This is a genomic window from Wenxinia saemankumensis (assembly GCF_900141735.1).
Classification (GTDB): domain Bacteria; phylum Pseudomonadota; class Alphaproteobacteria; order Rhodobacterales; family Rhodobacteraceae; genus Wenxinia; species Wenxinia saemankumensis.
The window spans coordinates 222,110-275,257 of sequence record NZ_FQYO01000002.1; the positions used below are offsets into that span (position 1 = coordinate 222,110).

Here is a 53,148-nt window from a genome sequence, read left to right on the forward strand (position 1 = left end):
GTATAGCTCAGTTGGTAGAGCGGCGGTCTCCAAAACCGTAGGTCGCGGGTTCAAGTCCTGCTGCCCCTGCCACCACCACGCGACGGCTCGATGTAGCGAGAGAGACAAGGACGATGGACCAGCACCGCACCTGATCGCTTTTCCGGCACATCAGACCTGCGAGGCCTTCCATGCCCTTTCCCTCTCCGCGAGAGATCCATCCCGTTGCGCTGCCCGGCGGCGGCCGCCATCCCGGGACCGTCTTCCTGTCCGCCGTCATCGACCATCCCCGGATCGAGATCGGCGCCTATTCCTACGCTTCCGACCGCGACCCGCCGCCCGACACGTCGGATGGCTGGGCCGGGCGGCTGGCGCCGCATCTCTACTCGTTTTCGCCCGAGCGGCTGGTGATCGGCCGGTTCTGCCAGATCGCGCACGGGGTGCGGTTCATCACGGCCTCGGCCAATCACCGCCATGACGGGATCAGCTCCTTTCCCTTCGCGATCTTCGGCGGCGGGGCCGAGGGGCGTCCCTCCATGCCGACCCGCTTTCCCGACACGGTGATCGGCAACGACGTCTGGATCGGCGAGGGGGCGATGGTCCTGCCCGGGGCCCGGATCGGCAGTGGCTGCATCCTCGGCGCCGGGGCGGTCGTGCGGGGCGAGATCCCGCCCTATTCGGTCGTGGTCGGCAATCCCGCGCGGATCGTCCGCCGCCGATTCGCCGAGGCGGAGATCGCGCGACTGCTTTCGGTCGCGTGGTGGGACTGGCCGATCGAGCGGATCGTGGAGGCGGAGGCGGCCATCTGCGGCGGCGATGTCGACGCGCTGGCGGCCGCGGCGCCCTGAGGGCCGGGCGGTTGCCCCTGGGGAAGGGGGCGCGCTAAGGAACGTCGCGCCCGGTCCGCTGGCCGGGCGCGACGTTCCCACGATGAGGCCATTCCCATGAGTCCCGCCCGTGCCGCCCTTGCCGCCGCGCTCCTCGCCCTCCTGCCCGTGCCGGCCACCGCGCAGGAAATCGACCGCGCCGATCCCGTCGCCACCGCCCGCGCCGCACTCGTCGCGTTCCGGACCCGCGATCTCGAGGCGCTGTCGCGCCTGTCGAACGAGACCAACCGCGAGACCTTCGCGCAGCTGCTCGAGGCGGGACCGGGAAGCGAGATGTACGACGAGATCTTCTCGGGCTGGCAGGTGGAGGCGGTCGACGCCTGGGACGGCGCGCTCGGCAATCCCCGCTACGACTCGCAGGGCCATGCCCACGTCCCCTTCGCCATCGACGAGGGGGAATGGGAGGGCACGCCCTATACCGACATCCTGACCCTCGTCATGACGGACGAGGGCGCCGGATGGGGGATCGAGGACATCAACAGCCCCGACCTCGAGCGCTTCGGGGACATGGCTCCGACCCCCTGATCGCCGGGGCCGACCCTTCCCGCTTGATCCGGGGGCGGAGCAGGGGCTAGGGGCTGACATGCTCTCGCAAAAGGCCCGCTACGCCCTGCATGCCGCGATCCACCTCGCGCGGGCCGAGACGCGCGTCCCCTCGGCCGAGATCGCGCAGGCCGAGGGCATCCCGCCCAAGTTCCTCGAGCAGCTCCTGGCCGAGCTGAAGCGGCGCGGCATCGTCGAGAGCCGACGCGGCCCCTCGGGGGGCTACGTGCTCGCCCGCCCGGCCAACGAGATCACCTTCGCCCAGATCCTGCGGGCGGTGGAGGGGCCCCTCGCGCTCGCCCCCTGCGCCCGCGCTGCCGCGCCCAAGCGCTGCGACGATTGCGAGGACATGGAGAGCTGCGCCATCCGGCCGATCCTCGTCGCGGTGCGCCAGACCTCCGCCCTCCTGCTCGAGGGCATGTCCCTGGCCGAGGCGGCGGGCGGCAAGAAAGTCTCGTTCGGCTAGGAAACGGGCGCCGGGCCGGCTGGATCCGGGAAGTGCGGGGCCCCCGACGATTTCTCTGGACCCAATTCCATAGTTTGATGGTAGGTAATACATGGAATCAATCAGCGCCCGGGAGGGCCCCATGGAAGACTCCTTTCTCCTCTTCGCCGCGGTGGGTTTCCTCGCGCAGATCGTCGACGGCGCGCTCGGCATGGCCTACGGGGTCGTCGCCTCGTCCGTGCTGCTGTCCTTCGGCGTGACGCCCGCCGCCGCCAGCGCCTCGACCCACTTCGCCGAGGTCTTCACGACCGGCGCCTCGGCGTCGTCTCATGTCTGGCACCGCAACGTGAACTGGCGGCTGCTGGCGGTCCTCGCCCCCGCGGGGATCCTGGGCGGCCTCGTCGGCACCTACATCCTGACCAGCTTCGACGGCGCAGTCCTGCGCCCCTTCGTGGCGGGGTATCTCGCCGTGATGGGGGTCTGGATCCTCGTCCGGGCGCTGCTGCTGCCGGAGCTGCGGGGCCGCCTGCTTCCCTATGCCGTCGCGCCGCTCGGCGGCATCGGCGGCTTCATGGACGCGGTCGGCGGCGGCGGCTGGGGGCCGACGGTGACCACCGCGATGATCGGCGCCGGCGGCGCACCGCGCGAGACGATCGGCACCGTGAACACGGCGGAGTTCTTCCTGACCGTCGCCGTCTCCGCCGCCTTCCTCTCGGCCCTCGTCACGGGCCACTGGCAGGAGGAGGCGGGACTGGCCGGCCATGCCGCGGCCGTGGCCGGCCTGATCGCGGGCGGTCTGCTCGCCGCGCCGCTGGCGGGCAAGGTCGTCTCGGTCATCCGCCCGCGGGTGCTGATGGCGATGGTGGGGGCGCTGATCGTCGCCCTCGCCGCCTACCAGTTCGGCCGGCTCTGACGCGCGCCGCCGTCCCCGGGACCGGCGGCTTGAACATCGGGCGGGGGCGGCGTATGTTGGCCCCGCTTTCCCGCGCTTGACAGGGCAGACCGATGGCCACCAACCCGCTCACCTTCATCCAGCAGACCCGCGCCGAGATCGCGAAGGTCGTCTGGCCGACGCGCCGCGAGGTGACGCTGACGACGATCATGGTCTTCCTGCTGGCGACGGTGGCGGCGATCTTCTTCAGCCTCGTCGATCTGGGGATCCGGTCCGGCCTGCAGGGCGTTCTGACCGTCTTCGGCGGCTGACGCGGCCCGCGCCGCGACGGGCGCTTGATTCCCCTCCGCGCCTTGGGTAAGAGGCGCGCGACCCGTCCTCGGGTCGGACGGGCGCGCGGCGGATTGGCCGGGCGCCCGAAATGTATCCGGCGGAGCGATCTCCGCCTGCGCCCGCGGCAGTGCGGACGCCCCGACGGGCCCGCCATCGCGGGCCGCGATGATGCCCTCCGCGCCGCCCGCGCGGACCAGAGATAGGATTTTGACATGGCGAAGCGCTGGTATTCGGTCTCGGTCCTGTCGAACTTCGAGAAGAAGATCGCCGAGCAGATCCGCACCAAGGTCGAGGAGCAGGAGCTTCAGGACCAGATCGACGAGGTCCTCGTCCCGACCGAGGACGTGATCGAGGTGCGCCGGGGCAAGAAGGTCACGACCGAGCGCCGCTTCATGCCCGGCTACGTCCTCGTCCACATGGAGATGAGCGACGAGGGCTATCACCTCATCAACTCGATCAACCGCGTCACCGGCTTCCTCGGCCCGCAGGGCCGCCCGATGCCGATGCGCGACGCCGAGGTCGAGGCGATCCTCGGCCGCGTCGAGGAGGGGCAGGAGGCGCCGCGCACCCTGATCCGCTTCGAGATCGGCGAGCGGGTCAAGGTGAACGATGGCCCGTTCGAGGATTTCGACGGCATGGTCGAGGAGGTCGACGACGACAACCAGCGCCTGAAGGTGACGGTCTCGATCTTCGGCCGCGCCACCCCCGTCGAGTTGGAATTCACCCAGGTGACCAAGCAGGGCTGATCCGACGGGTCCCGGGGGCGTGGCCGCCCCCGCGTCGATGGACGGGCGCCTCCTCCTCGTCGAGGGGGAGAGCGACGCCGTGGCCCTGCGGACGCTGGCCGAAGTGGCGGGAGGCGATCTTGCCGGGACCGGCATCGTCGTGGCGGGCGGCGCGCATGCGACCCCGCCGATCCTCCTGGCGCACGGCCCGCGCGGATCGGGCCGTCTCGTCGGGGGCCTGATCGACCGGGCAGAGGTGCCCTTCCTGATCGTCGCGCTGCGGCGGGCGGGTTTCCCATGCATACCGCCCGAGACGGCGCCGGCGCGCGCGGGGTTCGGAATCTGCGACCGGGATCTCGAGGACGAGCTGCTTCGGGCGCTGGGCGAGGATGCCGCACTCGACCTGATCGCGCGGGAGGGGGAGGCCAGCGCCCTCGCGACACTCCGGTCGCAGAGCGCCTGGGCGGACCGGCCGCTTCACGACCAGCTGCGGCGGTTCCTGGCCTCGCGCGCGGGGCGCAAGCGGCGCTATGCCGGGCTCATGGTGCGGGCCATTCCGGCGGGGCGTCATCCGGCGCCGCTGCGCCATGCGCTCGGCCTCGTCTAGCGCTCCAGCGCCCCCAGCCCGGCGAGGATCTTCGGGCGGAACTTCCCGATCCGCGCGATCCGCGTCTCCGCCTTCTTCGCGCTGTTCAGCGCTATCGCGTAGCTGCGCTGCCGGCCGGGGGTGAGGGCGTGGAACGCCTCCGCCAGCTCGGGATCGTCGTCGAGCGCCTGTTCCAGTTCCGCGGGCAGGTCGATCCCGCCCTCCTCCTTCGGGGGCCTGCGGCCCTCGGCGGCGTAGCGCGCCGCCTCCGCGAGATAGGCGCGGATCGTGGGGGCAAGGGCCTCCACATCCTCGAGCCGGGCGAACCGGATCGTGCCGGCGTGGCGGGAATTGGGGCCGGCGGGGACGAGGACGCCGTCCGGGTCGGTCATCAGGGCCGCATCGAAGAAGGTCAGCACCACGTCGGCGCGGAAGGCCCCGAGCATCGCGATATTGCGCCCATGCGCCATGTAGACCGGATGCCCCCATTTCGCCGTCTCCTCCAGCCCCGCATCCTGGCAGAGGGCGCGCAGGGCGGCGAGGGGGGCGGCGTGGAGCCGGGCCGAGCAATCGGCCGTATCGAAGCGGTCGCAGCGGCCGCAGCCGCGCGCGAAGTAGACGTCCGGATCGGTGATCATCGCGCGGTCCATGCGGCTTTCCCCTGCGGCTGTTCGCGGTCCCGGGTCCCGCAAGGAGTGGCACAGGTCGGCCCATCCGCCAAGCGATGCCGGGCGGCACGGGGGGGGGCGGGACCGGGCCCCGCCTCCCGCGGCCCCTTGCCAGCCGGGCTACCGCGGTGTAGGCGGCCGGCCTGTCGTCTCCGTTCGGGGGCGATTCATACGTGGGAGGCGACCGGCACGCGTGCCGGGACCCGGACCACGCGACATGAGCCTCCGCCGGGACGCGCCCGGGGGACGTTGCAACGAAAGGAGACACCATGGCCAAGAAAGTCATGGGGCAGCTCAAGCTGCAGGTGAAGGCCGGCCAGGCCAACCCCTCCCCGCCGGTGGGTCCCGCCCTCGGTCAGCGGGGCATCAACATCATGGAATTCTGCAAGGCGTTCAACGCCAAGACCGCGGACATGGAGCCCGGCTCGCCGATTCCGACGGTGATCACCTACTACCAGGACAAGTCCTTCACGATCGAGACGAAGTCGCCGCCGGCGTCCTTCCTCATCAAGAAGGCCGCGGGCCTCAAGCCCGTGGGCAAGCGCAACCGCCCCAAGGGGTCGGAGAAGCCCGGCAAGTCGACCGCCGGCTCGATCTCCCTCAAGCAGGTGCGCGAGATCGCCGAAGCCAAGATGAAGGACCTGAACGCGACCTCCGTCGAGGGCGCGATGCAGACCGTCGTCGGCTCGGCGAAGTCGATGGGCATCGAGGTGAAGGGGTAAGTCATGGCCAAGATCGGTAAACGCACCCGCGCCGCCCGCGACGCCTTCGCCGGCAAGGAGAACATCGCGCTCTCCGAGGCCGTCGCCCTCGTGAAGTCCAACGCGAACGCCAAGTTCGACGAGACCGTCGAGATCTCGCTGAATCTCGGCGTCGATCCGCGCCACGCCGACCAGATGGTCCGCGGCACGGTCAACCTGCCCAACGGCACCGGCAAGGCCGTGCGCGTCGCGGTCTTCGCCCGCGGCGACAAGGCCGAGGAAGCCAAGGCGGCGGGCGCCGACATCGTCGGCGCCGAGGACCTGATGGAGACCGTCCAGGGCGGCACCATCGAGTTCGACCGCTGCATCGCCACCCCGGACATGATGCCGATCGTCGGCCGTCTGGGGAAGGTGCTCGGCCCGCGCAACCTGATGCCGAACCCCAAGATCGGCACCGTCACCACCGACGTGAAGGGCGCGGTCGAGGCGGCCAAGGGCGGCCAGGTCCAGTTCAAGGTCGAGAAGGCGGGCATCGTCCATGCCGGGATCGGCAAGGCGTCCTTCGACGCCGGCAAGCTGGAAGAGAACGTCCGCGCCTTCGTCGAGGCGGTGTCGCGTGCGCGTCCCGCCGGCGCCAAGGGCACCTACATGAAGAAGGTCTCGCTCAGCTCCTCCATGGGGCCGGGCGTCAGCGTCGACGTGGCCTCCGCCACTGGCAACTGAGCCTCTTATCTGACGCTTTCGGCAAGGGCGGCCCCTCGGGGCCGCCCTTTTCCGTTTCGGGTCCGTTTCAGGCCCCCGGGAAGGACGAAGCCGGGGCAGGGCGGGCCCCGGGCCGCCGGCGGCCCCCCCACCGCGCGGCCGGGCTATTTCGCCTCGAGCCGGTTCACGAAGGCGAGCGACAGCACGACCAGCGGCAGGCCGATGGCGAAGCAGGCGCGCAGGCTGACATGCTCGCCCACGAAGCCGAGCAGAGGCGGGGTCAGCAGGAACACGATGAACGAGGTCTGGGCGAGGGCGGCGACGCTCTCGGCCGAGGGGCGGTCGCTGCGCTGCGCGGCGGCCGAGACGGCGAGCGGGAAGAGCGTCGCGTTGCCGATCCCGATCGCGGCGAAACCGGCGAAGGCGACCCACGGATTCGGGGCGAGCGCCACCAGCGCCACGCCGATCCCCAGCACGATCAGCAGGTTCCGCGCGACCGCGCGGGGCCCGAACCGGTCCACCACGGGATCGGCGAAATAGCGCATCAGGGCCTGGCTGCCCGCCGCGACCGACAGCGCGAGGCCGGCGATGAATGCGCCCGGCTGGAACGTGTCGCGCATGTAGATGATCGACCAGTCGTTCGCCGCCCCTTCCAGCATCATCGCCGACAGGGTGATCGCCAGCAGCACCATGATCATCCGGTCCGGCGCGACGAAGCGGGCGGCCGGCGCGTCCTCCACCAGCCGCGAGGGGGCGGGGCGGATGCCCTTCAGCACCACGGCCGTGGCGACCAGCGCGACCGCGTCGAGGATGACGAGGTGCAGCCAGACCGGCATGGCCAGCCCGGCCGCGGCCGCGCCGACGAGCCCCGCGGCGAAGAAGCCGAAGCTCCAGAAGGAATGGGCGCGGGACATGATCCGCCGTCCGAGCATCGCCTCCCCCCGGTCCGCCTCGAGGTTCAGGACGACCTCGATCAGCCCTATGCCGAGGCCCCCCAGCGTCAGCGCCGCGAAGAAGAGCGGGATCGTCAGGGTGGTCGCGGCGAGGGTCTGCCCCACTGCTAGCAGGACCATGCCCGCGCCGACGATCCCCTTCAGTCCCAGCCGCCGCACCAGAGGCGCCCCGAGAAGAAGCGCGATCTGCGTGCCGAGCGGCATCCCCAGCAGACCGAGGCCGAGCGCCCCCTCCTCCACCCCGAGTCGCACCTGCATGTCGTAGAGCCGCGACAGGATCGCGCCCAGCACCACGGCGTAGAGGAAGAAGAGCGCGAAGACGGCGCGGTGATGCGTCAGGGCCCTTGCGGTCATCGGGGCGGCGGCGGTCGTCATGGTGTCGTCTTCCGGGAAGGGGCGTCGCGGGCTACGTGCCGCCGCCGGTCGCCCGGGGTCAAGGGGAGGCGCTGCAAAGCCCGCCCCACGAAAAAGGGGCGCCCGAGGGCGCCCCTTCGTTCGGGATGATCGTGCGGGATCAGTCCCAGAACCCTTCGTCCACGTCGGGAAGCTGCTCGAGCTCCTCCTCGCTCAGACGGGTGACGAACGCGTAGGTCGCATCGTCCACCGCGACGAGGTTGACGTCGCCGGTGGAGACCAGCACGTGCTTGTCGCCAATGTCGAGGAAGCCGCCGACCTCGGCCACGATGCCGATCATCTGGCCGTTGGTGTCGAGGACGACATCCTCGATCTCGCCGATGTTGTTCCAGCCTTCGCCCACACCGTCATAGGCGGTGTTGGGGCTCCAGCCTTCGTCGTCGGCGGGGTTCATGGTGTAGACGTTGCCGCCTGTGATGTCGCGGGTGCGGATCAGCTCCGCGCGGTCCATGTTCGCCATGTCGGCGGTCGTCATGGCCTCGGTGGTCATCGTGTCCTGCGCGACGAGCGGGCCGGCGACGAGGGACGCGGCGAGGGCGGCGGGAATGGCGTATTTCATGTCGAACCTCTTGAGTTGGTTTCGATTGCGCTTTCCCAACGGCTCAGCATCGGCCGGGTTCCGCCGGCTCGCCTGCCGAAATGCGCTCACCCGGGGTCAGTCCGGGGCGGCGGGACGCCTTACCCGGCTTCGGACGGGCCGCCCTTCTCCTTCCAGTCGGGGAAGCCGCCGGCATTGGCCAGATGCTTGAAACCCATGTCGTGCAGGGTCTTGCCCGAGAGAGCCGCCTGGCCGCCCTTGCCGCAGATCAGCACGATGTCGGCATCGGGCGTCAGAGCGGGGTCGTGGAACGGCGTGTTCGGGTCGGCGACGAACTCGATCATGCCGCGCGGGATGCGCTTGGCCCCTTCGATCGTTCCGGTCCTGGCGATGTCGCCGCTGTCGCGCACGTCGACGAAGAGCGTGTTGCCCGACTTGTGCTTGGCCACGGCGTCGTCGAAGCCGATCCTGGGGACGACGGCATTGGCCTTGTCGAGAAAGTCCTGCGCGGTCTTCATGGGGATCTCCCTTCCTTGCCTTGTGCGAGGGTCGAGATAGCGGCCGGCCGGGCGGCGGAAAGGAGCGCGCGTGTCGCGGGAAGAAGAGGCGATGGCGCGGTCCGGGGCGCCGCTGACGCGCGGGGCGCTGGCGGGGGCGCTGCGGCAGGCGGGCCTGCGGGCGGGCGACGTGGCCCTGGCCCATGCCGCGATGTCGCGGCTGGGCTGGCTGCCGGGGGCGGCCCAGTCGGTGCTGGAGGCGCTGCGCGACGTGCTGGGGCCCGGGGGAACCCTGGCGATGAACGGCGACAGCACGCAGCTGACCGACCCGGGCGCATGGGTGGCCCCGCCTCTGCCGCCCGGATGGGTGGACGAGGTGCGGGACGCGATGCCGCACTTCGATCCGGGGCTGACGCCGACTCGGGGGCTCAGCCGCGTGAACGAGGCGCTCCGCGCGGTGCACGGCGTGGAGCGCTCGCACCACCCGGCACAATCGCTCCTGGCCCTCGGGCCCGCCGCGGCCGACCTGACGCGCGGCCATCCGCTGGCCCCCGCGCAGGGCGAGGGGTCGCCCCTCGCGCGGCTCTACGATGCCGATGCGAGGATCGTCCTGCTGGGCGCGGGATGGGAGTCCTGCACCGCCTTCCACCTCGCCGAATGGCGCGTGCCCGGCGTCGCGCCGCGCCGCGTCCGCTTGCCGGTCCGGCGCGAGGGCGGCCGGACGATCTGGCAGGAGGTGGAGGAGGTCGAAGGCTTCGCCGACCGCTTCGCCGGGATCGGTGCGGCCTTCGTCCGTACCGGCCGGGTGGGCGAGGGGCTCGGGGGTCGGGTCCGGGTGATGCCGATGCGGGCCCTCGTCGACTTCGCCGCGGCGCATGTCGCCGCGGGACCGGGGAAGACCGGAGCCTGAGACCGCGCGGGAATGGCGCCCGCCCCTTGGCAAGCCCCGCCGCAGCCGCTAGGGAGGCACCCGAAGGCGTCCCGCGCGATTCGGGCGCGTCTTCGTTTCGTCCGAGACGGTGGGTGGGCCCCAAGGCCGCTAAATCCTGCCCGAGACGGGAACAGACCAGATTGGCCGGACGCGCCCGATGCGGGCCCGCGTTCCGGGGCAGTTTCGGCTCCTCCCCGTTGACAGGACTACGCCGCCGTTCCTCGGCTCTCGGGGATCGGCACGACTGAGCCGGGGGAAACCCCAACTTGGAGTGAAACTGTGGATAGAGCCCAGAAAGAGAAAGTGGTCGAGGAACTCGGCCAGATCTTCGAAAGCTCTGGCGTCGTGGTGGTTGCCCGCTACGAAGGCATGACGGTTGCTCAGATGCAGGACCTGCGCGCGAAGATGCGTGATGCGGGCGGGTCCGTGCGCGTTGCCAAGAACAGGCTCGCCAAGATCGCCCTCGAGGGCAAGCCGTGCGAGAGCATCGGCGAGTACCTCACGGGCATGACCGTGTTGTCCTATTCCGAAGATCCCGTGGCCGCGGCCAAGGTGGTCGACGAATACGCCAAGGGGAACGACAAGCTCGTCATCCTCGGCGGTGCCATGGGCGACACGGCTCTCGATCCTGCCGGTGTGCAGGCCGTCGCCAAGATGCCCAGCCGCGAGGAGCTCATCGCTTCCATCGTGGGCTGCATCGCCGCGCCGGCCTCGAACATCGCCGGGGCGATCGGCGCACCTGCCTCGAACATCGCGAGCATCCTTTCGACCATCGAGGAGCGGGCGGACGCCGCCTGACTCCTCAATGTCTGCGGGGCCGGGTCCGGCCCCGTCGTTGGAACACACCTAAAGCAAACGGATACCTGAAATGGCCGATCTGAAAAAACTCGCCGAAGAGATCGTGGGTCTGACCCTTCTCGAGGCCCAGGAACTGAAGACCATCCTCAAGGATGAGTACGGCATCGAGCCCGCCGCCGGCGGCGCGGTGATGATGGCCGGCCCCGCCGCCGGCGGCGCCGCCGAGGCAGCCGAGGAGAAGACCGAGTTCGACGTCGTCCTCAAGGATGCCGGCGCGCAGAAGATCAACGTGATCAAGGAAGTCCGCGGCATCACCGGCCTCGGCCTCAAGGAAGCCAAGGACCTCGTCGAGGCCGGCGGCAAGATCAAGGAAGCCGCTCCCAAGGCGGAAGCCGAAGAGATCAAGGCGAAGCTGGAAGCGGCCGGCGCCAAGGTCGAACTGGCCTGAGGCGGGCCGCGGTGCGTGGCGAGCACGCACCCTACGGCGGAAATGGAGCGGCGGTCCCGAACGGGGCCGCCGCTTCTGCGTTCCGGCGGGCATGGGCGCGCGCGATGGCCCTTGACGTCCGCGTCCGCCGCCCCCTTGCGCTTGCGGCGAATCTGCCATAGATGCCGCCTCGTGCCGCAGCCCCAAACGTAAACACATCGCCAACCATCCGACCGCTGATCTCTCAGAGGGCAGGAAATCCTGCGTTCTGACGGGTCAGTTGACCGTTTCGAGAGAGGCGTTTGGGCGCGCCTCGAGCATGGAGACGGTCCCGACCGAACAGTGAGCGCCCTTCGGTGTCCCGGCCGAAGTACGCCCGCCAGACGCATGGAGTTCCCCGCAGCATGGCTCAGTCGTTCCTCGGACAGAAGCGCCTTCGCAAGTATTACGGCAAGATCCGCGAAGTGCTGGAGATGCCGAACCTCATCGAGGTTCAGAAATCCTCCTACGATCTCTTCCTGAACTCCGGCGACCAGCCCGAGCCGCAGGACGGCGAGGGGATCCGGGGCGTGTTCCAGTCGGTCTTCCCGATCAAGGACTTCAACGAGACGGCCACGCTCGAATTCGTGAAGTACGAGCTCGAGAAGCCCAAATACGACGTCGAGGAATGCCAGCAGCGCGACATGACCTATGCCGCGCCGCTGAAGGTGACGCTGCGCCTCATCGTGTTCGACGTGGACGAGGACACGGGCGCCAAGTCGGTCAAGGACATCAAGGAGCAGGACGTCTTCATGGGCGACATGCCCCTGATGACGCCGAACGGCACCTTCATCGTCAACGGGACCGAGCGGGTCATCGTCAGCCAGATGCACCGCTCCCCGGGCGTGTTCTTCGACCATGACAAGGGCAAGACGCACAGCTCGGGCAAGCTGCTCTTCGCCTGCCGGATCATCCCCTATCGCGGCTCCTGGCTGGACTTCGAGTTCGACGCCAAGGATCTCGTCTACGCGCGCATCGACCGCCGCCGGAAGCTGCCGGTGACGACGCTGCTCTATGCGCTCGGCCTCGACCAGGAAGGCATCATGGATGCCTACTACAACACGGTCGACTACACCTTCGACCGCAAGGCGCAGGCCTGGCGCACGAAGTTCTTCCCCGAGCGGGTGCGCGGCACGCGCCCGACCTACGATCTCGTCGACGCCGATACGGGCGAGGTGATCGCCAAGGCCGGCGACAAGGTCACGCCGCGCGCGGTCAAGAAGATGATCGACGAGGGGAAGATCACCGACCTGCTGCTGCCCTACCGGCAGATCGTCGGGAAATACGTCGCCCGCGACATCATCAACGAGGAGACCGGCGCGATCTATGTCGAGGCCGGCGACGAGCTGACGCTCGAGATGGACAAGGACGGCGAGGTCATCGGCGGCTCCGTCAAGGAGCTGATGGATGCCGGGATCGAGACGATCCCCGTGCTCGACATCGACAACATCAATGTCGGTCCGTACATGCGGAACACGATGGCCGCGGACAAGAACATGAACCGCGAAGGCGCGCTCATGGACATCTACCGGGTCATGCGCCCGGGCGAGCCGCCGACCGTCGACGCCGCCTCGGCGCTGTTCGACCAGCTGTTCTTCGACGGCGAGCGCTACGACCTGTCGGCCGTGGGCCGGGTCAAGATGAACATGCGCCTCGACCTCGACGCGCCGGACACCCAGCGCACGCTGCGCCGCGAGGACATCCTCGCCTGCATCAAGGCGCTGGTCGACCTGCGCGATGGCAAGGGCGAGATCGACGACATCGACCACCTCGGCAACCGCCGGGTGCGCTCGGTCGGCGAGCTGATGGAGAACCAGTACCGCGTCGGCCTGCTGCGGATGGAGCGCGCCATCAAGGAGCGCATGTCCTCGGTCGAAATCGACACGGTGATGCCGCAGGACCTGATCAACGCCAAGCCGGCGGCCGCCGCGGTGCGCGAGTTCTTCGGCTCCTCGCAGCTGTCGCAGTTCATGGACCAGACCAACCCGCTGTCGGAAGTGACGCACAAGCGGCGTCTCTCGGCCCTCGGGCCGGGCGGCCTGACGCGCGAGCGCGCGGGCTTCGAGGTGCGCGACGTGCACCCGACCCATTACGGCCGGATGTGCCCGATCGAGACGCCGGAAGGCCCGAACATCGGTCTCATCAACTCGCTCGCCACATTCGCGCGGGTGAACAAGTACGGCTTCATCGAGACGCCCTACCGCAAGGTCCAGAACGCGCAGGTGACGGACGAAGTCCATTACATGTCCGCGACCGAGGAACAGCGTCACACGGTGGCGCAGGCCAACGCCGCGATTGACGACAAGGGCAACCTCGTCAACGAGTTCGTCAACACGCGGCAGGCCGGTGAATACACGCTGGCCCCGTCCGAGAGCGTCGACCTGATCGACGTGTCGCCCAAGCAGCTCGTCTCGGTCGCCGCCTCGCTGATCCCGTTCCTCGAGAACGACGACGCGAACCGCGCGCTCATGGGCTCGAACATGCAGCGGCAGGCCGTGCCGCTCCTCCAGGCCGAGGCGCCGCTCGTCGGTACCGGCATCGAGGGCAAGGTCGCCATCGATTCCGGCGCCGCCATCCAGGCGCGCCGGGCCGGCGTGATCGATCAGGTCGACGCGCAGCGGATCGTCGTGCGCGCGACCGAGGACCTGTCCCTCGGCGATGCGGGCGTCGACATCTACCGCCTGCGCAAGTTCCAGCGGTCGAACCAGAACACCTGCATCAACCAGCGTCCGCTGGTGAAGGTGGGCGACACGGTGGGCAAGGGCGAGGTCATCGCCGACGGCCCGTCGACCGATCTGGGCGAGCTGGCGCTGGGCAAGAACGTCCTCGTCGCGTTCATGCCGTGGAACGGCTACAACTACGAGGACTCGATCCTGATCTCCGAGCGGATCGTGAAGGACGACGTCTTCACCTCGATCCATATCGAGGTCTTCGACGTGGCCGCCCGCGACACCAAGCTGGGCCCGGAAGAGATCACCCGCGACATTCCGAACGTCGGCGAGGAGGCGCTGCGCAACCTCGACGAGGCGGGCATCGTCTATATCGGCGCCGAAGTGGGGCCGGGCGACATCCTCGTGGGCAAGATCACCCCGAAAGGTGAATCCCCGATGACGCCGGAGGAGAAACTCCTCCGCGCCATCTTCGGGGAGAAGGCGTCGGACGTGCGCGACACGTCGCTGCGCCTGCCGCCCGGCGATTACGGCACTGTGGTCGAGGTCCGCGTCTTCAACCGGCACGGCATCGACAAGGACGAGCGCGCCCTGCAGATCGAGCGCGAGGAGATTGCGCGTCTCGGCCGCGACCGGGACGACGAGCTCGCCATCCTCGACCGCAACATCTACGCCCGCCTGCGCGATCTCATCCTCGGCAAGAAGGCCGTGAAGGGTCCCAAGGGCTTCAAGTCCGGCGAGATCACGGCCGAGCTGCTCGACGATCAGCTGTCCCGCGGCCAGTGGTGGCAGCTCGCCCTCGAGGACGAGGACGACGCCAAGATCATGGAGGCCCTGAACGAGCAGTACGAGGTGCAGAAGCGCACGCTCGACGCCCGGTTCGAGGACAAGGTCGAGAAGGTCCGCCGCGGCGACGACCTGCCCCCCGGCGTGATGAAGATGGTCAAGGTCTTCGTCGCGGTGAAGCGCAAGCTGCAGCCCGGCGACAAGATGGCCGGCCGTCACGGCAACAAGGGCGTGGTGTCCAAGGTGATCCCGCAGGAGGACATGCCCTTCCTCGAGGACGGCACCCCCGTCGACGTCTGCCTCAATCCGCTCGGCGTGCCGAGCCGGATGAACGTGGGGCAGATCCTCGAGTGCCACATGGGCTGGGCCAGCCGGAACCTGGGCATCAAGATCGACCAGGCGCTGGAGGGCTATCGCCGGTCCGGCGACATGACCCCCGTCCGCGAGGCGATGAAGCTGGCCTATGGCGACGACGTCTACGAAGAGGGCATCGCCGAGACGCCGGAAGAGGCCCTGATCGAGATGGCCGGCAATGTCCGCAAGGGCGTGCCGATCGCGACGCCGGTCTTCGACGGCGCGAAGGAGCCGGATGTCGACGACATGCTCCAGCGCGCGGGCTTCGACACGTCGGGGCAATCCTGGCTGTTCGACGGTCGCACCGGCGAGCGGTTCCAGCGTCAGGTGACGGTGGGGATGAAGTACATCCTCAAGCTGCACCACCTGGTCGACGACAAGATCCACGCCCGTTCGACGGGGCCGTACTCGCTCGTCACCCAGCAGCCGCTGGGCGGCAAGGCGCAGTTCGGCGGCCAGCGCTTCGGCGAGATGGAGGTCTGGGCGCTGGAAGCCTACGGCGCCGCCTACACCCTGCAGGAGATGCTCACGGTGAAGTCGGACGACGTGGCCGGCCGGACCAAGGTCTACGAGGCGATCGTCAAGGGCGAGGACAACTTCGAGGCGGGCGTTCCCGAGAGCTTCAACGTGCTCGTCAAGGAAGTCCGCGGCCTCGGCCTGAACATGGAACTCCTGGACGCGGAGGAGGAGGAATAACGGCGCGTGCAAGCACGCACCCTACGCCTTTGTCCGTAGGGTGCGTGGTCCCCACGCACCTTCGATGCGTGGTCCCCGCGCACCGCTCCCCCGACGCCCTTTTTCAAGGAACCTGACATGAACCAGGAACTCACGAACAACCCGTTCAACCCGCTGACGCCGGCCAAGACCTTCGACGAGATCAAGGTGAGCCTCGCCAGCCCGGAACGGATCCTCAGCTGGTCCTTCGGCGAGATCAAGAAGCCGGAGACGATCAACTACCGGACCTTCAAGCCCGAGCGCGACGGCCTGTTCTGCGCCCGCATCTTCGGGCCGGTAAAGGATTACGAGTGCCTTTGCGGCAAGTACAAGCGCATGAAGTATCGCGGCGTCGTCTGCGAGAAGTGCGGCGTGGAGGTGACGCTGCAGAAGGTCCGGCGCGAGCGCATGGGCCATATCGAGCTGGCCGCGCCGGTCGCGCATATCTGGTTCCTCAAGTCGCTCCCGTCCCGGATCGGCCTGATGCTGGACATGACGCTCCGTGACCTCGAGCGGATCCTCTACTTCGAGAACTACGTCGTCATCGAGCCGGGCCTGACGGACCTCGTCTACGGCCAGCTGATGACCGAGGAGGAGTATCTCGACGCGCAGGACAATTACGGCGCCGACGCGTTCAGCGCCAATATCGGCGCCGAGGCCATCCGCGAGATGCTGGCCCAGATCGACCTGGAATCCACCGCCGAGCAGCTCCGCGAGGAGCTGAAGGAGGCGACGGGCGAGCTGAAGCCGAAGAAGATCATCAAGCGGCTGAAGATCGTCGAGAGCTTCGTCGAATCCGGCAACCGCCCGGAATGGATGATCCTGACCGTCATTCCGGTGATCCCGCCGGAGCTGCGCCCGCTCGTCCCGCTGGACGGCGGCCGGTTCGCGACCTCCGACCTCAACGACCTGTATCGCCGGGTCATCAACCGCAACAACCGCCTCAAGCGGCTGATCGAGCTGCGTGCGCCCGACATCATCGTCCGCAACGAGAAGCGGATGCTGCAGGAATCGGTCGACGCGCTGTTCGACAACGGCCGCCGCGGCCGCGTCATCACCGGCGCCAACAAGCGTCCGCTGAAGTCGCTGTCCGACATGCTCAAGGGCAAGCAGGGCCGGTTCCGGCAGAACCTGCTCGGCAAGCGCGTCGACTTCTCCGGCCGGTCGGTCATCGTGACCGGGCCGGAGCTCAAGCTGCACCAGTGCGGCCTGCCCAAGAAGATGGCGCTCGAGCTGTTCAAGCCGTTCATCTACTCGCGGCTGGAAGCCAAGGGCCTGTCCTCCACGGTGAAGCAGGCCAAGAAGCTGGTCGAGAAGGAGCGTCCGGAGGTCTGGGACATCCTCGACGAGGTGATCCGCGAGCACCCGGTCCTTCTGAACCGCGCGCCGACGCTGCACCGCCTGGGCATCCAGGCCTTCGAGCCCACCCTCATCGAGGGCAAGGCGATCCAGCTGCACCCGCTCGTCTGCTCGGCCTTCAACGCCGACTTCGACGGCGACCAGATGGCCGTGCACGTGCCCCTCTCGCTGGAAGCCCAGCTCGAGGCGCGCGTCCTGATGATGTCGACCAACAACGTGCTGTCGCCCGCCAACGGCGCGCCGATCATCGTGCCGTCGCAGGACATGGTCCTCGGCCTCTACTACACGACCATCATGCGTGAAGGCATGAAGGGCGAGGGCATGTCCTTCGCCTCGGTCGAGGAGGTCGAGCACGCCCTGACCGCGGGCGAGGTCCACCTGCACGCCAAGATCACCGCCCGGATCAAGCAGATCGACGACGAGGGCAACGAGGTGATGAAGCGCTACGAGACGACGCCCGGCCGCCTGCGGCTCGGCGCGCTCCTGCCGCTGAACGCCAAGGCGCCGTTCGACCTGGTCAACACGCTGCTGCGCAAGAAGGAGGTGCAGCAGGTCATCGACACCGTCTACCGCTACTGCGGGCAGAAGGAGTCGGTCATCTTCTGCGACCAGATCATGTCCGCGGGCTTCAAGGAGGCGTTCCGCGCCGGCATCAGCTTCGGCAAGGGCGACATGGTCGTGCCCGAGCAGAAATGGGCCCTGGTCGAGGAGACCCGCGAGCAGGTCAAGGACTTCGAACAGCAGTACATGGACGGCCTGATCACCCAGGGCGAGAAGTACAACAAGGTCGTGGACGCCTGGTCGAAGTGCAACGACAAGGTCACCGCGGCGATGATGTCGACCATCTCGGCCAACCGCCGGGACGAGAACGGCGCCGAACTCGAGCCGAACTCGGTCTACATGATGGCCAACTCGGGGGCCCGGGGCTCGGTCACGCAGATGAAGCAGCTCGGCGGGATGCGCGGCCTGATGGCCAAGCCCTCGGGCGAGATCATCGAGACGCCGATCATCTCGAACTTCAAGGAAGGCCTGACCGTGCTGGAGTACTTCAACTCCACCCACGGCGCGCGGAAGGGTCTGTCGGACACGGCGCTCAAGACGGCGAACTCGGGCTACCTGACCCGCCGTCTCGTCGACGTGGCGCAGGACTGCATCGTGCGCGAGCCCGATTGCGGCACCGATCGCGCGATCACCGCGCAGGCGGCGGTCAATGACGGCGAGATCGTGTCCTCGCTGGCCGAGCGGATCCTCGGCCGGGTCGCGGCGGACGACGTCACGGCGCCGGGCGACGACGAGATCCTGGTCAAGGCCGGCGAACTCATCGACGAGCGCAAGGCCGACGCCATCGAGAGCGCGGGCGTGCTGAAGCTGCGGATCCGCAGCCCGCTGACCTGCGAGGCCGAGGACGGCGTCTGCGCCGCCTGCTACGGGCGCGACCTTGCCCGCGGCACGCGCGTGAACATCGGCGAGGCGGTCGGCATCATCGCCGCCCAGTCCATCGGCGAGCCCGGCACCCAGCTGACGATGCGGACCTTCCACATCGGCGGCGTGGCGCAGGGCGGTCAGCAGAGCTTCCTCGAGGCCAGCCAGGCCGGCACGATCGCGTTCAAGAACGCGAACCTGCTGGAGAACGCGGCGGGTGAGCAGATCGTGATGGGCCGCAACATGCAGGTCGTCATCATGGGCGGCGAGGGCGAGGAGCGGGCCAGCCACAAGGTCGGCTACGGCACCAAGGTCTTCGTGAAGGAGGGCGAGGAGGTCGCGCGCGGCACCAAGCTCTTCGAATGGGACCCCTACACCCTGCCGATCATCGCCGAGCGGGCCGGCACGGCGCGCTATGTCGACCTCGTCAACGGCATCGCCGTGCGCGAGGAGACGGACGACGCGACGGGCATGACCCAGCGCATCGTCAGCGACTGGCGCAGCGTGCCCAAGGGCAGCGATCTCAAGCCCGAGATCCTGATCGTGGGCCAGGACGGCGAACCGGTGCGCAAGGACGACGGCAACCCCGTCACCTACCCGATGTCGGTCGACGCCATCCTGTCGGTCGAGGACGGGCAGGAGATCCAGGCCGGCGACGTCGTCGCGCGGATCCCGCGCGAGGGCGCGAAGACGAAGGACATCACCGGCGGTCTGCCGCGTGTGGCCGAACTCTTCGAGGCGCGCCGGCCCAAGGACCACGCCATCATCGCCGAGATCGACGGCTACGTGCGGTTCGGAAAGGACTACAAGAACAAGCGGCGGATCGCGATCGAGCCGGCCGACGAGTCGCTCGACAAGGTCGAGTACATGGTCCCCAAGGGCAAGCACATCCCGGTCCAGGAAGGCGACTACGTCCAGAAGGGCGACTACATCATGGACGGCAATCCTGCCCCCCATGACATCCTCGCCATCATGGGCGTCGAGGCGCTGGCCGAGTACATGATCGACGAGGTGCAGGACGTCTATCGACTGCAGGGCGTGAAGATCAACGACAAGCACATCGAGGTGATCGTGCGGCAGATGCTGCAGAAGATCGAGATCCTCGACAGCGGCGAGACCACGCTGCTGAAGGGCGAGCATGTCGACAAGGCCGAGTTCGACGAGGCCAACGACAAGGCGCTGGCCAAGAAGGGCCGCCCGGCGCATGGCGTGCCGGTCCTCCTCGGCATCACCAAGGCGTCGCTGCAGACCCGGTCGTTCATCTCGGCCGCGTCCTTCCAGGAGACGACGCGCGTGCTGACCGAGGCCTCGGTCCAGGGCAAGCGCGACAAGCTCGTCGGCCTGAAGGAGAACGTGATCGTCGGCCGGCTCATCCCGGCCGGGACGGGCGGGGCGACCAGCCGCGTGCGTAAGATCGCCTCGGACCGCGACACCTCGGTCATCGAGGAGCGCCGCGAGGCCGCCGAGGCCGCGCTCGCCATCGAGAACCAGAATGCGGGTCTCGACACGGACGAGGCGGACGATCTCGACACGATCGTGGTCGACACGCCGGAGAGCCGGGAGGAGTGATCCTCCCCCGTCCGCAGGATCAGGAAAAGGGCCCCCGCCGGGGGCCCTTCTTCGTTTCGCGAGCCTTCTTCGTCCCGGGCCCTTTCCGGGCTGCGGAACGAAGCCCCGTGGGCGGCCGCCGCCGCTCGCGCCGTCCCGGCGCATCGCCCCGCCCGCCATCCCGCCTATGTGGTGAGCCGACCAGAACGGGAGGGGCAGCATGACACGGGCCATCACCTTCACCATTTCCGGCCGCGTCCAGGGTGTCGGCTTCCGGCACTGGACCCGCGAGACGGCCCGGGAGCTGGGGCTGTCGGGCTGGGTCCGCAACGAGGCGGACGGGCGCGTCAGCGGCGCGGCCGAGGGGCCGGACGCGGCCGTCGCCGCCTTCGAGGAGAAGCTGGGGCAGGGGCCGACCTTAGCGAGCGTCGAGGGGCTGACGGTCGAAAGCGCCGCGCCGCAGGGGGCCGAGGGGTTCGAGGTCAGGCGCTGAGCGCCGCCGCCTCCGCCATGTGATCCTGCCAGCGCGGATCCTCCGCCGGATCCGCGCCACGGCTGGCGCAGAGCCGCGCGACGTAGTCGGCGCAGCACAGGTGATGCAGCCGGGCGACCCCCGGCAGGGCCACCGCCTCCGCGTGGATCCGGTCGAACCTGTCCCGGTAGGCGAGGGCCGAGGCGTCGCGCCGGCCGTTGCGGTTGCGCGCCCTGTGGAACTGCTCCGTATAGCGGTCCTTCCCCGCGCTGGCCGAGGCGGTGCCCTTCTTCATCGCCCAGTGCTCGTCGGAGCGGACGACGTAGTGGTTCATCTGCCCGCCGGAATGCTCGATCTCCTCGGGCGAGGTATAGCGGACCGGGTGCGGCCCGGTGGAGAAGCGCTCGATCACCCGGCCCGCGCTGTCGACGATGACGTTCCGCCCCGCGCCCATCTCGCCCTCGAACTTCCAGGGCCCGTGATCCGAGAAGGCCCCGAAGCGGCGCGGGGTCCGCGTCAGCGTCTTGACCATGATGTTCGGGCGCATCCCGTTCGGCCCGCAGCGCTGGAACTGCCGGTGCACGAGGCCGTCCTGATACCGGTCCCACCCCGAATTGCCGAAGCAGCGCCAGTGGAACGCGACACCTAGATGATCGCGGCCCAGATCGTCGAGGAAGGACCGCACCGTGCCGTCGCCCCGATGCAGGACGAGGAACTCGTCGACGTCGCAGATCAGCATCCAGTCCGCCGCCTGCCGCTCGGGCCGGCCCATCATCGCGGCATGGGCGCTCGCCTTGGGCGGCTGGCCGGGGCGGGGACGATGCGCGAACCAGGTCAGCCAGCCCGCCTCGGCGAAGGCCTGGAGAAGTTGCGGCGAATGGTCGGTGCAGTCGTTGACGGCGATGAGGATGTCGAAGCCGAGCATCCGCTGCCACGACACCCACTCCACCAGCCACGCGCCCTCGTCGCGCATGCCGCCGAAGACGAGGAAGGATTCAGGACCGCTCATGGCGCGGACGTAACCATGCCGCGCGCTCTGGCGTCCAGCCGCGGGCGGGCGTAGGGGCGGGGGCATGACACCTACCCGCGACACGATTCCGGCTCGCGACACGATTCCGGCCCGCGACACGATTCCGGACGGGCGCGGCGCCGACAACCTGCGCGGCGCCGGGCTGATGACCCTCGCCATGACCGGCTTCACGCTGAACGACGCCTGCGTGAAGCTTCTGTCCCAGGACCTGCCGCTGATGCAGGTCGTCGCGCTGCGCGGGACGCTGGCCTGCCTGCTGCTGCTCGTCGCGGGGCGGATGCTGGGCCATTACCGGCGCGGCCTCGCCACGCGGACCGACTGGGGCCTGATGGGCCTGCGCGGCCTGTTCGAGCTGGCGGCGGCCTGGACCTTCCTCACGGCGCTCGTCCACATGCCGCTCGCCAACCTCACGGCGATCCTGCAGGCCCTGCCGCTGGCGGTGACGCTGGGCGCCGCGCTCTTCTTCGCCGAGCCGGTCGGATGGCGCCGCTGGGCGGCGATCGGGGCGGGCTTCGTCGGGGTGCTGCTGATCGTGCGGCCGGGCGGCGACATCTTCACGATCTATTCGGTGCTCGGGGTCGTCACGGTCGCCTTCGCCGCGGGGCGCGATCTGGTGACCCGGCGATTGTCGCGGGCGGTGCCGACCTTCCTCGTCACGCTGGTCTCGGCGGGGCTGGTCACGGTCATGGGCTTCGCCCTGTCGCTGCCGGGCGGATGGCAACCCGTCGGGGCGGGGCAGGCGGGGCTGATCGCGCTCTCCGCCCTGTTCATGCTGGTCGCCTATCTGGGCATCATCGGGGCCATGCGGGTGGGCGAGATCGGCTATGTCGCGCCGTTCCGCTATACCGGTCTGATCGTCGCGCTGCTGGCCGGCTGGGCCGTCTTCGGCGAGTTCCCCGAGGCGCTGACCCTGGCGGGCGCCGCCATCGTCGTGGGGTCGGGCCTGTTCTCGTTCTGGCGCGAGCGCCGCCTCGGACTCGCCCGCCCCAAGGTCCCGCCGCGCTGAGCGGGAGGGGCGCCGGACGCCCCCGGGGGGCGTTGTTGACAGGCCCGGCGACTCCCCCTATGTAGCGCGCACTCGCGCCGGGGCCCTGCCCGATACGGCGCAAATCAGAGTTGCGATGGTCACGATCCGGGCGAAGACCGCCCCGATCCTCTGCTAGACCGACCGCCTTGGGCCGCAGGTAGCGGGACCCGGGCGGGTATTTTGCGTTGCGGCAGACGTGTCGTGGCGTTCACGAAACCGGCGGTCCCCCGGGACCGCGCACATGTGCCAGGAACGGGGAAAAACAGCCCAATGCCGACGATCCAGCAGCTGATCCGCAAGCCGCGTCAGCCCAAAGTCACGAAGTCCAAGTCGCAGCATCTCGAAGGCTGCCCGCAGAAGCGCGGCGTCTGCACGCGCGTCTACACCACGACGCCGAAGAAGCCGAACTCGGCCATGCGGAAGGTCGCCAAGGTCCGCCTGACGAACCAGTACGAGGTGATCTCGTACATTCCGGGCGAGAGCCACAACCTGCAGGAGCACTCGGTGGTCCTGATCCGCGGCGGCCGGGTGAAGGACCTTCCGGGCGTGCGCTACCACATCCTGCGCGGCGTGCTCGACACGCAGGGCGTCAAGAACCGGAAGCAGCGCCGGTCCAAGTACGGCGCCAAGCGTCCGAAGTGATCCTGGACGGTGCGTGCCCGGCGCGCACCCGACCCCTTGCCCGTAGGGTGCGTGCTGGCACGCACCGCCCTAGATACGAGAGAGAGACACATCCATGTCCCGCCGTCACGCCGCAGAGAAGCGCGAAGTCCTGCCCGACGCCAAGTATGGCGACCGGGTTCTCACCAAGTTCATGAACAACCTGATGGTCGACGGAAAGAAGTCCGTCGCCGAACGGATCGTCTACAACGCCTTCGACCGCGTCGAGAGCCGGCTGAAGAAGGCCCCCGTCGAGGTCTTCCACGAGGCGCTGGACAACGTGAAGCCCAGCGTCGAGGTCCGCTCCCGCCGGGTCGGCGGCGCGACCTACCAGGTCCCCGTCGATGTCCGCCCCGAGCGCCGCGAGGCGCTGGCCATCCGCTGGCTGATCGCCGCCGCGAAGGCCCGGAACGAGAACACGATGGAAGAGCGCCTCGCCGGCGAGCTCGCCGATGCCGTCAACGGCCGCGGCTCCGCCGTGAAGAAGCGCGAAGACACCCACAAGATGGCCGACGCGAACCGCGCGTTCAGCCATTACCGCTGGTAAGCGGAAAGGAGGCCGAGAATGGCTCGCGACTATCCCCTTCAGCGCTACCGCAACTTCGGGATCATGGCGCATATCGACGCCGGCAAGACCACGACGACGGAGCGCATCCTCTACTACACCGGCCGGTCCCACAAGATCGGCGAGGTCCATGACGGCGCCGCCACCATGGACTGGATGGAGCAGGAGCAGGAGCGCGGCATCACGATCACGTCCGCCGCGACCACGACCTTCTGGCAGCGCCAGGAGGATCCGACCGCAGAGGGCACGTCGGACACCAAGTTCCGCTTCAACATCATCGACACGCCCGGCCACGTCGACTTCACCATCGAGGTGGAGCGCTCGCTCGCCGTGCTCGACGGCGCGATTTGCCTTCTGGACGCCAATGCCGGCGTCGAGCCCCAGACCGAGACCGTCTGGCGCCAGGCCGACCGCTACAAGGTTCCGCGCATCGTCTTCGTCAACAAGATGGACAAGATCGGCGCCGACTTCTTCAACTGCGTGAAGATGATCAAGGACCGGACCGGCGCGACCCCGCTGCCGATCAACCTGCCGATCGGTGCCGAGGACCAGCTCGAGGGCATCGTGAACCTCATCACGATGGAAGAGTGGGTCTGGAAGGGCGAGGATCTTGGCGCGGCCTGGGTGCGTCAGCCGATCCGTCCCGAGCTGCAGGAGCTCGCCGAGGAGTGGCGCAACACCCTCATCGAGGGCGCCGTCGAGCAGGACGACGCCGCGATGGAGGCCTATCTCGAAGGGCAGGAGCCCGATGTCGACACGCTGCGCGGCCTGATCCGCAAGGGCACGCTGAATCTCAGCTTCGTGCCCGTGGCCGCCGGCTCGGCGTTCAAGAACAAGGGCGTGCAGCCCCTGCTCAACGCCGTGATCGACTTCCTCCCCTCGCCGCTCGACGTGCCCGCCTATATGGGCTTCTCGCCGGACGACGAGACGGAAGAGCGCAACATCGCGCGTCATGCCTCCGACGAGGAGCCCTTCTCGGGACTCGCGTTCAAGATCATGAACGACCCCTTCGTCGGCTCGCTGACCTTCACCCGCGTCTACTCGGGCACCCTGTCCAAGGGCGACTCGGTCGTGAACTCGACCAAGGGCAAGCGCGAGCGCATCGGCCGGATGATGATGATGCACTCCAACAACCGCGAGGAGATCGAGAACGCCTATGCCGGAGACATCATCGCTCTCGCGGGCCTGAAGGAGACGACGACCGGCGACACGCTCTGCGACAGCGCCAACCAGGTCGTCCTGGAAACCATGACCTTCCCCGATCCGGTCATCGAGATCGCGGTCGAGCCCAAGACGAAGGCCGACCAGGAGAAGATGTCCGCCGGTCTCCAGCGCCTCGCCGCCGAGGATCCGTCCTTCCGCGTCGAGACCGACATCGAGTCGGGCCAGACCATCATGAAGGGCATGGGCGAGCTTCACCTCGACATCCTGGTCGACCGCCTCAAGCGGGAGTTCAAGGTCGAGGCGAATATCGGCGCCCCGCAGGTCGCCTACCGCGAGACGATCGGTCACAAGATCGAGCATACCTACACCCACAAGAAGCAGTCGGGTGGGTCCGGCCAGTTCGCCGAGGTCAAGCTCGAGATCGCGCCGACCGAACCGGGCGAGGGCTACTCGTTCGAGAGCCGCATCGTCGGTGGCTCGGTGCCGAAGGAATACATCCCCGGCGTCGAGAAGGGCATCAAGTCCGTGATGGACAGCGGCCCGCTGGCCGGCTTCCCGGTGATCGACTTCAAGGTCGCGCTGGTGGACGGCAAGTTCCACGACGTGGACTCCTCGGTCCTCGCCTTCGAGATCGCCTCCCGGATGTGCATGCGTGAGGGTCTTCGCCGCGCGGGCGCCAAGCTGCTCGAGCCGATCATGAAGGTCGAGGTGGTGACCCCCGAGGAATACACGGGCGGCATCATCGGCGACCTGACCTCCCGCCGGGGTCAGGTGCAGGGCCAGAACACGCGTGGCAATGCCATCGTGATCGACGCCTTCGTGCCGCTGGCCAACATGTTCGGCTACATCAACACGCTGCGCTCCATGTCCTCGGGCCGCGCGCAGTTCACGATGCTGTTCGACCATTACGAGCCCGTCCCGCAGAACATCTCGGACGAGATCCAGAAGAAATACGCGTAATCCGCGATGCGTGGGCCGTTCGGCCCACGCACCCTACCCAACCGTAGGGTGCGTGCTTGCACGCACCGCCAAAGACTCAGGAGGCCCCCATGGCCAAGGCAAAGTTCGAACGCAACAAGCCGCACGTGAACATCGGCACGATCGGCCATGTCGACCACGGCAAGACGACGCTGACGGCGGCGATCACGAAGTATTTCGGCGAGTTCCGGGCGTATGACCAGATCGACGGCGCGCCGGAGGAGAAGGCCCGGGGGATCACGATCTCGACCGCGCACGTGGAATACGAGACCGAGGCGCGGCACTACGCGCACGTGGACTGCCCCGGCCACGCCGACTACGTCAAGAACATGATCACCGGTGCCGCCCAGATGGACGGCGCGATCCTCGTGGTGAACGCGGCCGACGGCCCGATGCCGCAGACGCGCGAGCACATCCTGCTCGGCCGCCAGGTCGGCATCCCGGCGCTGGTCGTCTACCTCAACAAGGTCGACCAGGTCGACGACGAGGAGCTGCTGGAGCTGGTCGAGATGGAGGTGCGCGAGCTGCTCTCCTCCTACGAGTATCCCGGCGACGACATCCCGATCGTGAAGGGCTCGGCGCTGGCGGCGATGGAAGGCCGCGACGCCGAGATCGGCGAGAACTCGATCCGCAAGCTGATGGAAGAGGTCGACGCCTACATCCCGACGCCCGAGCGCGCCGTGGACCAGCCGTTCCTGATGCCGATCGAGGACGTGTTCTCGATCTCGGGCCGGGGCACGGTGGTGACGGGCCGCGTCGAGCGGGGCGTGATCAACGTGGGCGACGAGATCGAGATCGTCGGCATCCGCGACACCAAGAAGACGACCTGCACGGGCGTCGAGATGTTCCGCAAGCTGCTGGACCGCGGCGAGGCGGGCGACAACATCGGCGCGCTGCTGCGCGGCGTGGACCGTGACGGCGTGGAGCGGGGCCAGGTGCTCTGCAAGCCCGGCTCGGTGAAGCCGCACACGAAGTTCGAGGCCGAGGCCTACATCCTGACGAAGGAGGAGGGCGGCCGCCACACGCCGTTCTTCGCGAACTACCGTCCGCAGTTCTACTTCCGCACGACGGACGTCACCGGCACGGTCGAGCTGCCCTCGGGCACCGAGATGGTGATGCCGGGCGACAACCTGAAGTTCACGGTCGAGCTGATCGCCCCGATCGCGATGGAGGACGGCCTGCGCTTCGCCATCCGAGAGGGCGGCCGCACCGTCGGCGCTGGCGTCGTGTCGAAGATCATCGAGTGATGAGGATCGCCCGGTGATCCGACGCGCCTGCAAGGGCATGTCGAGGATCATCGCGTGATCGCTTGCGGGGCGCGCCTCATGTGATATGGCGCGCGCTCCGGCCTTCCCTCCGATTCCCCGGTCCTGCCGGGGCGGAGATCACCAGAAGAAGAACCGTTCGACGAAGGGGCCCCCGCGGCCCCTTCCTCTCAACATAAAGGACTTGCAATGGCCCAAAGCCAGAACATCCGCATCCGCCTCAAGGCGTTCGACTATCGCGTGCTGGACGCCTCCACGCACGAGATCGTCCAGACCGCCAAGCGGACCGGCGCGAGCGTGCGGGGCCCGATCCCGCTGCCGAACAAGATCGAGAAATTCACGGTCCTTCGCGGCCCCCATATCGACAAGAAGTCCCGCGACCAGTTCGAGATCCGCACCCACAAGCGGCTGCTCGACATCGTGGACCCGACGCCCCAGACGGTGGACGCGCTGATGAAGCTCGACCTCGCCGCCGGCGTCGACGTCGAGATCAAGGTCTGAGGAGGGTAGGATCATGCTGCGCTCCGGCGTCATCGCAAAGAAGGTGGGCATGACCCGCCTGTTCATGGAAGACGGGAAGCAGATCCCCGTCACCGTTCTCCAGCTCGACGGTCTGCAGGTCGTGGCCAAGCGCACGCTCGAGACCGACGGCTACACCGCCGTCCAGCTCGGCGCGGGCACGGCCAAGACCAAGCGCGTGGGCAAGGCCATGCGCGGGCACTTCGCCAAGGCCTCGGTCGAGCCGAAGCGGAAGGTCGCGGAGTTCCGCGTCCATCCCGACAACCTGATCGAGGTGGGCGAGGAGATCATCGCCGCCCATTACTTCGAGGGACAGTTCGTCGACGTATCCGGCACGTCCACCGGCAAGGGCTTTGCCGGTGCCATGAAGCGGCACAATTTCGGCGGCCTGCGCGCCACGCACGGCGTGTCGATCTCGCACCGCTCCCACGGCTCGACCGGCCAGTGCCAGGACCCCGGCAAGGTGTTCAAGGGCAAGAAGATGGCCGGCCACATGGGCGCCGTCCGCGTGACCACGCAGAACCTGCAGGTCGTGCGCACCGACGTCGATCGCGGGCTCATCATGGTGAAGGGCGCGGTTCCCGGCACCAAGGGCGGCTGGGTGACGGTGAAGGACGCGGTCAAGAAGCCCCTGTCCGAGAACGTGATCTACCCCGCCGCGCTGCTCTCCGCCGCGCGCGAGGCGCAGAAGGCCGCCGACGAGGCTGCCGCCCAGGCCGCCGCCGAGGCCGAGGCCGAGGAAAAGCGCCTCGCCGAGGAGCAGGCCGCCCAGGAAGCCGAGGCCCTGAAAGCGGCCGAAGCCGACTCCAACTCCGAAGGAGGCGAGAACAATGAAGGCTGACGTCCTCACCCTCGACGGCAGCTCGGCCGGTTCGGTCGATCTCGCCGACGACATCTACGGGCTGGAGCCGCGCGCGGACATCCTGCACCGCGTCGTGCGCTGGCAGCGCGCGCGCGCCCAGCAGGGCACGCATGCGGTGCTGGGCCGGTCCGAGGTCAGCTACTCGACCAAGAAGATCTATCGCCAGAAGGGCACCGGCGGCGCACGCCACGGGTCCAAGAAGGCGCCGATCTTCCGTCATGGCGGCGTCTACAAGGGTCCGACCCCGCGCAGCCACGAGCACGAGCTGACGAAGAAGTTCCGCAAGCTGGGCCTGCGTCACGCCCTCTCGGCCAAGATGAAGGCCGGCGAGATCGTGGTGCTGGACGCGGCGACCGCCGAGGGCAAGACCTCGGCCCTCGCCAAGCAGGTGAAGGATCTCGGCTGGAAGCGCGCGCTCGTCATCGACGGGTCCGAGCTGAACGAGAGCTTCGCCCGCGCCGCCCGGAACATCGCCAATATCGACGTCCTGCCGAGCCAGGGCGCCAACGTCTACGACATCCTCAAGTCGGACACGCTGGTGCTCACCAAGGCCGGTGTCGAAGCCCTGGAGGCCCGACTGAAATGAGCGCGAAACCCGAGCATTACGACGTGATCCGCAAGCCGCTGATCACCGAGAAGTCGACCCTGGCCTCCGAGGCCAACGCGGTCGTGTTCGAGGTGGCGATGGACGCGACCAAGCCGCAGATCAAGGAAGCCGTGGAGGCGCTGTTCGGCGTCGACGTCACCGGCGTGAACACCTCGATCACCAAGGGCAAGGTCAAGCGCTTCCGTGGCCAGCCCGGCCGCCGCGCGGACGTCAAGAAGGCGTTCGTCACGCTTGCCGAGGGCAACAGCATCGACGTCTCGACCGGCCTCTGAGCCGATCGTCCCGACGGAATCGCGCCCCGGCCGCATTTCAGCGGCCGGGGCGTTTTCGTTTCGGGATCCGGGGCAGGGGGCGTATGCTGCCCGGAGTGGGGGGCGACATGGCAGGGCACCGGGTCTACGGAATGCGGTTCGGCAGCGTCCATCCGCTCTACGTCCGGAAGGTCGAACGGAAGGGGCGGTCGGCCGAGGAGGTCGACGCGGTGATCCGCTGGCAGACCGGCTACGACCAGGCGGCGCTCGAGGCGCGGATCGGCGACGGCACCGATTTCCGGGCCTTCTTCGACGGCGCCCCCGCGCCCAACCCGGCCCGGCTGCTGGTGACAGGAAAGATCTGCGGAATCCGCGTCGAGGAGATCGAGGATCCGCTGATGCGCGAGATCCGGATCCTCGACAAGCTGGTCGACGAGCTGGCCCGGGGCCGCCCGATGGAGAAGGTCCTGCGCCGCCCGTCCCCCGATGCCCCCGCTTGACGCCCGGCGGCGCGTCCTCTAACAGGCCCCATCCGCGACCAGCCCCGGATTCGTCCGGGGCTTCGTTTTTGGCGCGGGTGAACGCGGGGACCTTCGGGGCCCTATACGAACAGCCGGGCGGTCCACCGCCCGCAAAGCAACGGAAGACAGAGAAACATGGCACTCAAGTCGTACAAGCCGACGACGCCGGGCCAGCGTGGGCTGGTTCTGATCGACCGTTCGGAGCTTTGGAAAGGCCGTCCCGTCAAGTCCCTGACCCAGGGCCTGACGAAGAACGGGGGCCGGAACAATACCGGACGGATCACCGCCCGCCGCATCGGCGGCGGCGCGAAGCGTCTCTACCGCATCGTGGACTTCAAGCGCACGAAGCACGACATGGCCGCGGTCGTCGCGCGGATCGAATACGATCCCAACCGCACCGCCTTCATCGCCCTCATCCAGTACGAGGACGGCGAGCAGGCCTACATCCTGGCGCCGCAGCGCCTCGCCGTGGGCGACAAGGTCTATGCGGGCGCCCGCGTCGACATCAAGCCGGGCAACGCGATGCCGTTCACCGGCATGCCGATCGGCACGATCGTCCACAACATCGAGCTGAAGCCCGGCAAGGGCGGCCAGATCGCGCGCGCCGCGGGCACCTACGCCCAGTTCGTCGGCCGTGACGGCGGCTATGCGCAGATCCGCCTGTCGTCAGGCGAGCTGCGGATGGTCCGGCAGGAATGCATGGCGACGGTTGGCGCGGTGTCGAACCCCGACAACAGCAACCAGAACCTCGGCAAGGCCGGCCGCGTCCGGCACATGGGCAAGCGCCCCTCCGTCCGCGGTGTCGCGATGAACCCGATCGACCACCCGCACGGCGGGGGCGAGGGCCGCACCTCCGGGGGCCGCACGCCGGTCACCCCGTGGGGCAAGGACACCAAGGGCCGCCGCACCCGCAACAAGAACAAGGCGTCGCAGCAGCTCATCGTGCGCTCGCGTCACGCCAGGAAGAAGGGCCGCTAAGCCATGTCTCGTTCTGTCTGGAAAGGTCCGTTCGTCGACGCTCACGTCCTGAAGAAGGCCGAGAAGTCGCGCGAATCGGGCCGCAACGAAGTCATCAAGATCTGGTCGCGCCGCTCGACGATCCTGCCCCAGTTCGTGGGCCTGACCTTCGGCGTCTACAACGGCCACAAGCACGTGCCGGTCAATGTCTCGGAAGAGATGATCGGCCAGAAGTTCGGCGAATACGCGCCCACCCGGACCTATTACGGGCACGCGGCCGACAAGAAAGCGAAGCGGAAATAAGCCATGAGCAAGGACAAGAATCCCCGCCGCGTGGCCGATAACGAAGCGATGGCGAAAGCCCGGATGCTTCGCACGAGCCCGCAGAAGCTGAACCTCGTCGCCGCCCTGATCCGCGGCCAGAAGGTCGACAAGGCCCTTACGGACCTGACCTTCTCGAAGAAGCGGATCGCGCAGGACGTGAAGAAGGTTCTCCAGTCCGCGATCGCGAACGCCGAGAACAACCACAACCTCGACGTCGACGAGCTGGTCGTCGCCGAGGCCTGGGTCGGCAAGAACATGGTGATGAAGCGCGGCCGCCCGCGGGCGCGCGGCCGGTTCGGCCGCATCGTCAAGCCGTTCTCGGAGCTCACAATCAAGGTCCGTCAAGTCGAGGAGCAAGCCTGATGGGTAACAAGGTCAATCCCGTCGGCATGCGGCTCCAGGTCAACCGGACCTGGGACAGCCGCTGGTACGCCGACACCAAGGATTACGGCGATCTCCTTCTCGAAGACCTGCGCATCAAGGACTTCATCAAGAAGGAAGCCAAGCAGGCGGGCATCTCCCGCGTGATCATCGAGCGTCCGCACCGCAAGTGCCGCGTCACGATCCACGCCGCCCGCCCCGGTGTCATCATCGGCAAGAAGGGCGCCGACATCGAGACGCTGCGCAAGAAGCTTTCGAACCTCACCGACAGCGAGCTGCATCTCAACATCGTCGAGGTCCGCAAGCCCGAGCTGGACGCCGCTCTGGTGGGCGAGTCCATCGCCCAGCAGCTGGAGCGCCGGGTGTCGTTCCGCCGCGCCATGAAGCGCGCGGTGCAGAACGCCATGCGGATGGGTGCGCTCGGCATCCGGGTCAACGTCGCGGGCCGCCTCGGCGGCGCCGAGATCGCCCGGACGGAATGGTACCGCGAGGGCCGCGTGCCCCTGCACACCCTCCGCGCCGACATCGACTATGCCCTGTCGGAGGCGACCACGCCCTACGGCATCATCGGGATCAAGGTCTGGATCTTCAAAGGCGAGATCATGGAGCACGATCCCCAGGCCCGCGAGCGGCGCCAGGCGGAGATCCAGGACGGTCCCTCCCCGCGCGGTGGCCGCGGCGGCCGCGACCGCTGAGGAGTAACGAGCAATGCTGCAACCGAAGCGCACCAAGTTCCGCAAGATGCACAAGGGCCGGATCCACGGCCAGGCGAAGGGCGGATCGGATCTGAACTTCGGGACCTACGGCCTCAAGGCCGTGGAGCCCGAGCGGATCACCGCCCGCCAGATCGAAGCCGCCCGCCGGGCGCTGACGCGTCACATGAAGCGTCAGGGCCGCGTCTGGATCCGGATCTTCCCCGACACCCCGGTGACGGCGAAGCCGATCGAGGTCCGGATGGGCAAGGGCAAGGGCTCGGTCGATCGCTGGGCCTGCAAGGTCAAGCCGGGCCGCGTCATGTTCGAGATCGACGGCGTCAGCGAGGAGATCGCCCGCGAGGGTCTGCGTCTCGCCGCGATGAAGCTGCCGATCAAGACCCGCACCATCGTCCGCGAGGACTGGTAAGGGTCGGGGCCGCGCGCCCCGGACGTCGAGAGTGCAAGCCCCCGCCGGTCCAGCCGGCGGGGGCTTTTTCATGTCCCGCTTGCAGAAACGCCTCAGGCGCTGCCCGGAAAGATCGCCCGCATCTCGGCGTCGAACCGGGCCCAGGTGATGCTGGCCCTGTTGCCAGCATGGCCGTGATAGTAGCTCTGCCCCGAGGCGGTGGGCAGACCGGCCCAGACCCGTGCGAGGTTGAGCATGAAGTCCTCCCGCCCGAGATCCCCGCCGAGGAAGTCGGCATAGCCCGCACCCATCAGCAGCTCCATCGCCAGTCGGTCCTGCAGGGCGGGGGTGAAGGGGGCGCCCTGTGGCACGTTCAGATCCCGGACGAGGGCGCGGAGGGTCGGCGGGATGATCTGGTAGCGGCCGATCGCGTGCGGCTGGCCGGGCGTCGCGGCGACCCAGGCGAGGATCTCGCCGATCGTCAGTTGCGTCGGGCGGCGGGGCGGCTGAACCCGCGCACCGTAATTCACCGCGTCGTAGCCGAGCGGCCCGGCCTCGGCCGCCGCGATCAGGTCGAAGAGCCGCGCCTCGCGCCCGCCCCCCGGGCGCAGGGCAGGGCCAGGCCCTGGGGCGGGGGGCGCGGCCCCGAACAGCCCCCCGCGCGCGGGGGCGAAGAGCGCGCCCGTCGCGGCGACGAGCAGGGGCGCCTCGATGCCGCCCGCGCCCCGGAAGAGCGACGGGCCGTCGGCGCGGGCGGGCGAGGCGATCAGCACCGCGAGCATCGTCAGGATCAATCTCATTCCGTCCGCCGGGTCCGTCGAGGTCCTCGGTTTCCCTAGCGCGGCGCGCGTTGAGAATTCTTGAACAGCGCCGCCCCGGCTGGCACAGCGGGGCGACACCAGACAGGGAGGCCGCCATGGCCGACATCCGCTCTCTCTTCGCGACCCGCCTCTATCACGGCGCGCTCGCCGACCACGCCCCCGCCGTCGATCCGGACGAGCTGGCCGCGTCCTGCTATTCCGTCGCCGAGGATGACGAGGCCGGGCAGGACTGGTGCGAGGCGAACGGTTATCCGGGCTACACGTCCTACGCCTCGCTCACCGACCTGCCATGGCGGTTCCCGATCTTCGCCGATCTGGTGAAATGTCTCGACGCGCATGTCGCCGCCTTCGCGCGCGACCTGCAGTTCGACCTGGCGGACAAGCCGCTGACGCTCGAGGACATCTGGATCAACATCCTCCCCGAGGGCGGCGTCCATGGCAGCCACATCCACCCCCATTCGGTGATCTCGGGGACGACCTATGTCCAGATGCCCGAGAGGACGAGCGCGCTGAAGCTCGAGGATCCGCGCCTGCCCTTCATGATGGCGGCGCCGACGCGGTTGAAGGACGCGCGCGAGGAGCTGAAGACCTTCCACTCCGTCCCGACGCGGCCCGGCGACGTGCTGCTGTGGGAAAGCTGGCTGCGCCACGAGGTGCCGATGAACATGGCCGAGGACGACCGCGTCTCGGTCTCGTTCAACTACGCCTGGGGCTGAGGCCGGCCCCGGGGACAGGCTGCCGGCCCCTCGCCGGGACCGGGCGCGGGCCTAGATGCCGGGCCAGAGGAAAGGAACCGCCATGCCCCAGACCAGAGATCGGAACCGCCGCTGGACCCTCGCCGAGCGGCCGAAGGGCCGCCCGGACGACGGCACGCTGGACTTCGAGACCGGTCCGGTGCCGCAAGCGGGGAAGGGCGAGATGTTGCTGCGGACCCGCTGGCTGTCGCTCGACCCCTACATGCGCGGCCGGATGAGCGACGCCAAGTCCTATGCGACCCCGGTGGAGATCGGCGGCGTGATGACCGGTCAGGTCGTGGCGGAGGTCGCGTCGTCGGATGTCGAGGGCTTCGAGACGGGCGATCTCGTCCTGGCCGGAAGCGGCTGGCAGGACTGGGCGGTGTCGGACGGTCAGGGCGTGCAGAAGCTGCCACCGGTAGAGCGGCCGTCATGGGCGCTCGGCATCCTCGGCATGCCCGGCTTTACCGCCCATGCGGGCCTCCTGAAGATCGGCGAGCCGAAGGCGGGGGAGACGGTGGTCGTGGCTGCCGCCTCCGGCCCCGTGGGCGCGACGGTCGGGCAGATCGCGAAGATCAGGGGCTGCCGCGCCGTCGGCGTCGCGGGCGGGCCGGAGAAGTGCCGCCACGTCGTGGAGACCCTCGGCTTCGACGCCTGCATCGACCATCGCGCCGACGATTTCGAGGACCAGCTGAAGCAGGCCTGCCCGGACGGGATCGACATCTATTTCGAGAACGTGGGCGGGCGTGTCCTGTTCGGCGTGCTGCCGCTGCTCAACCCCTTCGCCCGCATGCCGGTCTGCGGCACCGCCGCCTGGTACAACAACGCCGGCCTGCCGGACGGGCCCGACCGCTCGCCGCTGCTCATGCGGACGATCCTGTCGATGAAGGTGAGGATGCAGGGCTTCATCATCTTCGACACGTTCGGAATGGACGATTACCGCGACTTCGCCAAGGACATGCAGGGCTGGATCGCGGACGGGAAGGTGCAGTACCGCGAGCATGTCGTGGACGGGCTGGAGAACGCCTTCGACGGCTTCCTCGGCATGCTGGACGGGTCGAACTTCGGCAAGACGGTGGTGAGAGTCGGTTAAGGGTTCAAGCGAACGAGCCGCATTGCGAACCAGGCAGCTAGCCGGGGAAAATCGAGTTGGCCGCTCGCAACCGCGACAACGACGTCATCGACCGGTTCGTCGTCGGGAATGTCCAGTCTGTATCCGCTACGCTCGATCATGAGTTCGACCAGCAACCAGGCGGTACGCTTGTTTGCATCTATGAAGCCATGGTTCTGCACCACGCTATGGAGCAGCGCGGCCGCCTTCCGATGGATGGGGCGGTGATAGCCCGAGTACGGACGCCCGATAGCGGATTCGATGAGGCGCAGGTCGGAAACGCCCGCTCGGCCCCCGTGCGTCAAAGCGAAATCATGCGCTTCAAGGGCGTCGGCCAAGGTGACCCGGTAATGGCGTCTAGCGATCAGCCAGCCTCTTCAGGGCTTCCGCACGCCGCTGAGACACATCCCTCAGGGTCAGAACGGATCCGGAAGCGGATCTGGAAGTGCCTTTGGCCGTCGTTACGGACACGAATTTGCCGGCAACCTTCTTGCGCAGGATCGAGCCGCCCTTGACGCTCGTCCTTTCCAATGTGTCCGACATCTCAACCTCCATCGACGTCCCATATATGGTCCCGGTTTCGCAGTCAGTCTAGAGTCCCCTTTCGAATAATGTGTTGCACTGCAGGGCCACCTCGCCTATGTGGCGCGCTCATCCCATCTCCACCGGGAATCGGGTGACCCCTCGGGGGGCCCTCCGGTGATTGTTGCAAGGAGACGTGCCATGGCGCTTCACGCCAAGGAACTGCGCGACCAGACGCCGGACCAGCTCCGCGATCAGCTCGTCGCGCTCAAGAAGGAGGCCTTCAACCTCCGCTTCCAGCAGGCCACCGGCCAGATGGAATCCACCGCCCGCATGCGCACCGTCAAGCGCGACGTCGCCCGGGTGAACACGATCCTGAACGAAAAGGCCGCCGCCGCGGCCAAGTCGGAGTAAACCATGCCGAAGCGTATCCTTCAGGGCGTCGTCACCTCCGACAAGAACGCCCAGACCGTCACCGTCAGCGTCGAGCGCCGGTTCAAACACCCGCTGCTGAAGAAGACCGTCCGTCAGTCCAAGAAGTACCGCGCCCACGACGAGGGCGAGGCGTTCAAGGTCGGCGACGTGGTGCGCATCCAGGAATGCGCGCCCAAGTCGAAGTCGAAGCGCTGGGAAGTGATGACCGCCGAAATGGTCGAAGCCTGGGAATCCGAGCGGAAGGACGCCGCGAAGGTTCAGCAGGAGGGCGATGCCCAGCGCCATGCAGAGCACGAGGCCGCAGCCTCGCACTGAGGCCCGGACATAATCGAAACCCTGGGGGAGCTAACGACAACAGCCCCCAAAGGTCGGGAGAAACCAAATGATCCAGATGCAGACCAATCTGGATGTGGCTGACAATTCCGGTGCCCGGAAGGTTCAGTGCATCAAGGTCCTCGGCGGGTCGCACCGCCGATACGCGTCGGTGGGCGACATCATCGTCGTCAGCGTGAAGGAAGCGATTCCGCGCGGCCGCGTGAAGAAGGGCGACGTCCGCAAGGCCGTCGTCGTGCGCACCGCGAAAGAGGTGCGCCGCGAGGACGGCACCTCGATCCGCTTCGACCGCAACGCCGCCGTGATCCTCAACAATGCGGGCGAGCCGGTCGGCACCCGCATCTTCGGCCCCGTCGTGCGCGAGCTGCGGGCGAAGAACTTCATGAAGATCATCTCGCTCGCGCCGGAGGTGCTCTGATGGCTGCCAAGCTGAAGAAGGGTGACAAGGTCGTCGTTCTTGCCGGCAAGGACAAGGGCAAGACCGGCGAGATCCAGACGGTCCTCCCGGCCCGCGGCAAGGCCGTGGTCGAGGGGCTGAACATGGCCGTCCGCCACGTCCGTCAATCCCAGACGGAGCAGGGCGGCCGCCAGCCGAAGGCGATGCCGATCGACCTGTCGAACCTCGCCATCGTGGACAAGAACGGCAAGGCCTCGCGCGTCGGCTTCCGCATGGAAGACGGCAAGAAGGTCCGCTTCGCCAAGACCACGGGAGACGTGATCTGATGCTCGACACCGCGAATTACACCCCGCGCCTCAAGGCGCAGTACCGGGACAGCATCCGTGCCGCGCTCAAGGAAGAGTTCGGCTACAAGAACGACATGCAGATCCCGCGCCTCGACAAGATCGTGCTCAACATCGGCTGCGGAGCCGAGGCGGTGCGCGACTCGAAGAAGGCGAAGTCGGCCCAGGACGACCTCAGCCAGATCGCCGGCCAACGCGCCGTCGTGACGAAGGCCAAGAAGTCGATCGCCGGCTTCCGGGTCCGCGAGGACATGCCGCTCGGCGCGAAGGTCACCCTGCGGGGCGACCGGATGTACGAGTTCCTCGACCGCCTGATCACCGTCGCGATGCCCCGCATCCGCGACTTCCGCGGCGTGTCCGGCAAGTCGTTCGACGGCCGCGGCAACTACGCCACGGGGATCAAGGAGCACATCGTGTTCCCCGAGATCAACTTCGACAAGGTCGACGAGGTCTGGGGCATCGACGTGATCATCTGCACCACCGCGGACAACGACGCGGAAGCGAAGTCGCTGCTGAAGCACTTCAACATGCCGTTCAATTCGTGACGCGGGGGGAGAGAGAGTAATATGGCCAAGAAATCCATGATCGAACGCCAGAAGAAGCGGGAGCATCTCGTCGCGCAATACGCCGAGAAGCGGGCCGCCCTGAAGGCGATCATCGAGGACAAGGAAAAGCCGGTCGAGGAGCGCTTCAAGGCGTCCCTCAAGCTCGCCGAGCTGCCCCGCAATTCCTCGCCCACCCGTCTCAACAACCGCTGCCAGCTGACCGGGCGTCCGCGTGCGTATTATCGCAAGCTGAAGCTCAGCCGGATCATGCTGCGCGACCTCGGCCAGAACGGGGAAATCCCCGGCCTGGTCAAGTCGAGCTGGTAAGGAGTCGTCAAGATGATGAACGATCCCATCGGCGACATGCTGACCCGCATCCGGAACGCCCAGATGCGCCACAAGTCGACCGTTTCCACCCCGGCCTCCAAGCTGCGCGCCTGGGTCCTCGATGTCCTCGCGGACGAGGGCTACATCCGCGGCTACGAGGAAGGCACCGACGCCAACGGCCACAAGACGCTGGAGATCTCCCTCAAGTACTACGAGGGCACCCCGGTGATCCGCGAGCTCAAGCGCGTGTCCAAGCCCGGCCGCCGCGTCTACATGTCCAAGGGCGACCTGCCGCAGGTCCGCCAGGGCCTCGGCGTGTCGATCGTCTCCACCTCCAAGGGGGTCATGTCGGACGCCAACGCCCGTGCGGCGCAGGTGGGCGGCGAAGTCCTCTGCACCGTATTCTGAGGAGGGAAAGATGTCTCGTATCGGAAAACGTCCGGTCGATCTGCCCTCGGGGGTCTCCGCCTCCGTCTCGGGCCAGACGATCGAGGTGAAGGGGCCGAAAGGCACCCGCACCTTCACCGCCACCGACGATGTCACGCTGAAGGTCGAGGACAATTCCGTGTCCGTGACCCCGCGCGGCACGTCCAAGCGGGCGCGCCAGCAGTGGGGCATGTCCCGCACGATGGTCGCCAATCTCGTCCACGGCGTGACCGACGGCTTCAAGAAGGAGCTGGAGATCACGGGCGTCGGCTACCGCGCGCAGATGCAGGGCAACACGCTCAAGCTGGCGCTCGGCTATTCGCACGACGTGAACTTCCAGGTGCCCGAGGGCGTCACCGTCACGGCGCCCAAGCAGACCGAGATCGTGGTCGAGGGCGCGGATCAGCAGCTCGTCGGCCAGGTCGCGGCCAACATCCGCGAATGGCGGCCGCCGGAGCCCTACAAGGGCAAGGGCATTCGCTACAAGGACGAGTACATCTTCCGCAAGGAAGGCAAGAAGAAGTAAGGACCGGATAAATGGCACTTTCCAAGCGAGAGCTGTTCCAGAAGCGCCGGATGCGTGTCCGGTCGAAGCTTCGTGCGGTGAACGCCGGGCGTCCGCGCCTGTCGGTCCATCGCTCCAACAAGAACATCAGCGTCCAGCTGATCGACGACGCGCAGGGCCGTACGCTGGCCTCCGCCTCGACGCTCGAGAAGGATCTGGGGTTCTTCGGCAAGAACAACGTGGAAGCCGCCGCCAAGGTGGGCGCCACGATCGCCGAGCGCGCCAAGGCCGCCGGTGTGACCGAGGCCTATTTCGACCGTGGTGGCTTCCTCTTCCACGGCAAGGTCAAGGCGCTGGCCGACGCCGCCCGCGAGGGTGGTCTCAAGATCTGACGGGCAGGGGGGTGCGTGGCGAGCACGCACCCTGCCGCATCGTCTCCGTGGGGTGCGTGACGAGCACGCACCCCACGGCACCCCTTCGTAGGGTGCGTGCTCGTCACGCACCTTGCGGAACCCCGGCACCGGACCCATCCGTGGCGCTCCATGCCGCGATGCCGGATGCCCTCGGGCATCCATAGCGCAGGCGGATCGCTCCGCCTCGATGATCGGGGGGCCGCCATCGCGCGGCCCACTTCGATCGGACCCATCGCCCGGACGGGCGGAACAAAGGAGCCAGAAATGGCCAGAGAACCGCGCGGCAACCGCCGCGACCGGGACGAGACCCCGGAATTCGCCGATCGCCTCGTCGCGATCAACCGCGTGTCCAAGACGGTGAAGGGCGGCAAGCGCTTCGGCTTCGCCGCGCTCGTCGTCGTGGGCGACCAGAAGGGCCGCGTCGGCTTCGGCAAGGGCAAGGCCAAGGAGGTCCCCGAGGCCATCCGCAAGGCCACAGAGGCCGCCAAGCGCGGGATGATCCGCGTGCCGCTGCGCGAGGGCCGGACGATCCATCACGACGTGCAGGGCCGTCACGGCGCCGGCCGCGTGGTGCTGCGCACCGCCCCTCCGGGCACCGGGATCATCGCCGGTGGTCCGATGCGCGCCGTGTTCGAGATGCTGGGCATCCAGGACGTGGTGTCCAAGTCGCTGGGCTCGCAGAACCCCTACAACATGATCCGCGCCACGATGAACGGCCTCACGCTGGAGCAATCGCCCCGCGCCGTCGCCCAGCGTCGCGGCAAGAAGGTGGCCGACATCCTGCCCGCGCGCGACAACGCGCCGGCGGAATCGTCGCAGGTCGCCGAGGAGGCCTGATCCAATGGCAAAGACGATCGTCATCAAGCAGACGGGTTCGCCCATTCGTCGCCCCGCCGTGCAGCGTCAGATCCTCAAGGGTCTGGGCCTGAACAAGATGCACCGCACCCGCGAACTCGAGGACACGCCCGCGATCCGCGGCGCCGTGGCCAAGGTCGCGCACATGGTCCAGATCATCGAGGAGAAGGGCTGAGTCCCTTCGCGTCGATCCGGAAACGCGAAAGGGCGCCTTGGGGCGCCCTTTCTCGTTTCGGTCAGGCGGCAGGCTATCTCCAGGGCAGGGGGCCTCAACCCATCGCGACGATGCCCTCCTCGCGGCCATAGGCCTCTGCCTCGCGGGCCTCGACCTGGATCAGGCGCAGCTTGTCCGCGTCGAGTTCGCCCCCGAACCATTTCTCGATGTCGGGGGTCCAGTGCTCGCGCATCAGGGCCTCGTCCGTGTGGACCCGGGCCGTTCCTCGGACGGTGATCCACAGACCCTCTCCCTCGAAGTCGAGCGTGACCTCGGGCTCGGCCTCGATCTCGCGCATCTTGCGGGTGTCCGGACGCGAGAAGAACCAGTTGTCGCCGGTCCATTCGACTTCCGCATTGTTGCTCATCGGGCGGCTGGTCATTCCCCCGTTCGGGGAACGGGTGGTCATCATGCAGATGTCGATGTCGCGCATCGCGGTCGCGATGCTGTCGCGGGTCGGGGTCGCCATGATCGGTCACTCCAGGAAGGATCGCGTCGACAAGTCGGCAACGGGCGCATCCGTTCCCTGCCCGGGTCCCGGGGGCCTTGTCCGTGGGCGCCGCTTTGCCTATACGCCCGCGGGTGGCCCGTCCGGGGCCCGATTCCGTATGCAAACGCCGTGCTCGGCCCAACCGTCGCTGGGGGTCGCATCCGGCAAAGGAGAAGCGACATGAAACTGCATGAACTGAGCGATAACGAAGGCGCCGCGAAGAAGCGGATGCGCGTCGGCCGCGGCCCGGGCTCGGGCAAGGGCAAGATGGGCGGCCGCGGGATCAAGGGTCAGAAATCGCGCTCGGGCGTGGCCATCAAGGGCTACGAGGGCGGCCAGATGCCGATCTACCAGCGCCTTCCCAAGCGCGGCTTCAATAACATCAACGCCAAGCGCTACTCGGTGGTGAACCTCGGCCTCGTCGCCAAGTTCATCGATGCCGGCAAGCTGGACGCGGGCGCCGAGATCACCGAGGACGCGCTGGTCGCGGCCGGCGTGATCAAGCGCAAGCGCGACGGCGTCCGCCTGCTCGCCAAGGGCGATTTCGGCCACAAGGCGACCTTCGCCGTCACCGGCGCCTCGAAAGGCGCCGTCGAGGCGGTCGAGAAGGCGGGCGGGTCGGTCACGACCACGGCCCCGGCGGCCACGGCGGCCGAGTAAGCACGTCCCGCGCCGGTTGTGGGGGGGAGCGATCCCCCTTACATCGACCGTCACACGCTTTTTCGCGCCGCCGCCCGGGGGAAGCCGGTCCGGCGGCGCGGTCTTGGTCAGGGAGAGCCAGGCCCCATGGCATCAGCCGCAGAACAGATGGCCGCGAACATGAGCTGGGGGGCCTTCGGCAAGGCCACCGAGCTGCGTCAGCGGATCCTCTTCACCATCGGTCTACTCATCGTCTACCGCCTCGGCACGTTCATCCCCGTCCCGGGGATCGACGGCTCGGCGCTGCGCGATTTCATGTCCGGCCAGGCCGCGGGCCTCGGCGGGATCCTGTCGATGTTCACCGGCGGCGCCCTGGGGCGGATGGGCATCTTCGCCCTCGGCATCATGCCCTACATCTCCGCCTCGATCATCGTGCAGCTCCTCTCCTCTACCTGGGAGCCGCTGAAGCAGCTCAAGAAGGAAGGCGAGCAGGGCCGCAAGAAGATCAACCAGTACACCCGCTACTTCACCGTGGTGCTGTCGGCCTTCCAGGCCTACGGGCTCGCCGCGTCGCTGGAGGCGGGGGGGCTGGCCTCCGACCCGGGCCTGTTCTTCACCGCGTCCTGCATCATCACGCTGGTCGGCGGTACGATGTTCCTGATGTGGCTGGGCGAGCAGATCACCGCCCGCGGCATCGGCAACGGCATCTCGCTGATCATCTTCGTCGGCATCATCGCCGAGATCCCCTCGGCGCTGGCGCAGTTCCTCGCCTCCGGCCGGTCGGGCGCGATCAGCCCGGTCACGATCATCGCGGTGATCCTGATGGTGGCCGCGATCCTGACCTTCGTCGTCTTCATGGAGCGCAGCCTGCGCAAGGTGCACATCCAGTATCCCCGCCGCCAGGTCGGGATGAAGATGTATGACGGCGGCTCGTCGCACCTGCCGATCAAGGTGAACCCGGCGGGCGTGATCCCGGCGATCTTCGCCTCGGCGCTGCTGCTGCTGCCGACCACGATCTCGACCTTCTCGGGCACCGATACCGGCCCCGTCATGTCGACGATCCTGGCCTATTTCGGGCCCGGCCAGCCGCTCTACCTGCTGTTCTTCACGGTGATGATCGTCTTCTTCACCTACTTCTACACCCGCGAAGTGGCGTTCAAGACGGACGAGGTCGCCGACAACCTCAAGAACCAGAACGGCTTCGTGCCCGGCATCCGGCCCGGCAAGCGGACGGCGGAATATCTCGACTACGTGGTCACGCGGATCCTGGTCCTCGGCTCGGCCTATCTGGCGCTGGTCGCCCTGCTGCCCGAGATCCTGCGCAACCAGTTCGCGATCCCGTTCTACTTCGGCGGCACCTCGGTCCTCATCGTCGTGTCGGTGGGCATGGACACGATCCAGCAGGTGCAGTCCCACATGCTCGCCCATCAATACGAGGGGCTGATCGAGAAATCCCAGCTGCGCGGGAGGCGCGGCGGGGCCAAGGCGAAGACCAGGAGGGGGCCGTCGCGTCGATGAACATCATACTTCTGGGGCCGCCCGGGGCCGGCAAGGGAACGCAGGCCCGGCGCCTCGTCGAAGAGCGGAACATGGTGCAGCTGTCCACCGGCGACATGCTTCGCGAAGCGCGCACCTCGGGCACCGAGATGGGCCGGACGGTCGCGGGCGTGATGGACCGCGGCGAGCTGGTCACCGACGAGATCGTCATCGGCCTCATCCGCGAGAAGCTGACGGCCGGCGATGCGCCGGGCGGCTACATCTTCGACGGGTTCCCCCGGACGCTGGCCCAGGCCGATGCGCTGCACGAGCTGCTCGACGAGCTGGGCCAGGATCTCGACCACGCGATCGAGATGCGGGTGCGGGACGACGAGCTGGTGAACCGCATCTCCGCCCGGTCGACCTGTGCCGCCTGCGGCGAGGTCTACAACGATCAGACCAAGCCGATCCCCGAGGACGGCGCCTGCAGCCATTGCGGCGGGACCGAGTTCAAGCGCCGGGCCGACGACACGGCCGAGGCGCTGACGACCCGTCTCTTCGCCTATTACAAGCAGACCGCGCCGCTGCTGGGCTACTACCACGTCAAGAAACTGCTGCGCCGGGTCGACGGCATGGCCGAGATCGACATTGTCGCGGCCGAGATCGCCGGGATCCTCGACCGGTCCTGAGGCCGGGCGGGCATCCTGCCCGCCGCCGGGGCCGGGGGAGGGGGACGCGCCGCGCGATCGCCCCGGCCCGCGTCTTCGGCGGGCCGGTCGCCCTGTCCCCTGCGGCAGGAATGGCGGCGCAGACCCGGCCGCACCTTCGACACGCTGGAGACCGGCCCGGCTCCAGCCAGCCGATGCGGCGATGCCGGTCCGTCGCCGCGATGACCCCAACCGCGGAACCCGGCGCGACGGGGGACGGCGACGGGGGTTGACGCCCGGGCGCGTCCTCCATAGATAGCCGCATCCCGCAAGGGAGAATCGGTTCGCCGGACTTCCTGCCGTCGTCCCGGATCACCTCCGCCCGCTGCGCCGGCCTGGGACCGCTCCCGGGCCGCCGTTGTGAAAAAAGGACCCGGGATCACGGGTCCGCAACGAAAGGATCATTCCTTGGCACGTATCGCAGGGGTCAACATCCCCACCGCCAAGCGCGTTCCCATCGCGCTCACCTATATCCACGGAATCGGCCCCTCGACCGCGAAGTCGATCTGCGAGGCCGTGAACATCGACGAGACCCGCCGCGTCAACGAACTGTCCGACGCCGAGGTCCTCGCCATCCGCGAGCACATCGACGCCAACCTCACCGTCGAGGGCGACCTGCGCCGTGAAGTGCAGATGAACGTCAAGCGCCTGATGGATCTCGGCTGCTACCGCGGCCTGCGCCATCGCCGCAACCTCCCCGTCCGGGGTCAGCGCACGCACACCAACGCGCGCACCCGCAAGGGCCCGGCGAAAGCCATCGCCGGCAAGAAGAAATAAGGGAGACCGGGACACATGGCACGCGACACTCGCCGCCAGAGCGGCAAGAAGAAGGTTTCGAAGAACATCGCGGCGGGCGTGGCCCACGTGAATTCCTCGTTCAACAACACCAAGATCCTGATCTCCGACGTGCAGGGCAACGCGATCTCGTGGTCGTCCGCCGGCACAATGGGCTTCAAGGGCTCGCGCAAGTCGACGCCCTATGCCGCCCAGCTCGCCGCCGAGGATGCCGGCAAGAAGGCGCAGGAGCACGGCGTCAAGACCCTCGAGGTCGAGGTGCAGGGCCCCGGGTCGGGCCGCGAATCGGCGCTGCGCGCGCTGGCCGCCGCCGGCTTCAACATCACGTCGATCCGCGACGTGACGCCGATCGCGCATAACGGCTGCCGTCCGCCGAAGCGCCGCCGGGTCTGATCGGGCCGATTTCCCTCGCGGGGTCGCGGGTCCGTCCTGCGGCCCCGTGATCCGTTGACGAAACCTCGAGAGTTCCGCCGCCACGGGTCATAGGCGGGACGAGAATGGAGGGACGCATGATCCACAAGAACTGGTCCGATCTCATCAAGCCGGCGCAGCTCGACGTCCGCCCCGGCGACGATGCCCAGCGGATGGCGACCGTCGTCGCCGAGCCGCTCGAGCGGGGCTTCGGCCTGACGCTGGGCAACGCGCTTCGGCGCGTCCTGCTGTCCTCGCTGCAGGGTGCCGCGATCACCGCCGTGCAGATCGACAACGTCCTGCACGAGTTCTCCTCGGTCGCGGGCGTGCGCGAGGACGTCACCGACATGGTGCTGAACCTCAAGGGCGTGGCGCTGCGGATGGATGTCGAAGGACCGAAGCGCCTGACCGTCCAGGCCTCCGGCCCGGGCGTCGTCACCGCCGGTGACATCTCGGAATCGGCGGGGATCGAGGTCCTGAACAAGGACCACGTGATCTGCCACCTGGACGACGGCGCCTCGCTCTACATGGAGCTGACCGTCAATACCGGGAAGGGCTACGTCGCCGCCGACAAGAACAAGCCCGAGGACGCGCCGATCGGCATGATCGCGATCGACGCCATCTACTCGCCGGTCAAGCGCGTCTCCTACGACGTGACCCCGACCCGCGAGGGGCAGGTTCTCGACTACGACAAGCTGACGATGAAGATCGAGACGGACGGCTCGCTGACCCCGGACGACGCCGTGGCCTATGCCGCACGCATCCTCCAGGATCAGCTGCAGGTCTTCGTCAACTTCGACGAGCCGGAATCGGCCCGCGGGGGCGACGGCGACGACGGGCTGGAATTCAACCCGCTGCTGCTCAAGAAGGTCGACGAGCTCGAGCTGTCGGTCCGTTCGGCCAACTGCCTCAAGAACGACAACATCGTCTATATCGGCGATCTCATCCAGAAGACCGAAGCCGAAATGCTTCGCACCCCGAACTTCGGCCGCAAGTCGCTGAACGAGATCAAGGAAGTGCTCTCGGGCATGGGTCTGCACCTCGGCATGGACGTCGAGGACTGGCCGCCGGAGAACATCGAGGACCTGGCCAAGAAGTTCGAGGACCAGTTCTAGGTACGCGACGAGCACGCACCCTGCCGCGTGTAGGGTGCGTGCTCGCACGCACCGACCCGGGCGATCCTGCCCCAACAAGGAGAGCCGGCGACGACGCATCACCGGCCTGACAAAGCAAAACACGAAGGAAGACATCATGCGCCACGGTTCCGGATACCGCCGCCTCAACCGCACCCACGAGCATCGCAAGGCGCTGTGGGCCAACATGGCCGGCTCGCTGATCGAGCACGAGCAGATCAAGACCACGCTGCCCAAGGCCAAGGAGCTCAAGCGCGTCGTGGACAAGCTGATCACCCTCGCCAAGCGCGGCGATCTGCATGCCCGCCGCCAGGCCGCGGCGCAGCTCAAGCAGGACCAGCACGTCGCGAAGCTGTTCGAGGTGCTCGGCCCCCGCTACGCCGAGCGCGCCGGCGGCTATACCCGCGTGCTGAAGGCCGGCTTCCGCTACGGCGACATGGCCCCGATGGCGATCATCGAACTGGTCGATCGTGACGTTTCGGCCAAGGGCGCCGCGGACCGCGCCCGGCTCGAGGCCGAGGAGGCGATGGCCGACGAAGATTGACGCTATTCCAAGTGATGAATAGGTCTCACGGCGCGCCCCGCTTCCCGCAGGGCGCGCCGTTTTTCGTTTCCCGAGGGGAAGTTGCGAGTGACGGGTTGTGACCACGGCGCGACAGCGCTGTGGGCGGTTTGCAATCTGAGGTTGACGTTATCCACATGAGCGGAACAGGTATGCCCATGACCTTGCAGAGTGTTCTCGAAAGGGAGACCAAGGGGTTCAACAAGCTGGCGCCGAAGGGATTTTTCTACGCTCTGCACATCCGTTTCGCGATGCCCCTCTACAACTTCCAGAGCTATCCGCAGGGCTGGATCGATCGCTACACGGAAGGAGTCTACGCACTGCGCGACCCGATCATCGCCTGGGGGTTCTCGACGGTCGGAACGGCGCGCTGGAGCGAGATCGACATGCTCGATCCGCTCGACATCCTCGGACAGGCCCGCGAGTTCGGGATGGTCTACGGGCTGGCCGTCTCGTGCGGGCCGATGTCGTCCCGGACCATCGCGAGCGCCAGCCGCGACGACCGGGAATTCGAGGATGACGAGATCGCGGCCTTCGCCGCGAGGATCGAGCGCCTCCACGAGGCGACCCAACCCCCGACGACCCTGACCGAGGCGCAGGCCGAGGCGCTCAGGTGCGTGGCGGAGGGGGATCGCTACGCCGCCGCGGCGAACCGGCTCGGCATCTCCGAGAGCGCCTTCAAGGCCCGGCTGTCCTCGGCCCGGGAGGCGCTGCTCGCCCGGACGACGACCGAAGCGGTGCAGAGGGCGCGGGACTACCGGCTGATCTGACACCGCCCCGGGCGGCCTTCGGCAGGGATCACACGACGAGACCCTGTTGTTCAGAGGCTGCCATGCAGAGTGCCACGCTTTCCTTCGCCAACCTCCACACTCACGGCGAACTCTTCGCGAACCTCCTCCGCGCCAGGCGCGAGACCTTCATCCTGCGCAACCGGTGGAACCTGCCGGAGGCGGACGGGATGGAATACGACCAGTACGACACCCCGCAATCGCGGTGGATCGCCGCCTACGACGATCTGGGCCGGGTGCGCGGCGGGCTGCGACTCACGCCGACCACCGCCCGGTGCGGCTGCTATTCCTACATGATCCGCGACGCCCAGAAGGGTCTGCTCGACTCGATCCCCGCCGACCTGCTCGACGAGACCGCCCCGGTGGACGAGGCCACCTGGGAGGTGACCCGCGGCTTCATCTGCGAGGATGTCGAATCGGCGGAACGGCTGAAGGTCCGGATGAAGCTCGTCGTCGAGATGCTCCGCGCGAGCCGGGAGCTCGGGATCGGGCGGATGGTGGCGCTGCTGCCGTCGAACTGGACCCGCTGGGCGTCGCGCTGCAGGCTGGACATGTCGCCGGCCGGCCGGGTCATGGACATGGGCGGCATCGACTACCAGGCGGTCTGGATCGACGTCTCCACCCAGCTGAACTGATCCCCGCTACCGGCGCATCGACCCGAGGGTTTCCCAGGGCGGGGCGGCTGCCTAGATAGGCGGACATGGCCGATCTCTTCGACAGCTCCCCCGCCGACCTTCCGGCGCGCGCCCCCTCGGACGCGCCGCGTCCGCTCGCCGACCGGCTCCGGCCGCGGACGCTCGCCGAGGTGATCGGGCAGGCCCAGGTCCTCGGTCCCGAGGCGCCGCTCGGGGCGATGATCGAAGGGGGCTCGCTCTCCTCGCTGATCTTCTGGGGACCGCCAGGGGTCGGCAAGACGACCATCGCCCGCCTGCTCGCCGACCAGACGGACCTGCATTTCGAGCAGATCAGCGCGATCTTCTCGGGCGTGGCCGAGCTGAAGAAGGTGTTCGAGGCGGCGAAGCTGCGCCGCAGGACGGGGCGCGGCACGCTGCTCTTCGTCGACGAGATCCACCGCTTCAACAAGGCGCAGCAGGACAGTTTCCTGCCCCATATGGAGGACGGGACGATCCTGCTTGTCGGGGCCACGACCGAGAACCCGTCTTTCGAGCTGAACGCAGCCCTCCTGTCCCGCGCGCAGGTGCTGGTCCTGACCCGCCTCGGGCCCGCCGATCTCGAGCGGCTGATGCAGCGGGCGGAGCAGGAACTCGGGCGGGGCCTGCCGCTCGACGGGGGCGCCCGCGATGCGCTGGTCGAGATGGCGGATGGCGACGGACGCGCGCTCCTGAACCTGATCGAGCAGGTCGCGGCGTGGAAGCCGGGCGACCGGCTCGACCGGGCCAAGCTGACCACCCGCCTGACGCGGCGGGCCGCGAAATACGACAAGTCCGGCGACGAGCATTACAACCTCATCTCCGCCCTGCACAAATCCGTCCGGGGCTCGGATCCCGACGCCGCGCTCTACTGGCTGGGACGGATGCTCGAGGGCGGGGAGGATCCGCGCTACCTCGCCCGGCGCATCACCCGCATGGCGGTCGAGGATATCGGCCTCGCCGATCCGCAGGCCCAGCGGATCTGCCTCGACGCGTGGGAGACCTACGAAAGGCTCGGCAGCCCGGAGGGGGAGCTGGCGCTCGCGCAATCGGTCATCTACCTCGCTCTCGCGCCGAAATCGAACGCGGGCTACGCCGCCTACAAGGCGAGCCGGGCCGAGGCGCGCAAGACCGGATCCGAGCCGCCGCCCAAGCACATCCTGAACGCCCCGACGAAGCTGATGAAGGAGCAGGGCTACGGGTCGGGCTATGCCTACGACCACGATGCCGAGGACGCGTTCTCGGGGCAGACCTATTTCCCCGACGGGATGAAGCGCGGGATCTACTACCTGCCCGTGGATCGCGGATTCGAGCGCGACCTGAAGAAGCGGGTGGAGTGGTTCGCCGGACTGCGCGCCAGGCGCGAGGCCGGTCGCGGCGGGCCGGAGGATGGCGGGGCGTGAGCGACCTCACCGAGGATTGCGCGGCCTGCGACGGCCTGTGCTGCGTCGCGCCCGCCTTCGACGCGGGGCGGATGTTCGCCTTCGACAAGCCGGCCGAGACGCCGTGCCGGCATCTGGGCGACGGCTCGCTCTGCCGGATCCACGACCAGCTGGCCGAGGCGGGGATGGGCGGCTGCGCCCTCTTCGGCTGCAAGGGGGCCGGGCAGCGCACGATGGCGCGTTTTGCCGGGCGCAGCTGGCGCGACGGGCCGCAGGCGGCACGCGCCATCTTCGACGCCTTCGCCGACCTCAGGGCCGTCCACGATGCGCTGGAGCTGCTCGTCGCGGCCGAGCGGCTGCCGCTCGCCCCGGCGGAGGAGGTGGCCCGACAGGCCCATGTCGACACCCTGTCGGGAGAGGGGGACACGGGCGCCCTGCATGCGGCGTCCGTCCAGGCCCGCGCCTTCCTGCGCGGCCTCGCCCCCGGCCTCTCGCAGAGCTTGACTCCCGGTGGGGCAGGGGGGACATGGCCGCGATGATCCAGACCTTCCTGCAAGTCGGCGCCGGCGGGGCGCTGGGGGCGATGGCGCGCTTCGCGCTCGGCCTCGGCGTCGTGCGCCTCACCGGGCCGAACGCGCCCTTTCCCGTCGCCGTGCTGGGCGCGAACGTGATCGGGTCCTTCGCGATGGGGATGCTCGTCGTCGCGCTGGCCGAGAAGGGGGGGGCGCATCTGTCGCCCTTCCTCGTCACCGGCCTTCTGGGGGGCTTCACGACGTTCTCGTCCTTCAGCCTCGAGGCGGCGACGCTGTGGGAGAGGGGGGCACCCGCCCTCGCCGCGACCTATGTCGCGCTCTCGGTCGGGCTGTCTCTGGCGGGGATCGCTTCGGGACTGGTGCTGGGACGGGGAATCTTCGCATGAGCGGTGTTCAGATCGTCGTCGTGGGCGAGGACGAGGGCGACCAGCGCCTCGACCGCTGGCTCAAGCGGCGCTTTCCCCAGCTGACGCAGGGCGCAGTCGAGAAGATGTGCCGCAAGGGCGACCTGCGCGTGGATGGCGGGCGGGTGAAGGCCAGTACCCGCGTCGAGACCGGGCAGGAAGTGCGCGTCCCGCCGATCCCCGACGGCGCGGCCCCGCCGCCCACCGGACCGGCCCGCATCTCCCCGGCGGACGAGAGGATGATCCGCGCCGCGGTGATCTACCGCGACGACCACGTGATCGCGCTGAACAAGCCGCCGGGCCTGCCGACCCAGGGCGGCAGCGGGGTGAGCAAGCATGTCGACGGGCTGGCCGAGGCGCTGCGCTTCGGCTTCGACGAGAAGCCGCGCCTCGTCCACCGGCTCGACCGCGACACGTCGGGCGTGCTGCTGCTGGCGCGTACCCGGACGGCCGCGAAGGCGCTGACCGAGAGCCTGCGTCACCGCGAAACGCGCAAGATCTACTGGGCCGCCGTCGCGGGCGTGCCGCATCCCCGGATGGGCACGGTGAAATACGGGCTGGTCAAGGCGCCCGGCCACGGACGTGGCGGCGAGAACGAGAAGATGCGCTGCCTGCACCCCTCCGAGGTGGCGAGCACGGAGGGCGCGAAGCGCGCCCATACCGATTACGCGGTGATCGAGCCGCTGGCGAACCGCGCCGCCTGGGTCGCGCTGGTGCCGGTCACCGGCCGCACCCACCAGCTGCGCGCCCACATGGCCGAGATGGGGCACCCCATCGTCGGCGACGGCAAGTACGGCGGCTCGGGGCAGGAGAACCTGGGCGACGGCTGGGGCGCGATGCTGGGGCCGGACCTGTCGAGGAAGCTGCACCTGCACGCCCGGTCCATCGCCTGCGAGCATCCGGTGACGAAGCAGCCGCTGCGCGTCGTGGCCCCGATGCCGGACCACATGGCCCGGACCTGGGACTTCGTCGGCTGGCGGGCCGAGGAGGCGCCGGACGACCCCTTCGACCCCGAGGAGATGGCATGAGCGAGCAGAGCTGGGCCCCCCGCCGCTTCTGGAAGGAAGCCGGCGTCGCGCCGCGCGAGGGCGGGCATGCCGTCCTGCTCGACGGGCGGCCCGTCCGGACCCCGGCCAAGGCGCCGCTGGTCCTGCCGACCGGGGCGCTGGCCGAGGCGATCGCCGCCGAATGGGACGCACAGGGCGAACGCGTCGATCCCGGCACGATGCCGATGACGCGGACCGCCAATTCCGCCATCGACACGGTCGCCGCGAACCGCGACGCCGTGATCGACCTGCTCGCGGAATACGGGGCGACCGACCTGCTCTGCTACCGCGCCGACGCGCCGGAGGAGCTGGCCGCGCGGCAGGCGGCGGACTGGGATCGCTGGCTCGACTGGGCTGACCGGACGCATGGCGCGCGTCTGAAGGTGGCGACCGGCGTGCTGCCCGTCGCGCAGGACGCGCGGGCGCTGGCCGCCCTGCGCGCTCCTCTCGAGGGGATGGATGCCTTTGCCCTTGCCGGGACGCACGACCTCGTTGCGCTGCCCGGGTCGCTCGTACTCGGCCTTGCCGTCGCGGGGGGCGCCCTGGCGGCGGACGAGGCCTGGCGGATCAGCCGGATCGACGAGGATTGGCAGGCCGAGCTCTGGGGCGCCGACGACGAGGCCGAGGCGCAGGCTTCGGCGCGGAAGGCGGCACTCGAGCAGGCGGCGCGCTTCCACACCCTCTCTCGGGCCTGAACGCCGCGCCTTCTGCCGAAAAGACCAGCAAACGCGCAGATATTGGGGCGCGCGCCGCCGGGGCTCCCGACAAGTTGGTATTGACCTCTTTGCGCATATGCGCCCAACTTGCGCCATTGCCGGGGAGCCAACCCCGGCGGCCCGCCTTTTCGAGGGACGGAAGGGCAGGCATTTCAGATCGGCTGCGCCCGGCGCGGTCGGACACCAGGAAGAGGTAAACATGAAAAAATCCGTATTTCTCGGCGCCGCGACCGTTGCCTGCCTCGGAGCAGGCGCCGCCGCCGCGCAGACGCTCGAGAGCGTCCAGGAGAACGGTGTGCTGAATTGCGGCGTGAGCACCGGCCTCACCGGCTTTTCCTCGCCGAACGCGAGCGGCGAGTGGGAAGGGTTCGACGTCGGCATCTGCCGCGCCGTCGCGGCCGCCGTCCTGGGCGACCCGATGGCCGTGAACTTCGTTCCGACCACCGGTCAGACCCGCTTCACCGCGCTCGCCTCCGGCGAAATCGACCTGCTGGCCCGGAACACCACCTGGACCTTCAGCCGTGACGTGGACCTCGGCTTCTCCTTCGCCGGCGTGAACTACTACGACGGCCAGGGCTTCATGGTGCCGCGCGCGCTCGGCGTGTCCTCGGCCCAGGATCTCGACGGCGCGACGGTCTGCATCCAGACCGGCACCACGACCGAGCTGAACCTCGCGGACTACTTCCGCGTGAACAACATCAGCTACGAGCCGGTGCCGATCGAGACCAATGCCGAGGCGCAGCAGCAGTACCTCGCCGGCGCTTGCGACGTCTACACGACCGATGCGTCCGGCCTCGCCGCCACGCGCGCCTCGTTCGAGAACCCGGGCGATCACGTGAT

General features: G+C 68.3%; 65 protein-coding genes, 1 tRNA gene and 1 pseudogene (2 of these 67 only partly in view). 59 read left to right on the forward strand and 8 right to left on the reverse strand.

The features are described from left to right. From BUE30_RS04845 to BUE30_RS04880, 8 genes are all read left to right on the forward strand, one after another. A tRNA-Trp gene (locus BUE30_RS04845) sits at positions 1–72 on the forward strand (it extends 4 nt beyond the left edge of the window). A 98-nt stretch (positions 73–170) separates the two neighbouring features. Beyond that, positions 171–827 carry a CatB-related O-acetyltransferase gene (locus BUE30_RS04850; RefSeq protein WP_083601136.1) on the forward strand — a complete coding sequence of 219 codons (657 nt, stop codon included), beginning with the start codon at positions 171–173 and terminating at the stop codon, positions 825–827. 96 nt (positions 828–923) lie between these two features. Beyond that, positions 924–1,391 carry a hypothetical protein gene (locus BUE30_RS04855; RefSeq protein ID WP_073326739.1) on the forward strand — a complete coding sequence of 156 codons (468 nt, stop codon included), beginning with the start codon at positions 924–926 and terminating at the stop codon, positions 1,389–1,391. A 58-nt stretch (positions 1,392–1,449) separates the two neighbouring features. Beyond that, entirely contained in the window at positions 1,450–1,875 is a 426-nt protein-coding gene (locus tag BUE30_RS04860) for an RrF2 family transcriptional regulator (RefSeq protein ID WP_073326740.1), read from the forward strand. 121 nt (positions 1,876–1,996) lie between these two features. Continuing rightward, positions 1,997–2,767, forward strand: a complete 771-nt coding sequence (locus BUE30_RS04865; protein WP_073326741.1) for a sulfite exporter TauE/SafE family protein — start codon at positions 1,997–1,999, stop codon at positions 2,765–2,767. A 92-nt stretch (positions 2,768–2,859) separates the two neighbouring features. Further along, positions 2,860–3,057 carry a preprotein translocase subunit SecE gene (secE, locus tag BUE30_RS04870; protein WP_073326742.1) on the forward strand — a complete coding sequence of 66 codons (198 nt, stop codon included), beginning with the start codon at positions 2,860–2,862 and terminating at the stop codon, positions 3,055–3,057. 234 nt (positions 3,058–3,291) lie between these two features. Then, positions 3,292–3,825, forward strand: a complete 534-nt coding sequence (gene nusG / locus BUE30_RS04875) for a transcription termination/antitermination protein NusG (RefSeq protein ID WP_073326743.1) — start codon at positions 3,292–3,294, stop codon at positions 3,823–3,825. Positions 3,826–3,844: 19 nt separating this feature from the next. Then, positions 3,845–4,411 (forward strand): hypothetical protein, encoded by a 567-nt coding sequence (locus tag BUE30_RS04880; RefSeq protein ID WP_083601138.1) that lies wholly within the window; start codon positions 3,845–3,847, stop codon positions 4,409–4,411. Here BUE30_RS04880 and BUE30_RS04885 read toward each other — a convergent pair. After that, on the reverse strand, positions 4,408–5,040 hold the full coding sequence (locus tag BUE30_RS04885; RefSeq protein ID WP_073326744.1) for a YdeI/OmpD-associated family protein: 633 nt from the start codon (positions 5,038–5,040) through the stop codon (positions 4,408–4,410). The genes BUE30_RS04880 and BUE30_RS04885 overlap by 4 nt on opposite strands. 287 nt (positions 5,041–5,327) lie before the next feature. Here BUE30_RS04885 and rplK point away from each other — a divergent pair, with 287 nt between their 5' ends. Together rplK and rplA are read left to right on the forward strand one after the other, a co-directional pair. Then, on the forward strand, positions 5,328–5,780 hold the full coding sequence (rplK, locus tag BUE30_RS04890; protein ID WP_073326745.1) for a 50S ribosomal protein L11: 453 nt from the start codon (positions 5,328–5,330) through the stop codon (positions 5,778–5,780). Positions 5,781–5,783: 3 nt separating this feature from the next. Then, positions 5,784–6,482 (forward strand): 50S ribosomal protein L1, encoded by a 699-nt coding sequence (gene rplA, locus BUE30_RS04895; protein WP_073326746.1) that lies wholly within the window; start codon positions 5,784–5,786, stop codon positions 6,480–6,482. 143 nt (positions 6,483–6,625) lie between these two features. Here the strand turns inward: rplA and BUE30_RS04900 are convergent, their stop codons facing one another. The 3 genes from BUE30_RS04900 to BUE30_RS04910 all read right to left on the reverse strand — a co-directional run bounded on the left by BUE30_RS04900 (position 6,626) and on the right by BUE30_RS04910 (position 8,884). Continuing rightward, positions 6,626–7,789 (reverse strand): MFS transporter, encoded by a 1,164-nt coding sequence (locus BUE30_RS04900; protein WP_073326747.1) that lies wholly within the window; start codon positions 7,787–7,789, stop codon positions 6,626–6,628. Between the two features lie 139 nt (positions 7,790–7,928). Further along, entirely contained in the window at positions 7,929–8,387 is a 459-nt protein-coding gene (locus tag BUE30_RS04905; RefSeq protein ID WP_073326748.1) for a PRC-barrel domain-containing protein, read from the reverse strand. 119 nt (positions 8,388–8,506) lie between these two features. Further along, entirely contained in the window at positions 8,507–8,884 is a 378-nt protein-coding gene (locus BUE30_RS04910) for a rhodanese-like domain-containing protein (protein ID WP_073326749.1), read from the reverse strand. Positions 8,885–8,954: 70 nt separating this feature from the next. On the opposite strand from BUE30_RS04910, the gene BUE30_RS04915 reads away from it, so the two are divergent. From BUE30_RS04915 to BUE30_RS04940, 6 genes are all read left to right on the forward strand, one after another. Next, positions 8,955–9,773, forward strand: a complete 819-nt coding sequence (locus BUE30_RS04915; protein ID WP_083601140.1) for an AAC(3) family N-acetyltransferase — start codon at positions 8,955–8,957, stop codon at positions 9,771–9,773. A 300-nt stretch (positions 9,774–10,073) separates the two neighbouring features. Next, positions 10,074–10,592 (forward strand): 50S ribosomal protein L10, encoded by a 519-nt coding sequence (gene rplJ / locus BUE30_RS04920; RefSeq protein ID WP_073326750.1) that lies wholly within the window; start codon positions 10,074–10,076, stop codon positions 10,590–10,592. A 70-nt stretch (positions 10,593–10,662) separates the two neighbouring features. Further along, positions 10,663–11,040 (forward strand): 50S ribosomal protein L7/L12, encoded by a 378-nt coding sequence (rplL, locus tag BUE30_RS04925; RefSeq protein WP_073326751.1) that lies wholly within the window; start codon positions 10,663–10,665, stop codon positions 11,038–11,040. A 383-nt stretch (positions 11,041–11,423) separates the two neighbouring features. Beyond that, on the forward strand, positions 11,424–15,563 hold the full coding sequence (gene rpoB, locus BUE30_RS04930; RefSeq protein WP_073326752.1) for a DNA-directed RNA polymerase subunit beta: 4,140 nt from the start codon (positions 11,424–11,426) through the stop codon (positions 15,561–15,563). A 117-nt stretch (positions 15,564–15,680) separates the two neighbouring features. Then, entirely contained in the window at positions 15,681–19,931 is a 4,251-nt protein-coding gene (gene rpoC / locus BUE30_RS04935; RefSeq protein WP_073326753.1) for a DNA-directed RNA polymerase subunit beta', read from the forward strand. A gap of 199 nt (positions 19,932–20,130) precedes the next feature. Further along, positions 20,131–20,403 (forward strand): acylphosphatase, encoded by a 273-nt coding sequence (locus BUE30_RS04940; RefSeq protein WP_073326754.1) that lies wholly within the window; start codon positions 20,131–20,133, stop codon positions 20,401–20,403. Here BUE30_RS04940 and BUE30_RS04945 read toward each other — a convergent pair. Further along, entirely contained in the window at positions 20,393–21,391 is a 999-nt protein-coding gene (locus BUE30_RS04945) for a glycosyltransferase family 2 protein (RefSeq protein ID WP_073326755.1), read from the reverse strand. The genes BUE30_RS04940 and BUE30_RS04945 overlap by 11 nt on opposite strands. A 64-nt stretch (positions 21,392–21,455) precedes the next feature. On the opposite strand from BUE30_RS04945, the gene BUE30_RS04950 reads away from it, so the two are divergent. The 15 genes from BUE30_RS04950 to rplP all read left to right on the forward strand — a co-directional run bounded on the left by BUE30_RS04950 (position 21,456) and on the right by rplP (position 32,615). Continuing rightward, a complete protein-coding gene (locus tag BUE30_RS04950; RefSeq protein ID WP_083601143.1) occupies positions 21,456–22,418 on the forward strand; it encodes a DMT family transporter in 963 nt (320 codons plus the stop codon). A 291-nt stretch (positions 22,419–22,709) separates the two neighbouring features. Further along, positions 22,710–23,081 (forward strand): 30S ribosomal protein S12, encoded by a 372-nt coding sequence (rpsL, locus tag BUE30_RS04955; protein ID WP_018301762.1) that lies wholly within the window; start codon positions 22,710–22,712, stop codon positions 23,079–23,081. Positions 23,082–23,175: 94 nt separating this feature from the next. Further along, positions 23,176–23,646 (forward strand): 30S ribosomal protein S7, encoded by a 471-nt coding sequence (rpsG, locus tag BUE30_RS04960; RefSeq protein WP_073326756.1) that lies wholly within the window; start codon positions 23,176–23,178, stop codon positions 23,644–23,646. Positions 23,647–23,664: 18 nt separating this feature from the next. Then, positions 23,665–25,788: an elongation factor G gene (gene fusA, locus BUE30_RS04965; RefSeq protein ID WP_073326757.1), complete on the forward strand. Its 2,124-nt coding sequence runs from the start codon at positions 23,665–23,667 to the stop codon at positions 25,786–25,788. A gap of 89 nt (positions 25,789–25,877) precedes the next feature. After that, positions 25,878–27,053 carry an elongation factor Tu gene (gene tuf, locus BUE30_RS04970; protein WP_073326735.1) on the forward strand — a complete coding sequence of 392 codons (1,176 nt, stop codon included), beginning with the start codon at positions 25,878–25,880 and terminating at the stop codon, positions 27,051–27,053. Positions 27,054–27,260: 207 nt separating this feature from the next. After that, positions 27,261–27,572, forward strand: a complete 312-nt coding sequence (gene rpsJ / locus BUE30_RS04975) for a 30S ribosomal protein S10 (RefSeq protein ID WP_073326758.1) — start codon at positions 27,261–27,263, stop codon at positions 27,570–27,572. Positions 27,573–27,585: 13 nt separating this feature from the next. Beyond that, positions 27,586–28,431 (forward strand): 50S ribosomal protein L3, encoded by an 846-nt coding sequence (gene rplC / locus BUE30_RS04980; protein WP_073326759.1) that lies wholly within the window; start codon positions 27,586–27,588, stop codon positions 28,429–28,431. Further along, positions 28,421–29,038, forward strand: a complete 618-nt coding sequence (gene rplD, locus BUE30_RS04985; RefSeq protein ID WP_073326760.1) for a 50S ribosomal protein L4 — start codon at positions 28,421–28,423, stop codon at positions 29,036–29,038. Before rplC ends, rplD begins: the two co-directional genes overlap by 11 nt. Continuing rightward, on the forward strand, positions 29,035–29,331 hold the full coding sequence (locus BUE30_RS04990) for a 50S ribosomal protein L23 (RefSeq protein WP_073326761.1): 297 nt from the start codon (positions 29,035–29,037) through the stop codon (positions 29,329–29,331). Before rplD ends, BUE30_RS04990 begins: the two co-directional genes overlap by 4 nt. A 107-nt stretch (positions 29,332–29,438) precedes the next feature. Next, the gene (locus BUE30_RS04995; protein WP_073327666.1) at positions 29,439–29,810 is read left to right on the forward strand and encodes a DUF2200 domain-containing protein; all 372 of its coding nucleotides are present in this window, start codon (positions 29,439–29,441) and stop codon (positions 29,808–29,810) included. A 156-nt stretch (positions 29,811–29,966) separates the two neighbouring features. Then, complete coding sequence (rplB, locus tag BUE30_RS05000; protein ID WP_073326762.1) at positions 29,967–30,809, forward strand: 50S ribosomal protein L2; 843 nt, start codon at positions 29,967–29,969, stop codon at positions 30,807–30,809. 3 nt (positions 30,810–30,812) lie between these two features. Continuing rightward, on the forward strand, positions 30,813–31,091 hold the full coding sequence (gene rpsS / locus BUE30_RS05005; protein ID WP_073326763.1) for a 30S ribosomal protein S19: 279 nt from the start codon (positions 30,813–30,815) through the stop codon (positions 31,089–31,091). Between the two features lie 3 nt (positions 31,092–31,094). Beyond that, positions 31,095–31,475, forward strand: coding sequence for a 50S ribosomal protein L22 (gene rplV, locus BUE30_RS05010; protein ID WP_073326764.1), 381 nt, complete (start codon positions 31,095–31,097; stop codon positions 31,473–31,475). Beyond that, entirely contained in the window at positions 31,475–32,188 is a 714-nt protein-coding gene (gene rpsC, locus BUE30_RS05015) for a 30S ribosomal protein S3 (RefSeq protein ID WP_073326765.1), read from the forward strand. The genes rplV and rpsC overlap by 1 nt, the downstream gene beginning before the upstream one ends. Before the next feature lie 13 nt (positions 32,189–32,201). Continuing rightward, complete coding sequence (rplP, locus tag BUE30_RS05020) at positions 32,202–32,615, forward strand: 50S ribosomal protein L16 (RefSeq protein ID WP_073326766.1); 414 nt, start codon at positions 32,202–32,204, stop codon at positions 32,613–32,615. Between the two features lie 92 nt (positions 32,616–32,707). Here the strand turns inward: rplP and BUE30_RS05025 are convergent, their stop codons facing one another. Continuing rightward, on the reverse strand, positions 32,708–33,394 hold the full coding sequence (locus tag BUE30_RS05025) for a lysozyme family protein (RefSeq protein WP_073326767.1): 687 nt from the start codon (positions 33,392–33,394) through the stop codon (positions 32,708–32,710). Between the two features lie 116 nt (positions 33,395–33,510). On the opposite strand from BUE30_RS05025, the gene BUE30_RS05030 reads away from it, so the two are divergent. Then, positions 33,511–34,131, forward strand: a complete 621-nt coding sequence (locus BUE30_RS05030) for a TIGR02466 family protein (protein WP_073326768.1) — start codon at positions 33,511–33,513, stop codon at positions 34,129–34,131. An 82-nt stretch (positions 34,132–34,213) separates the two neighbouring features. After that, a complete protein-coding gene (locus BUE30_RS05035; protein ID WP_073326769.1) occupies positions 34,214–35,242 on the forward strand; it encodes an NADP-dependent oxidoreductase in 1,029 nt (342 codons plus the stop codon). Here BUE30_RS05035 and BUE30_RS05040 read toward each other — a convergent pair. Continuing rightward, positions 35,239–35,598, reverse strand: coding sequence for a type II toxin-antitoxin system death-on-curing family toxin (locus tag BUE30_RS05040; protein WP_073326770.1), 360 nt, complete (start codon positions 35,596–35,598; stop codon positions 35,239–35,241). The two genes, BUE30_RS05035 and BUE30_RS05040, sit on opposite strands and share 4 nt — an antisense overlap. Positions 35,599–35,983: 385 nt before the next feature. Between BUE30_RS05040 and rpmC the strand changes: the two genes are divergently transcribed. The 11 genes and pseudogenes from rpmC (at position 35,984) to rpmD (ending at position 40,537) form a co-directional block, all read left to right on the forward strand. Next, on the forward strand, positions 35,984–36,196 hold the full coding sequence (gene rpmC, locus BUE30_RS05045; RefSeq protein ID WP_073326771.1) for a 50S ribosomal protein L29: 213 nt from the start codon (positions 35,984–35,986) through the stop codon (positions 36,194–36,196). A 3-nt stretch (positions 36,197–36,199) separates the two neighbouring features. Further along, positions 36,200–36,427: pseudogene (rpsQ, locus tag BUE30_RS05050) on the forward strand (30S ribosomal protein S17); the annotation flags it as partial. 172 nt (positions 36,428–36,599) lie between these two features. Beyond that, positions 36,600–36,968 (forward strand): 50S ribosomal protein L14, encoded by a 369-nt coding sequence (rplN, locus tag BUE30_RS05055; protein ID WP_023851005.1) that lies wholly within the window; start codon positions 36,600–36,602, stop codon positions 36,966–36,968. After that, on the forward strand, positions 36,968–37,273 hold the full coding sequence (gene rplX / locus BUE30_RS05060) for a 50S ribosomal protein L24 (protein WP_073326773.1): 306 nt from the start codon (positions 36,968–36,970) through the stop codon (positions 37,271–37,273). Before rplN ends, rplX begins: the two co-directional genes overlap by 1 nt. Then, the gene (gene rplE, locus BUE30_RS05065) at positions 37,273–37,836 is read left to right on the forward strand and encodes a 50S ribosomal protein L5 (protein WP_073326774.1); all 564 of its coding nucleotides are present in this window, start codon (positions 37,273–37,275) and stop codon (positions 37,834–37,836) included. Before rplX ends, rplE begins: the two co-directional genes overlap by 1 nt. Before the next feature lie 21 nt (positions 37,837–37,857). Then, positions 37,858–38,163, forward strand: coding sequence for a 30S ribosomal protein S14 (gene rpsN, locus BUE30_RS05070; protein ID WP_073326775.1), 306 nt, complete (start codon positions 37,858–37,860; stop codon positions 38,161–38,163). Between the two features lie 15 nt (positions 38,164–38,178). After that, on the forward strand, positions 38,179–38,571 hold the full coding sequence (gene rpsH, locus BUE30_RS05075) for a 30S ribosomal protein S8 (protein ID WP_073327669.1): 393 nt from the start codon (positions 38,179–38,181) through the stop codon (positions 38,569–38,571). Positions 38,572–38,581: 10 nt separating this feature from the next. Then, positions 38,582–39,115 (forward strand): 50S ribosomal protein L6, encoded by a 534-nt coding sequence (gene rplF, locus BUE30_RS05080; RefSeq protein ID WP_073326776.1) that lies wholly within the window; start codon positions 38,582–38,584, stop codon positions 39,113–39,115. A gap of 11 nt (positions 39,116–39,126) precedes the next feature. Beyond that, complete coding sequence (gene rplR / locus BUE30_RS05085; RefSeq protein ID WP_073326777.1) at positions 39,127–39,486, forward strand: 50S ribosomal protein L18; 360 nt, start codon at positions 39,127–39,129, stop codon at positions 39,484–39,486. Positions 39,487–39,771: 285 nt separating this feature from the next. Beyond that, entirely contained in the window at positions 39,772–40,344 is a 573-nt protein-coding gene (rpsE, locus tag BUE30_RS05090) for a 30S ribosomal protein S5 (RefSeq protein WP_073326778.1), read from the forward strand. Positions 40,345–40,348: 4 nt separating this feature from the next. Continuing rightward, on the forward strand, positions 40,349–40,537 hold the full coding sequence (gene rpmD, locus BUE30_RS05095) for a 50S ribosomal protein L30 (protein ID WP_073326779.1): 189 nt from the start codon (positions 40,349–40,351) through the stop codon (positions 40,535–40,537). Between the two features lie 94 nt (positions 40,538–40,631). Here the strand turns inward: rpmD and BUE30_RS05100 are convergent, their stop codons facing one another. Beyond that, the gene (locus BUE30_RS05100) at positions 40,632–41,045 is read right to left on the reverse strand and encodes a pyridoxamine 5'-phosphate oxidase family protein (protein ID WP_073326780.1); all 414 of its coding nucleotides are present in this window, start codon (positions 41,043–41,045) and stop codon (positions 40,632–40,634) included. Between the two features lie 201 nt (positions 41,046–41,246). On the opposite strand from BUE30_RS05100, the gene rplO reads away from it, so the two are divergent. From rplO to BUE30_RS05175, 15 genes are all read left to right on the forward strand, one after another. Beyond that, a complete protein-coding gene (gene rplO, locus BUE30_RS05105; protein ID WP_073326781.1) occupies positions 41,247–41,726 on the forward strand; it encodes a 50S ribosomal protein L15 in 480 nt (159 codons plus the stop codon). Between the two features lie 126 nt (positions 41,727–41,852). After that, complete coding sequence (secY, locus tag BUE30_RS05110; protein WP_244526275.1) at positions 41,853–43,223, forward strand: preprotein translocase subunit SecY; 1,371 nt, start codon at positions 41,853–41,855, stop codon at positions 43,221–43,223. Further along, positions 43,220–43,870 (forward strand): adenylate kinase, encoded by a 651-nt coding sequence (locus BUE30_RS05115; protein ID WP_073326783.1) that lies wholly within the window; start codon positions 43,220–43,222, stop codon positions 43,868–43,870. Before secY ends, BUE30_RS05115 begins: the two co-directional genes overlap by 4 nt. A 426-nt stretch (positions 43,871–44,296) precedes the next feature. Next, complete coding sequence (gene rpsM, locus BUE30_RS05120) at positions 44,297–44,665, forward strand: 30S ribosomal protein S13 (protein WP_073326784.1); 369 nt, start codon at positions 44,297–44,299, stop codon at positions 44,663–44,665. A 15-nt stretch (positions 44,666–44,680) separates the two neighbouring features. After that, positions 44,681–45,076 carry a 30S ribosomal protein S11 gene (rpsK, locus tag BUE30_RS05125; protein ID WP_073326785.1) on the forward strand — a complete coding sequence of 132 codons (396 nt, stop codon included), beginning with the start codon at positions 44,681–44,683 and terminating at the stop codon, positions 45,074–45,076. Positions 45,077–45,192: 116 nt separating this feature from the next. After that, positions 45,193–46,209, forward strand: coding sequence for a DNA-directed RNA polymerase subunit alpha (locus BUE30_RS05130; RefSeq protein ID WP_073327672.1), 1,017 nt, complete (start codon positions 45,193–45,195; stop codon positions 46,207–46,209). 136 nt (positions 46,210–46,345) lie between these two features. After that, positions 46,346–46,771 carry a 50S ribosomal protein L17 gene (gene rplQ, locus BUE30_RS05135; RefSeq protein ID WP_073326786.1) on the forward strand — a complete coding sequence of 142 codons (426 nt, stop codon included), beginning with the start codon at positions 46,346–46,348 and terminating at the stop codon, positions 46,769–46,771. A gap of 176 nt (positions 46,772–46,947) precedes the next feature. After that, positions 46,948–47,559, forward strand: a complete 612-nt coding sequence (locus BUE30_RS05140) for a helix-turn-helix transcriptional regulator (RefSeq protein ID WP_073327675.1) — start codon at positions 46,948–46,950, stop codon at positions 47,557–47,559. Between the two features lie 62 nt (positions 47,560–47,621). Beyond that, complete coding sequence (locus tag BUE30_RS05145; RefSeq protein ID WP_073326787.1) at positions 47,622–48,212, forward strand: acyl-homoserine-lactone synthase; 591 nt, start codon at positions 47,622–47,624, stop codon at positions 48,210–48,212. A gap of 65 nt (positions 48,213–48,277) precedes the next feature. Beyond that, on the forward strand, positions 48,278–49,630 hold the full coding sequence (locus BUE30_RS05150; RefSeq protein WP_073326788.1) for a replication-associated recombination protein A: 1,353 nt from the start codon (positions 48,278–48,280) through the stop codon (positions 49,628–49,630). Further along, positions 49,627–50,148 (forward strand): hypothetical protein, encoded by a 522-nt coding sequence (locus BUE30_RS05155; protein ID WP_073326789.1) that lies wholly within the window; start codon positions 49,627–49,629, stop codon positions 50,146–50,148. The genes BUE30_RS05150 and BUE30_RS05155 overlap by 4 nt, the downstream gene beginning before the upstream one ends. Beyond that, positions 50,145–50,528 (forward strand): fluoride efflux transporter CrcB, encoded by a 384-nt coding sequence (gene crcB / locus BUE30_RS05160; protein WP_073327678.1) that lies wholly within the window; start codon positions 50,145–50,147, stop codon positions 50,526–50,528. The genes BUE30_RS05155 and crcB overlap by 4 nt, the downstream gene beginning before the upstream one ends. Further along, on the forward strand, positions 50,525–51,574 hold the full coding sequence (locus BUE30_RS05165) for an RluA family pseudouridine synthase (protein WP_073326790.1): 1,050 nt from the start codon (positions 50,525–50,527) through the stop codon (positions 51,572–51,574). Before crcB ends, BUE30_RS05165 begins: the two co-directional genes overlap by 4 nt. Then, positions 51,571–52,287: an ATP12 family chaperone protein gene (locus BUE30_RS05170; protein WP_073326791.1), complete on the forward strand. Its 717-nt coding sequence runs from the start codon at positions 51,571–51,573 to the stop codon at positions 52,285–52,287. Before BUE30_RS05165 ends, BUE30_RS05170 begins: the two co-directional genes overlap by 4 nt. Positions 52,288–52,507: 220 nt before the next feature. Next, on the forward strand, positions 52,508–53,148 hold the 5' portion of the coding sequence (locus BUE30_RS05175; RefSeq protein ID WP_073326792.1) for an amino acid ABC transporter substrate-binding protein. 376 nt of this gene lie beyond the right edge of the window; the window shows 641 of its 1,017 coding nt (coding positions 1–641); the start codon lies at positions 52,508–52,510; its stop codon lies off the right edge, out of view.

What these genes read in the sequence shown, in the direction of transcription:
- rplL (WP_073326751.1), top strand. Translation starts at nt 10,663, where the DNA reads ATGGCCGATCTGAAAAAACTCGCCGAAGAGATCGTGGGTCTGACCCTT.
- BUE30_RS05170 (WP_073326791.1), top strand. Translation starts at nt 51,571, where the DNA reads ATGAGCGAGCAGAGCTGGGCCCCCCGCCGCTTCTGGAAGGAAGCCGGC.
- BUE30_RS04885 (WP_073326744.1), bottom strand. Translation starts at nt 5,040, where the DNA reads ATGGACCGCGCGATGATCACCGATCCGGACGTCTACTTCGCGCGCGGC.
- rpsG (WP_073326756.1), top strand. Translation starts at nt 23,176, where the DNA reads ATGTCCCGCCGTCACGCCGCAGAGAAGCGCGAAGTCCTGCCCGACGCC.
- BUE30_RS04865 (WP_073326741.1), top strand. Translation starts at nt 1,997, where the DNA reads ATGGAAGACTCCTTTCTCCTCTTCGCCGCGGTGGGTTTCCTCGCGCAG.
- fusA (WP_073326757.1), top strand. Translation starts at nt 23,665, where the DNA reads ATGGCTCGCGACTATCCCCTTCAGCGCTACCGCAACTTCGGGATCATG.
- BUE30_RS04905 (WP_073326748.1), bottom strand. Translation starts at nt 8,387, where the DNA reads ATGAAATACGCCATTCCCGCCGCCCTCGCCGCGTCCCTCGTCGCCGGC.
- BUE30_RS05130 (WP_073327672.1), top strand. Translation starts at nt 45,193, where the DNA reads ATGATCCACAAGAACTGGTCCGATCTCATCAAGCCGGCGCAGCTCGAC.
- rplF (WP_073326776.1), top strand. Translation starts at nt 38,582, where the DNA reads ATGTCTCGTATCGGAAAACGTCCGGTCGATCTGCCCTCGGGGGTCTCC.
- rplQ (WP_073326786.1), top strand. Translation starts at nt 46,346, where the DNA reads ATGCGCCACGGTTCCGGATACCGCCGCCTCAACCGCACCCACGAGCAT.
- rplB (WP_073326762.1), top strand. Translation starts at nt 29,967, where the DNA reads ATGGCACTCAAGTCGTACAAGCCGACGACGCCGGGCCAGCGTGGGCTG.
- nusG (WP_073326743.1), top strand. Translation starts at nt 3,292, where the DNA reads ATGGCGAAGCGCTGGTATTCGGTCTCGGTCCTGTCGAACTTCGAGAAG.
- BUE30_RS05140 (WP_073327675.1), top strand. Translation starts at nt 46,948, where the DNA reads ATGACCTTGCAGAGTGTTCTCGAAAGGGAGACCAAGGGGTTCAACAAG.
- rpsS (WP_073326763.1), top strand. Translation starts at nt 30,813, where the DNA reads ATGTCTCGTTCTGTCTGGAAAGGTCCGTTCGTCGACGCTCACGTCCTG.
- rpsH (WP_073327669.1), top strand. Translation starts at nt 38,179, where the DNA reads ATGAACGATCCCATCGGCGACATGCTGACCCGCATCCGGAACGCCCAG.
- rpsK (WP_073326785.1), top strand. Translation starts at nt 44,681, where the DNA reads ATGGCACGCGACACTCGCCGCCAGAGCGGCAAGAAGAAGGTTTCGAAG.
- BUE30_RS04940 (WP_073326754.1), top strand. Translation starts at nt 20,131, where the DNA reads ATGACACGGGCCATCACCTTCACCATTTCCGGCCGCGTCCAGGGTGTC.
- rpoC (WP_073326753.1), top strand. Translation starts at nt 15,681, where the DNA reads ATGAACCAGGAACTCACGAACAACCCGTTCAACCCGCTGACGCCGGCC.
- rplX (WP_073326773.1), top strand. Translation starts at nt 36,968, where the DNA reads ATGGCTGCCAAGCTGAAGAAGGGTGACAAGGTCGTCGTTCTTGCCGGC.
- BUE30_RS04900 (WP_073326747.1), bottom strand. Translation starts at nt 7,789, where the DNA reads ATGACGACCGCCGCCGCCCCGATGACCGCAAGGGCCCTGACGCATCAC.
- BUE30_RS04855 (WP_073326739.1), top strand. Translation starts at nt 924, where the DNA reads ATGAGTCCCGCCCGTGCCGCCCTTGCCGCCGCGCTCCTCGCCCTCCTG.
- rpsC (WP_073326765.1), top strand. Translation starts at nt 31,475, where the DNA reads ATGGGTAACAAGGTCAATCCCGTCGGCATGCGGCTCCAGGTCAACCGG.
- BUE30_RS05035 (WP_073326769.1), top strand. Translation starts at nt 34,214, where the DNA reads ATGCCCCAGACCAGAGATCGGAACCGCCGCTGGACCCTCGCCGAGCGG.
- BUE30_RS05145 (WP_073326787.1), top strand. Translation starts at nt 47,622, where the DNA reads ATGCAGAGTGCCACGCTTTCCTTCGCCAACCTCCACACTCACGGCGAA.
- BUE30_RS04990 (WP_073326761.1), top strand. Translation starts at nt 29,035, where the DNA reads ATGAGCGCGAAACCCGAGCATTACGACGTGATCCGCAAGCCGCTGATC.
- BUE30_RS05115 (WP_073326783.1), top strand. Translation starts at nt 43,220, where the DNA reads ATGAACATCATACTTCTGGGGCCGCCCGGGGCCGGCAAGGGAACGCAG.
- rplN (WP_023851005.1), top strand. Translation starts at nt 36,600, where the DNA reads ATGATCCAGATGCAGACCAATCTGGATGTGGCTGACAATTCCGGTGCC.
- BUE30_RS05100 (WP_073326780.1), bottom strand. Translation starts at nt 41,045, where the DNA reads ATGGCGACCCCGACCCGCGACAGCATCGCGACCGCGATGCGCGACATC.
- rpsE (WP_073326778.1), top strand. Translation starts at nt 39,772, where the DNA reads ATGGCCAGAGAACCGCGCGGCAACCGCCGCGACCGGGACGAGACCCCG.
- rplR (WP_073326777.1), top strand. Translation starts at nt 39,127, where the DNA reads ATGGCACTTTCCAAGCGAGAGCTGTTCCAGAAGCGCCGGATGCGTGTC.
- rpmD (WP_073326779.1), top strand. Translation starts at nt 40,349, where the DNA reads ATGGCAAAGACGATCGTCATCAAGCAGACGGGTTCGCCCATTCGTCGC.
- secE (WP_073326742.1), top strand. Translation starts at nt 2,860, where the DNA reads ATGGCCACCAACCCGCTCACCTTCATCCAGCAGACCCGCGCCGAGATC.
- rplO (WP_073326781.1), top strand. Translation starts at nt 41,247, where the DNA reads ATGAAACTGCATGAACTGAGCGATAACGAAGGCGCCGCGAAGAAGCGG.
- BUE30_RS05025 (WP_073326767.1), bottom strand. Translation starts at nt 33,394, where the DNA reads ATGAGATTGATCCTGACGATGCTCGCGGTGCTGATCGCCTCGCCCGCC.
- BUE30_RS04950 (WP_083601143.1), top strand. Translation starts at nt 21,456, where the DNA reads ATGACACCTACCCGCGACACGATTCCGGCTCGCGACACGATTCCGGCC.
- tuf (WP_073326735.1), top strand. Translation starts at nt 25,878, where the DNA reads ATGGCCAAGGCAAAGTTCGAACGCAACAAGCCGCACGTGAACATCGGC.
- BUE30_RS04995 (WP_073327666.1), top strand. Translation starts at nt 29,439, where the DNA reads ATGGCAGGGCACCGGGTCTACGGAATGCGGTTCGGCAGCGTCCATCCG.
- rpoB (WP_073326752.1), top strand. Translation starts at nt 11,424, where the DNA reads ATGGCTCAGTCGTTCCTCGGACAGAAGCGCCTTCGCAAGTATTACGGC.
- BUE30_RS04850 (WP_083601136.1), top strand. Translation starts at nt 171, where the DNA reads ATGCCCTTTCCCTCTCCGCGAGAGATCCATCCCGTTGCGCTGCCCGGC.
- BUE30_RS05165 (WP_073326790.1), top strand. Translation starts at nt 50,525, where the DNA reads ATGAGCGGTGTTCAGATCGTCGTCGTGGGCGAGGACGAGGGCGACCAG.
- BUE30_RS05030 (WP_073326768.1), top strand. Translation starts at nt 33,511, where the DNA reads ATGGCCGACATCCGCTCTCTCTTCGCGACCCGCCTCTATCACGGCGCG.
- rpsL (WP_018301762.1), top strand. Translation starts at nt 22,710, where the DNA reads ATGCCGACGATCCAGCAGCTGATCCGCAAGCCGCGTCAGCCCAAAGTC.
- rpsN (WP_073326775.1), top strand. Translation starts at nt 37,858, where the DNA reads ATGGCCAAGAAATCCATGATCGAACGCCAGAAGAAGCGGGAGCATCTC.
- rplC (WP_073326759.1), top strand. Translation starts at nt 27,586, where the DNA reads ATGCTGCGCTCCGGCGTCATCGCAAAGAAGGTGGGCATGACCCGCCTG.
- rpmC (WP_073326771.1), top strand. Translation starts at nt 35,984, where the DNA reads ATGGCGCTTCACGCCAAGGAACTGCGCGACCAGACGCCGGACCAGCTC.
- rplA (WP_073326746.1), top strand. Translation starts at nt 5,784, where the DNA reads ATGGCCAAGATCGGTAAACGCACCCGCGCCGCCCGCGACGCCTTCGCC.
- BUE30_RS04945 (WP_073326755.1), bottom strand. Translation starts at nt 21,391, where the DNA reads ATGAGCGGTCCTGAATCCTTCCTCGTCTTCGGCGGCATGCGCGACGAG.
- BUE30_RS05150 (WP_073326788.1), top strand. Translation starts at nt 48,278, where the DNA reads ATGGCCGATCTCTTCGACAGCTCCCCCGCCGACCTTCCGGCGCGCGCC.
- rplK (WP_073326745.1), top strand. Translation starts at nt 5,328, where the DNA reads ATGGCCAAGAAAGTCATGGGGCAGCTCAAGCTGCAGGTGAAGGCCGGC.
- rplP (WP_073326766.1), top strand. Translation starts at nt 32,202, where the DNA reads ATGCTGCAACCGAAGCGCACCAAGTTCCGCAAGATGCACAAGGGCCGG.
- rplD (WP_073326760.1), top strand. Translation starts at nt 28,421, where the DNA reads ATGAAGGCTGACGTCCTCACCCTCGACGGCAGCTCGGCCGGTTCGGTC.
- crcB (WP_073327678.1), top strand. Translation starts at nt 50,145, where the DNA reads ATGATCCAGACCTTCCTGCAAGTCGGCGCCGGCGGGGCGCTGGGGGCG.
- BUE30_RS04910 (WP_073326749.1), bottom strand. Translation starts at nt 8,884, where the DNA reads ATGAAGACCGCGCAGGACTTTCTCGACAAGGCCAATGCCGTCGTCCCC.
- BUE30_RS04860 (WP_073326740.1), top strand. Translation starts at nt 1,450, where the DNA reads ATGCTCTCGCAAAAGGCCCGCTACGCCCTGCATGCCGCGATCCACCTC.
- rplE (WP_073326774.1), top strand. Translation starts at nt 37,273, where the DNA reads ATGCTCGACACCGCGAATTACACCCCGCGCCTCAAGGCGCAGTACCGG.
- rpsJ (WP_073326758.1), top strand. Translation starts at nt 27,261, where the DNA reads ATGGCCCAAAGCCAGAACATCCGCATCCGCCTCAAGGCGTTCGACTAT.
- rplV (WP_073326764.1), top strand. Translation starts at nt 31,095, where the DNA reads ATGAGCAAGGACAAGAATCCCCGCCGCGTGGCCGATAACGAAGCGATG.
- secY (WP_244526275.1), top strand. Translation starts at nt 41,853, where the DNA reads ATGGCATCAGCCGCAGAACAGATGGCCGCGAACATGAGCTGGGGGGCC.